Below are 57,671 nucleotides of genomic sequence, written 5' to 3'. Positions count from 1 at the left end.
GTCGACGTGGTTGGAGTCCCTGGTCAAGGCCTACGTGGGCGACGGTATCGCCGCGGACTTCTACCGGCAGATCGCGCACAGCCTCGATCCCGACGTCGCAGAGATCGTGCGAGACGTGCTGGCCGAGACCGGACATTCGGAGTTCGTCGTCCACGAAGTATCCGAGCGGGTTCGGGCGAGCTCGCAGGACAAGGCGCGGCTGATGCTGTGGGGGCGCCGTCTGCTCGGCGAAGCCATCACCCAGGCGCAGTTCGTGCTCGCACAGCGCGAGTCGTTGACCGATCTCGTCATCACCGCCTCGGGCGACCTCAACGGAGTGGTCGCACTGTTCGATCGGATGCAGGAACAGCACTCGGAGCGGATGTCCTCACTCGGCCTGGACTGACCCGTCCGGCACCGGTGTTCGCTGACAGCACAGGGCGTCGGGCGGCTGGGCCGATCCCGCTGCACTAGCCTGGCGTGAGCAGAGTTGTCGAGAGTTCGGAGGTTGACCGTGGAGGTCAAGATCGGTGTTTCGGAGAGTTCCCGTGAGCTCGTCGTGAACAGCACGCAGTCCCCGGCCGAGGTCGAAGCGCTCGTATCGGCCGCCTTCGCCGGTAAGGACGGAGTGCTGTCGTTGGAAGACGAGAAGGGACGCAAGTACTTGATCCAGGCCGCCAAGGTGTCGTACGTCGAGATCGGTCCGTCCGATGCTCGGAAGGTCGGATTCGCGACCTCCTGAGACGGCCGGGAGACGCAACACACGCCCCTCACTCGACTTCGAGTGAGGGGCGTGTGTCGTGAACGGGACGAGCGCTTTACGGGGCTTGTAGCGGAACGTGAGACAGACCGCCCCATGCCAGCGACACCGTGGTGTCCACCGCGTCTTCCTTGGATATGGGCCGGTCGGCTTCCAGCCAGTATCGGGCGGTGAACTGGCTAGCTCCGACCAGACCGACGGCGAGCACACGCGCCCGATACGGATCGAGTCCCGAGTCGTGAGCGACCAGATCGAACACGGCGTCGACGCACGCTTCGGTCGCCTGCTCGACGCGTGAGTTGACCTGAGGATCGCCCATCAGATCGGACTCGAAGACCAGGCGGAAGCCTTGTGTATCGGTGTCGACGAAGTCGTAGAACGCCAGTACCGCGGCGCGTACGCGCTGTCGGTTGTCGGTGGTCGAGCGAAGCGCCTGGCGGACGCCCGCGATCAACGTGTCGACGTAGCTCTGCAGCACCGCCAGATACAGCTCGAGCTTTCCGGGGAAGTGCTGGTACAGGACCGGCTTGCTGACACCCGCGCATTCGGCGATCTCGTCCATTCCGGACGCGTGATAGCCGCGGGTCACGAATATTTCGCTCGCAGCGGCGAGCAGCTGCGCCCGACGGGCATCGCGTGGCAGCCGTGCGCTGCGTCGATTGCCGGTGGTGGCCGGCCGGTCCGAGGACCTCCGGTCGTCGAGATCTGTCATCAATTCCGTTCCCATCCGCGTCGACAACTGCGCTCGTCTTGGTTCGACAGCGAGCAATCCGTCATGAACATCCGGCGGGTGGCCGTCGGTTCGGATCACTCGTAGCGCAGATCACGGGCAACGATACTCGTGGCGTCCGGCACGGTCGGGATCCTGGGGGACCGGTTGCGAATTGCATCGAAGCCGGATCACGTCGAACGGTTTGTTTGTACGATGTTTCCGTACCGAGAACCCGATAGTTCCGGTCTCGTTGTCGGCGTGCCGAGCAGCGGGCGGTGAGGATTGTGAGATCGTGATCGAGTGACTGACCGAGGCGGGCCGCGTATCCGCGGTGGTGTGCAGTCGGGCGGCGTCGACGACGAGTACGACGATCGGTCGGACGATTTCCCACGCACGGTGGGTAGCCGCGGGTCTCATCAACCATTGCGCGCGCAGTGGGATCCGACGCAGCGCGAGGTCAAGCAACGCAATCGTCGACCCGACCGCGACGTCCGCAAGCAGAGCAAGATCGGAAAGTTCGCCTCGACGTACGGCTGGCGGGCATACGCGGTTCCCATTCTGATCGTGGTCACTGCGCTCGTGGTTTTCGACGCCGTGCGCACGGGCGACCCGGTCACCGGCAACGCGGCGCAGTCCACCAATGCCGATCCCGGGTTCGGCACGCTGAGCTCCGATACGACATCGGGCACCGGAATCATCGGTGTCCCGCCACAGGCGGACGGTAATTTCGCGTCGTCGATCTCCTCGGGTGAACTGCCGGACGGCGGCCCCTTCGCGGTCCAAGGTGCAGGCACGTGGCACACCGTGGCCGGTTCCACCGAGCAGGTGGGCCAAGGGACCGAGCGGGTGTTCACGTACACGGTCGAGGTGGAGGACGGTGTCGACACGGTCGGATTCGGCGGCGACGAGTCGTTCGGCCGTCTCGTGGACCAGACACTCGCCAATCCCAAGAGCTGGACGAACGACCCACGATTCGCGTTTCGGCGAATCGATCAGGGTGACCCCGACTTCAGAATCTCTCTGACGTCGCAGATGTCGATCCGGCAGGCGTGCGGTTACGACATTCAACTCGAGGTGTCTTGTTACAACCCCGGCATCGAACGAGTGGTGCTGAACGAGCCCAGATGGGTTCGCGGGGCGATCTCGTTTCAAGGGGACATCGGCTCGTACCGTCAGTATCAGATCAACCACGAGGTGGGCCACGCAATCGGCTACCAGCAGCACCAGCCGTGCGAGGCCGACGGTGGCCTGGCACCAGTGATGATGCAGCAGACCTTCGGCACGGCCAACGACGACATCGCGCGACTGGATCCGGAGGGCGTGGTCCCCATGGACGGCAAAACATGTCGATTCAATCCCTGGCCGTACCCGCGAGCGTGATCGGCTGGGTTTCAGGACAGGCCGGGGATTAGATTCGAACGTGGCGATCGGGGTCACCGGCCGCCGTGTCGAGTCGAGGAGCGTCGCTGCATCGTGGTCCAACTACCTCCGCTGGTCGAACCCGCTGGCGAACTGACGCCCGAGGAGGTCGCGCGATACAGCCGTCATCTGATCATTCCCAGCGTTGGGATGGATGGTCAGAAGCGCCTGCGTAACGCTCGCGTACTCGTCGTCGGTGCCGGGGGATTGGGTTCACCTGCCCTTCTGTATCTGGCAGCCGCAGGTGTCGGGACTCTGGGAATCGTGGAATTCGACGATGTCGAACTGTCCAATCTGCAGCGGCAAGTCATCCACGGCCGGTCCGACGTCGGGCGTCCGAAGGCCGACAGTGCCCGGGACTCGATTCTCGAACTCAACGACGGCGTCGAGGTGACGTTGCACAGGGTTCGACTGGATTCATCGAACGCGCTCGAGCTCTTCGGGCACTACGACCTCGTTCTCGACGGCACCGACAATTTTGCAACCCGTTATCTCGTCAACGATGCGGCCGCCCTCGTCGGCATTCCGTACGTATGGGGTTCGATCTATCGATTCGAGGGCCAGGTCTCGGTGTTCTGGGATGGAGCACCCGGGGGAGTCGGCATCAACTATCGCGACCTCTACCCCGAGGCGCCGCCGCCCGGCATGGTGCCTTCGTGTGCAGAAGGTGGCGTGCTGGGAGTGCTGTGCGCCTCGATCGGTTCGATCATGGTGACCGAGGCGATCAAGCTGATCACCGGAATCGGCGAGACTCTACTGGGCCGATTGATGATCTACGACGCATTGGCGATGAGCTATCGAACGGTACGGTTGACCCCCGATCCGCATCGGACCCCGATCACCGAGCTGATCGACTACGAGGTGTTCTGTGGAGTTGTCCCGGACGTCGAATCCGCAGGCCTGGAAGTCACCCCCGTACAGCTACGCGCAATGATGGAGTCCGGACGCGAGGTAGCTCTGATCGACGTGCGCGAACCGGTCGAGTGGGACATCGTTCGGATCGACGGCGCGCGCCTGATTCCGAAGGATCGAATTCTTTCCGGTGCGGCCATGGCCGAGCTACCGCAGCACGTGCCGATCGTGCTCTACTGCAAAACCGGTATCAGGTCCGCGGAAGTGCTCGATGCGGTGGTCGGTGCCGGTTTTGCCGATGCGTCCCATCTGCAGGGCGGAATAGTGGAGTGGGCCAAGCAAATAGACCCCGGTTTGCCCATCTACTGAAGCGGGGCGTGTGTGCGCGTCGTCCGCAGAGGCGCACCGATCGGCGGTAGCGTGGCGTGCGTGAGCTCTGTCGAACCCCCTCAGCACGTGATCTCTACGTTCGGGCTGCGCGATGTCGAGCCGGCACCCCTCGGCGCGGACTGGGACGGAGGGTGGCGTCTGGGTGACGTCGTGCTGTCTCCGGTCGCAGACCATGCCCGCGCAGCCTGGTCGGCCAAGGTGCGCGAGACGTTGACGGTGGACGGAGTTCGACTCGCTCGCCCGGTGCGCTCCACCGACGGTCGGTACGTCGTGTCGGGCTGGCGCGCAGACACGTTCGTTGCCGGCGAACCCGAGCCCCGACACGACGAGGTGGTCTCGTTGTCGTTGCGACTGCACTCGGCGACGGCGCAACTCGAGCGTCCCCGCTTCTTGGTTCAGCCGCCCGTTGCGCCGTGGGCAGATGTGGATGTGTTCGTCGCGGCCGACAGGGCGGCGTGGGAAGCCGTTCCCCTCCGATCGGCGCGCGGTGCAGGCGCGCCAGAGCCGTCCTCCAGCGACGGAAAAAGCAGTCTCGCGTTGGTCAAACAGCTTGCGACACTGCGCAAACCTGTCGAGTCGCCGGATCAACTGGTACACGGCGACCTGTTCGGAACGGTGTTGTTCTCGGGCAGCGATGCACCCGGAATCAGCGACATCACGCCGTACTGGCGTCCAGCGCCATGGGCCGCCGGAGTGGCCGTGGTGGATGCGCTGTCCTGGGGTGACGCCGACGACGGTCTGGTGGGCCGCTGGGACGATCTACCGGAGTGGCCACAGATGTTGCTGCGCGCGTTGATGTTTCGACTTGCGGTTCACGCGCTTCATCCGCGTTCGACGTCGGAGGCCTTTCCCGGTCTGGCACGAACAGCAGACCTGGTGCGCCTCATTCTGTGAATTCCGCTGTGTCAGCTGGGAATTCCGCTGCGCGAGCTGGGGGCTCGGACAGTTCGTGGAACAGTGATCGGGCGGCATCCGTCGCGCGAGCGGCGTCACCGTCGATTACCGCGTCGACCAGAGCGGTGTGCTCGGCGACGTAGTCGTCGTCGTGATCGAGGAAGTGGTCCCTCATCGCCTCGTGGATGACCGGAAGCAACGAGTCGTAGAACTCCAGATAGATCGCGTTGTGGCTGGCTGCGACGATGGTGCGGTGCAGGCGCGCGTCGATCCGGACGGCGTCCGTCAGTGGGGTCTCGTTCGACCACGCCGTGTTGCGATCCTCCAGCGCACCCAGCATGACCCGAATGTCCTCGTCGTCGCGCCGGTCCGCGGCGAGCGCAGCCGCGGTGACCTCGAGAGTCTCACGGAGTTCGGTGACGTCGCGGTGCCGGGCGTCCGAGAAGTACTTACCCAGGGTGCCGCCGAGGTCGGAGCAGGTCATCACGAAGGTGCCCGAACCCTGCCTGCGCTCGACCATGCCGGCATGCACGAGAGCTTGAACCGCTTCGCGAACAGTATTGCGGCCGGTACCGGTGATTTCGCACAGTTCCGGCTCGGTGGGGATGCGGGTGCCCACCGGCCATCTCTGCGACGTGATCTCGTCACGCAACTGTGCGGTGACCTGGGTTATCAGGCTCGATCGCTGGACCTGCCGCACGTGGGCTCCTCGGGCTGTGAACGTTTCGCCGTCGATAGTAATGCTTTGCACCCGATGATCCGGTCATCCTATGATTACGCGGTGAGTGCGCCTACCGTCCCCGAGACCACCCCGACCGGTACTTCGCTCGTCCGCGGCCGCATATTGGTGTTCGCCGCCATCGTTCTTTCTGCCCTGACGCTGCGCGCCGCTGTGACGTCCATCAGCCCGTTGTTCGGCAGGATCGCTACGGATTTGCAGTTCGGTGATTCCGTGATCGGTATCGTCGGGATGCTGCCGCCGGCGATGTTCGCGGTCTTCGGCTTGGCCACTCCTCTTCTGGCCAAGCGCACCGGACTCGAGCGAGCAGCGTTGTTGGCCATGGCGCTCACCACGGTGGGCATGGCGAGTCGGGCATTCGCGCCGAATACCGCATCGTTGCTTGCGCTGTCCGCGATCGCGCTGGCCGGTATGGGCATCGGGAACGTCGTCATCCCGCCGCTGGTGAAGCGATACTTCTCGGATCGACTCGCGTTGGTCAGCACCATCTACATCTGCACGATGCAGATCAGCACGATGATTCCGCCGCTGTTGGCGGTTCCGGTCGCGGACGCCCACGGGTGGCGGGTCTCGATCGGAGTGTGGGCGATCGTCGGCGTTGCCGCAGCATTGCCGTGGCTCGGGGTCGTGATCGCCCGACGCGGTCGCGACACGAAGGACACCTCGGCCGAGGCGAGTTCGGCGGCTGTGCACACCCGGCACGCCGGTCGGATTCATCGCTCCTCGATGGCGTGGGGGATGGTCATGATGTTCGCGATGACGTCGCTGATCACGTACTCGATGCTCACCTGGTTGCCGACGCTGTTGATCGACTCGGGCATCGGAGAAGGCTTGGCCGGTGCTTCTGTTGCTGCCTTCGGTGCGATGGGCTTGATCACGTCGTTGGCCACTCCGACTCTCTGCGCGAAGATGCGCAATCCGTTCGGCCTCGTTGTCGTCGCCGCGGTCTGCTATTTCGGCGGCTTTTCCGGTCTGCACTGGTCTCCTGCGGTCGGGACGGTGCTGTGGGTGTGCCTGATAGGACTCGGCACGATGACCTTTCCGATGTCGCTCACGCTGATCAACCTCAGGACCCGTACCGCGGCGGGATCGTCCTCGCTGTCGGGGTTCACCCAGGGGCTGGGTTATGTGGTGTCCTCGACCGGGCCGATTCTGTTCGGCTTGTTGCACACAGAGTCCGGGGGCTGGGGACTACCGCTCGTGCTGCTGACCGGGTGCGTAGCGGTGCTGCTGGTCGGAGGATTCCTGTGCTGTCGACCGAGGATGCTCGAAGACACCTGGTGAGGTTCGGTGAACGTTGAGGCTTCAGCTCACGTCGGTGCTCGACGGCGCGTGAGACCAAGTTAATCAACGAGTCACCGCACGCAGCGCCGCGGCAACATGGCTTTCCTATGTTCGGTTCACACACCGATCAGGAGGCCACAACGTGACCAGCCTTTCTCGCAGCGCTTCGGCAGACGCCGGCTCAGCCACCACCACGACGGTTCCGCCCGGAACAGTGCCCGTGTCCGTGAACCATCACATCGCGCACTGGAATTCCGAGGACGTCGAGGCCTGGGAGGCCGGTGGCAAGCAGATCGCCAAGCGCAATCTGATCTGGTCGGTCGTCGCCGAGCACGTAGGTTTCTCGATCTGGTCGATCTGGTCGGTGATGGTGCTGTTCATGCCGCTGTCCGTCTACGGCATCGACGCGGCCGGCAAGTTCTTCCTCGTGGCCGTGCCCACACTCGTCGGCGCAATCCTTCGGATCCCGTACACCTTCGCCACCGCCAAGTTCGGTGGGCGAAACTGGACCATCTTCAGCGCACTGGTGCTGCTGATTCCGACGGTGCTGACGATGTATTTCATGCTGAACCCGGCGTCGTACACCACCTACATCATCGTGGCGGCGTTCGCCGGCCTCGGCGGCGGCAACTTCGCATCCTCCATGACGAACATCAATGCGTTCTATCCCCAGCGCGAAAAGGGTTGGGCACTCGGTCTGAATGCAGGCGGCGGCAACATAGGCGTGCCCGTGATCCAGCTCATCGGGTTGCTCGTCATCGCCACCATTGGCAACACCGCGCCCGAGATCGTCTGCGCCGTATATCTGGTGTTCATCGCGATCGCCGCCGTCGGTGCCGCGTTGTACATGGACAATCTCGACAACCAGAAGACCAACGGCCGTTCCATGATCGACGTGCTGAAGTTCTCCGATGCGTGGTGGATCGCCTTCCTCTACATCGGTACGTTCGGCTCGTTCATCGGCTTCAGTTTCGCGTTCGGCCAGGTGCTGCAGATCAACTTCCTCGCCGGACTCACCGACGGGGCCCCGGCAACTCCCGCGCTTCAGGCGCAGGCTTCGCTGCAGGCTGCTCAGATCGCCTTCCTCGGTCCATTGCTGGGATCGCTGTCGCGGCCGTTCGGCGGCAAGCTCGCAGACAAGATCGGCGGCGGCAAGATCACCCTGTACACGTTCGTGGCCATGACCTTCTCCACCGGAATTCTGGTCGCGGCCAGCACCTGGGACGACTCGACGCCCGGGGCCGCGAGCGGCACGGTGATGGTGCTCTTCGTCATCGGATTCATCGCACTCTTCTTGCTCTCGGGCCTGGGCAATGGATCGGTGTACAAGATGATCCCGGCAATATTTGCCGCGAAATCGGTTGCGCTGCAGGGTATGACGGTCGAAGAGCAGCAGCACTGGTCACGCAAGATGTCCGGTGCTCTCATCGGTATCGCCGGTGCGATCGGCGCGCTCGGCGGCGTCGGAATCAATCTGGTGCTGAGAGCGTCGTACTCGGGCACTGCGAAGTCCGCGACCACCGCGTTCTGGGTGTTCCTCGGCTTCTACATCGTGTGCGCGATCGTCACCTGGGCGATCTACCTGCGCAAGACCAGCTCTGCCGATGCCGACGCACCGGTAGCCGTCTGACGCACTCTCGTTGGACGGACGAAAAACTCTGCACGGCAACGCAAATTCGGAAGGACCCGCAATGAAGAACGCGGTAGTGGTAGGTCATGGAATGGTCGGGCACCGGTTCGTCGAAGCGTTGCGTGCGCGCGACGAGGCGGCCGAGTGGAAGGTCACGGTCCTCTGCGAGGAAGCGTTGCCGGCGTACGACCGTGTGGGCCTGTCGTCCTACGTCGGTGCCTGGGACCACAAGGAGCTGGCGCTGGCGGGCAACGACTACCCCGGCGACCCACTCGTCGAGATGCGCACCGGAGTGCGTGCCGATCGTATCGACCGTGACCACCGGACCGTCGAAACCTCCGCGGGGGACACGGTCGAGTACGACGCGCTCGTGCTCGCCACCGGGTCCTATCCGTTCGTGCCGCCGATCCCCGGGCACGATCTACCTGCCTGCTTCGTCTACCGGACCCTCGACGACCTGGACAAGATCCGAGCCCGGGCGGACGCAGCGGGCCCCGGTGCCGTGGGGGTCGTCGTCGGCGGAGGTCTGCTCGGTCTCGAAGCGGCAAACGCGCTGCAGAAGATGGGCATGACCCCGCACGTCATCGAGTTCGCCCCACGATTGATGCCGCTGCAGGTCGACGAGGGCGGAGGCGCGCTGCTGGCTCGTCTCGTCACCGAACTCGGGCTGAACGTCCATGTGGGAGTGGGCACATCGTCGATTTCAAACAACGACAGCGCCGGCTTGACGGTCGAACTGAGCGACGGCAGCACCATCGACGCCGCGCTGTTGGTGTTCTCTGCCGGTGTGCGTCCTCAGGATCGCCTGGCCCGCGAGAGTGGCCTCGAGGTCGGCGAGCGCGGCGGCATCATGGTCGACATCGGGTGCACTACATCCGATCCGGCCGTATTCGCGATCGGCGAGTGTGCCGCTGTCGAGGGTCGATGCTACGGCCTGGTTGCCCCTGGATACTCGACGGCAGAGGTGGTGGCCGACCGATTGCTCGGCGGTGCAGCGCAATTCCCCGGCGCCGACATGTCCACCAAACTCAAACTCATGGGCGTCGATGTCGCGAGCTTCGGCGACGCGATGGCGGCCACTCCGGGGGCTCTCGAGGTGGTATTCAGCGATGCGCCCAAGGGAACGTACGCCAAGCTCGTCGTGACCGACGACGCGAAGACCCTGCTCGGCGGCATCCTCGTCGGCGATGCCTCTGCGTACTCGCTGCTGCGTCCTCTCGTCGGACGAGAACTACCCGGCGACCCCGGAGCCCTGATCTCACCGGCAGCCGAACAGGTCGGTATCGGTGCGCTGCCCGACGACGCCGAGATCTGCTCCTGCAACGGCGTGAGCAAGGGTGCCATCTGCTCGGCCATCGCCGACGGAGCGTGCGATCTGGCGGCCGTGAAGAGTTGCACCACCGCGGGCACCACCTGCGGCGGCTGTCTGCCGTCCATCAAGTCGTTGCTGGCCGCATCCGGGGTGGTGCTCTCGAAGTCGTTGTGCGAGCACTTCTCTCAATCCAGGGCCGAGCTGTTCGAGATCGTTCGGGCAACGAACACCCGCACCTTCTCGTCGCTGATCGCCAAGTACGGCAGCGGAACCGGTTGCGACATCTGCAAGCCCGTCGTCGCGTCGATCCTCGCATCGACGTCCTCCGATCACATTCTGGACGGCGAACAGGCCTCGCTGCAGGACACCAACGATCACTTCCTGGCCAATATCCAGAAGAACGGCACGTACTCGGTGGTGCCGCGGATGCCCGGCGGCGAGTGCACCCCCGAGCAGCTGATCGTCATCGGCGAGGTCGCTCGCGATTTCGGGCTCTACACCAAGGTGACGGGCGGGCAGCGCATCGATATGTTCGGTGCCCGCGTCGAGCAACTGCCTGCTATCTGGAAGCGCCTCGTCGACGCAGGCATGGAATCGGGCCAGGCGTACGGGAAATCGCTGCGCACGGTCAAGAGCTGCGTCGGATCCAGCTGGTGCCGCTACGGCGTCCAGGATTCGGTGGGAATGGCCGTCGACCTCGAGAATCGCTATCGAGGGCTGAGGTCACCGCACAAGATCAAGTTCGGGGTCTCGGGCTGTGCGCGTGAGTGCGCCGAGGCCCGCGGCAAGGATGTGGGAATCATCGCTACCGAGGGTGGTTGGAACCTCTACGTCGGCGGAAACGGCGGGCAGTCACCCAAGCACGCTCAGCTGCTCGCCTCCAACCTCGACGATGCCACCTTGGTCAGTTTCATCGACCGCTACTTGATGTTCTACGTCCGCACCGCAGATCGACTGCAGCGGACCGCGCCGTGGCTCGAGTCGCTGGACGGAGGACTGGAGCATCTCAAGGCCGTCGTCTGCGACGACAGCCTCGGCATCGGTGCGGAACTCGAAGCGGACATGGAGCGTCACGTCGCCGGCTACAAGGACGAGTGGGCAGGCGTGCTCGAGGACGACGAGAAGCTCGGTCGATTCGTCTCGTTCGTCAATGCCCCGAGCGAGGCCGATCCCACCATCGCGTTCGACGAGTCCGGAGCCCGCAAGGTCCCCGTGTTGATGGGAATGCCGCGAGTCGGGGCGTAGGCCGACGAGGCCCCTGACAACCGGCAGGTCACGAAACTGAGCGCATGTGCACAGGTGAGTAATCGCGACTTAACGGGCCAGAAACACAGACAACGTGGAATAGCTGACCAGGAGGTACGCCATGACTGTCATCGACTCACGTACAGCGGTATCGAACGACATTGCTCGTAGTTGGACCCCGGCCTGCACGCTGGACACGCTGATTCCGGGGCGCGGGGTAGCGGTGCTCCTGCGCGGCGGCACCCAGGCGGCGTTGTTTCTGCTCGACGACGGACGACTGTTCGCAGTGGGCAACATCGATCCGTACGGGCGCGCAGCAGTGATGTCACGCGGACTGGTGGGAGACCGAGGGGGCGAGCCCACCGTCGCGTCGCCGTTGCTCAAGCAGGTCTTCTCCCTGGTCGACGGACGCTGCCTCGACGACGCGAAGGCTGGCCTCGGATCTTTCGAGGTCTCCTGCGTCGACGGTGTCGTGCTCGTCCGTGGCGGCTCTACGTGAGCGAAATCGCCGGGGCAGGAACGCCTCTGGCCGGGTTCACCGTCGGGATCACGGCGTCGCGTCGGGCCGAGGAATTCGCAACTCTGCTCGAGCGGCGGGGAGCAACCGTGATGCATGCCCCTGCGATCCGCATCATCCCGCTCGCCGACGATGCCGAGCTGGAACGCGTGACCGCCGCGATCATCGCGCATCCGCCCGAAATTACCGTCGCCACCACGGGAATCGGATTTCGGGGCTGGGTCGAGGCCGCAGACGGGTGGGGCCAGGCAGAGGAACTCGGTTCCGCGCTCGGCTCGTCCCGGTTGCTGGCCCGCGGCCCCAAGGCGACCGGTGCGATCAGGGCTGCCGATCTCCGCGAGGAATGGTCGCCCGCCTCCGAATCCTCCGCGGAGGTACTCGAGCATCTGCTCGCCGAAGGGGTCGAAGGTAAGCGCATCGCAGTGCAACTGCACGGCGCGACGACCGAATGGGAGCCGATCCCGGACTTCTGCGAGGTACTGCGCTGCGCCGGAGCCGAAGTGGTTCCGGTACCTGTGTATCGCTGGACGGCCCCCGACGACCAGGGACCCATGGACCGCATGATCGAAGCCGTCGTCGTCGGCGATCTCGACGCTCTCAGCTTCACCTCTGCGCCCGCGGTGGCGTCGATGCTGATGCGCGCCGACGAGAACGGGGTGCTCGAAGCCCTGCTGCAATCGATGCGCACGCGGGTACTTCCGGTCTGCGTCGGGCCGGTGACGGCGGCACCCCTCGAACAACTGAACGTGGCCACCACACAGCCGGCGAGGGCGCGTTTGGGCGCACTGGCGCGGCACATCGCCGAGGAATTGCCGAGGCGGACCGGTCGTCTTCACGCAGGCGGGCACGTGGTGAGTGTGCGTGGCCGGTGCGTCGTGGTCGACGGTGAAGTGCGACCGGTATCGCCGGCCGGAATGGCGTTGATGAAGACGCTGGCTCGCAATCCTGGACGCGTCGTCTCCCGGGAGGCCTTGCTTGCGTCCTTGCCCGGTGGCGGAGGTGACACCCACGCGGTGGAGACCGCGATGACCAGACTTCGGTCCTCTCTCGGCGCGCCGAAGGCGATCCAGACCGTGGTCAAGCGCGGGTATCGGATCGCACTCGATCACGTCGAAACCGAATCGGATTGCGATTCCGAGGAGCCCGCCGGGCACGCACGTGTGGCCGTCGTCGAAGGAGGGAAGTACTGATGACTCCGACTCCGGTGTTGGTGGCCCACGGCACCCGAAACCCCCGTGGTGTCGAGATGATCGCCGCACTTGCCGATGCCGTGTCGACGCAGATCGGTTCCACTCGCGTGGCATTCGTCGACGTACTCGGACCGTCCCCGGCCGAGGTGCTGCGCGATACCCCCGGGTCGGCGGTCGTGGTTCCGGCATTCCTCGCGTCGGGCTATCACGTCCACACCGACGTACCACGAGAAATTACCGAGAGCGCTCATACCTCGGTCACGGTCACCGGTGCTCTGGGACCGGACCCCGTACTCGCGGAGGTCATGCTCGATCGGTTACGCGACACCGGCTGGCGCACAGGCGATTCGATCGTGCTCGCCGCTGCAGGGTCGTCCGACCCGCGCGCGCTGGCAGAACACGTTCGAGCAGCGGCGATGCTGGCCGACGTCGCGAAGGTCCCGGTGCGCATCGGGTACGTAGCCACCGCTGTCCCCACCGTGTCCGAGGCGGTGTCGGCTCTACGGGGGGAGGGACACGCTCGAATCTTCGTTGCGTCGTATCTGTTGGCGCGCGGGCTCTTTCACAATAGATTGGCCGACGCAGGTGCAGACGGCGTCGGTGAGCCGCTGGGGGTCCATCCAGCGATCGTCGATCTGGTGGTGGCCCGCTACTTCGAGGGCGTTCGATCGCTGGAGAGCGGATCGTTCAGTACGGCAACGGAAGAATGGTCACCGGCTCGTCGTCACTGATCTCGGCCGGAACCAGTGCGAGCGCATCCCGGCCGACCAGATGAGCGAGATGCGCTGTGCGTACCTGAATATCTGCCCGCCAGCGCGTCCCGTCGACGGTGACAGGGACGAGGCGTGGGACTGCAGATCCGACGTCCGCGGCGTTGGACAACAGACCCATTCGTGGTGGACGCACCGTTCTGCCGGTCAGCGCGTCGACGATCGCCGGAGCCGTCAGTAGGGCCGTAGCAACGGCTGCCAGCGGGTTGCCGGGTAAGCCGAGCACCACTGTGCCGTCGGGCAGCGCCGCGGTGATCTGGGAACCGCCGGGTCTGACACGCATCCGGCCGACGATGGGCTTCGCGTCGAGCAGTGCGAGTGTCGAGCGCAGTTGATCGGCGGCACCGCCACCGGTCGCTCCGACCACGACGACGACGTCCACGTCCTGTGTACGAGTCAGGACGTCTCGAAACTGCGTCGCCGAGTCGTCGAGCAGTGTCACATCGACGACCGCGATGCCGCAGTGCGCCAGGTACTCCGGCAACACCGATCCGAGAACGTCTCGGGTCTCGCCGGGGGCCAGTGGCCCAGTCGATCGAATCTCGTTGCCGCTGACCACTACTCGACCACGAACCGGGCCGCGCACCGTCACGTCGAACACTTCCGCGCTGGCGGCGACAGACCGTACCGCCGCATCGATCGGAGTTCCGGCGGAGACGAGCTCGGTGCCCGGCAGCCAGTCCTCGCCACGCCGCCGCGTGTCGTCCGACTGGGCTGTGGCCGACAGTCGACGTACCGACCCGTCCGGATCGTGGGTCACGTGCTCGTCGCGCACCACCGACGTGGCACCGGCCGGAACCGCAGCACCGGTCGCGATGCGCACTGCCGTTCCGTCGACGAGTCCGGTGATATCGACACTTCCGGCGTAGGCGATCTGGGGCCGCAGCGTCCACGGCTCGGAGCCGCAGACGGCGTAACCGTCCATCGCGGAGATGTCGACTGCCGGCAACGCGGTCTGGGACACGAGGGGTTCTGCAAGAACGGTTCCGGCACTGTCCTGCAGGGTAATTCGACGGGTCGGCAGGGGAGGCAGACTGCTTCGAATGCGCTCCAACGCGTCGGCGACCTCCAGCGTCTGCGACGGCTGCGCGGCGAGGCGCGCCGCCAGAAGGTCGGCAGGGGTGTCGCAGTCCTCGATATCGGGAAGCGCGATGACCTGATGATCGACCGGAACGATCCGGCGCATCGATACGCCTTCTACCGAATCCAGCTGTGCCACAGCAGATCGCAGCGTGGTGTGCTGCCACACGCCCAACAGGAACTGTGTGCGGCCCGCGTTGTCGCGAGCGAATACCGCACCTGCTGCGGAGTGAGCGATGGAATCGATGAGGGACTCCAGTGCGGCGGAATCGAGAAGCGGAATGTCCGCCGCGACGACGGCCACCAGATCTGCAGCGTGTACTGAATGTGCAGTGTCATCGAGGGATCGGAGTCCCGCGGCGAGGGCCGCAACGGGCCCACCGCCGGCAGGTGACTCGCGGGTCTGGACAACGTGTTCTGCCACTCCGTCGCGTGGTGGACCCACCAGAACCGTTCTACGGCAGTTCGATACGGCGTCCACTGCGATATCGACCATTCGACGGCCGCCGACGGTCAAGGCCGGCTTGTCCACCTCCTTCGGCGACGTCGAGTGCTCGGGATCGGCCATCCTCGATCCGCGACCGCCTGCGAGGACGATCGCATCGCACACCGGCGTCATGGTTCGAGCGCTGTCATGTCGGCAGTGGCACGTTCTGCAGCCGAACCTGACCGCGTGCGATGGTCTTGCCGCTGTCGGAGGCGGTGATGGTGACCAGCCACAATTGTTGAACACGACCCTGCTGCAACGGTTCTGCGAGAACGTCGACGCGACCGCCCTTGCTCGCGCGGAGAAAGTCGGTGCCGTTGTGCACTCCCACCGCGAACTCACCGCGGTCCTTCACCGCCTCACTTGCACCGATGCTCGCGGCGCTCTCCACAGCGGTTGTGTAGACCCCGCCGTGTACGACGCCCCACGGGGTGAAGTGCTCGTCCGTCAAATCGATATGACCCGCCACCCGGGTGCCCGAGACCTCGTCGACGACCAGACCGGCAGAGGCGACGAAGGTGCTCGCCTTCGACAGGGCGAACTTCGCCGTGGGGCGTGGATCGAATTGCCCGAGCCCGTCTCTGATGTTCATCCTCCGAGGTTAGTGGTCGACTCGAGCGGCGATGGGAGCGCCCCGAAGTCGAATCGAATCGACTTCAGCGGCACTCTGCCGTCGCGGACTGCCACTCCTTCGCCGCGCAGCGTCTCGAGCTGCCGGGTGGCGAGGTGCGGGGCGGGCCTGCCACTGGCTCCGAGGACGCGATGCCACGGGAGGTCGGCGGAGTCGGTGCGCATGATCCATCCCACGATGCGTGGACTCGACAGGTCGGCCGCGGCCGCGATGTCTCCGTACGTGGCGACGAATCCCGAGGGGATGGACGCGACCAATGCGCGCACTCGCTCGACTTGGCTTTCGGTGATCGGGGCCATCTAGAGCACGGATCGCACCAGCTCGGCCACCTCGACCGGCTTGGCCTGGCCGACCATGTGATCACAGTCCAGCTCGACGGTGCGCAGGTTCTCACCGAGTTTCTCTCGCAGCGCGGCAAGGAATTCGTCGGTGACATAAGGGGGTTCGACGCGCATGGCCCGAACCACGATGGTCGGGACGCTCTCGGCGGGTACCACGATCGGACGAGCGAGCTCGCCCCACGTCGCAACGATCGCCGGAATCGACATACGCCACGCCACCTTTCCGCCTTCGGCGGGAACCAGGTGGTCGGCGACCTCGCGGTCGAGCAACTCGGTGGGCACGTCCGCCCACGCCCCGTGGATCTTCTCCGATCGCGCCTCGTCGGCGTCGGTGTAATCGGGGGACTTCGCGGTGGCCTCGGCCACCTCGAGCAGCTCGTCCGGAGGCAGAGCGATCGCGGGATCGAGCAGAACCAGCGCCCGCACCGCGTCCGGGAATCTCTGCGCGAGATGGACGGCCAACGCGCCGCCGTACGAATGTCCGAGCACCACGACCGGACCGCGCGCGTGGGCGTCCAGCACGGCCTTCAGAGCCGTGACCTGCGCGTCGATGTCCCAAGGCGGCGTGGCCGGGGAATAGCCGTGGCCGATCAGATCAGGAGCCAGAATTCGGGCTTCGGGCAGGTGATTCTCGGCGAGATCCCACCAGCGGGCACCGTGGCCTGTCACACCGTGAACGGCGAGGATTTCAGGACCGTCTGCGGGTCCGAACGTATGCAGATTCAACTCGGGCACGTCGACCACTATGCCGCATGGCTTGCCCGCCGCGGATTCTGCCGGTCCGGTGCGGGTGCCTCGGCACTGAGACGAGCATTGTCGGTGGTCCGTGATTGCATCTGTACTCATGAGCACGGACGGCAGACACGGCGCGACGGTCACCCTCGTCCGGGCACCCAAGGTGGCTCGGCCGGCCCGCACGTGGGTCGGCGCGGCTGCTCAGCTGTTGTCGTCACGACCGGATTCGGCGGCGGAGGCGGCGCACGGCGCACCCCGGTGGAATCCGTGGCAGATACTCGGTGGCCCCGGGACGGGAAAGACATCGCTCGTCGCCGACTACGCGGTCTCGCGCATAGTCTCCGGGGACCCGGAATCGGTTCTGGTGCTGACACAGTCCAAACGGGCGGCAACCGCGGTGCGGGAGGTGATCACCTCCGGCCTCTTCAGTGGAGATCACGCGCTGAGAGCAACACGTGAACCGTTGGTACGGACGGTGCACTCCTATGCCTTCGCGGTGCTCAGACTCCAGGCGTCTCTCTACGGCAACCCGCCGCCGCGGTTGCTGACCGGTGCCGAGCAGGACGCCGTGGTGCGCGAGATGCTGCGGGGTGACCTAGAGGACGGTGCCGCCGAGTGGCCGGATCGTTTGCGCCCTGCGCTCGGCACCGCGGGGTTCGTGACCGCGGTGCGAGACATGATGCTCAGGTCCGCCGAACGCGGAATCGGACCGGAAGACCTGATCAAACTCGGTCGCAAGCACAGCAAGTCCGAGTGGGTTGCTGTCGGACGGTTCGCCGCTCGGTACGAGCAGGCCATGTTGCTGCGCGGGGCAGTGGGCGTCGAAGCTGCGGGAGCCACGGCACCAGGTCTGGATGCCGCCGAGCTCATCGGTGCCGCGCTGATGGCGTTCGCCACCGACCCGGAACTGCTTCGCAGTGAACGTGCCCGCATCCGCCACCTCGTCGTCGACGATGCTCAGCACCTCGATCCGCAAGCAGCACAATTGGTTCGGCTGATCGGTACCGACACCGAATTGACCGTCGTCGCGGGGGATCCCGATCAATCCGTGTTCACTTTTCGTGGTGCCGATCCCACATTCGTGGCCGACCTCGTCGAGGTCGATTCGCCACGGCGAGTAATGCTGACGCGCAATCACCGGTCCGTGCCGGAGGTTGCCGAGTTGACCGATATCGTGGCGAGGCGCTTGCCCGGGCTCGGTCGGCACCGGTGTCCCGAGCCAGTAGCCGTTGCTCGATTCGGCAACCCTCATGCTCGGGTGCACGTCACGTCCTCGCCGGCCAAGGAAGCCGCGATCATCGCCGACGCCATGCGGCGGGCCCACCTGATCGACGGTATGCCGTGGTCCGAGATGGCCATCGTGGTGCGGTCGGTGCCGAGGACCGTTGCACCGTTGCGCCGGGCACTGCACGCAGCAGGTGTTCCGATGATCACGCCCACCTCCGAGCTTCCGCTGCATCGCCAGCACGGGGCGGTGGGTCTACTGCTGGTACTGCGTGCGATCTCCGATCCGACCTTCGACGGTGAAGATGCACTGGCTTTGCTGTCCGGGCCGATCGGCGGAGCCGATCCGGTGGGTCTGCGTCGACTGCGTCGGGGAATGAGAAGACTCGAGCTCGCATCGGGCGGTGAACGCGACTCGGCCGAACTTCTCAGGGGCGTCCTCACCGACGATTCTCGTGGAAAGACCGGATGGATCGGCGGACTGTCGGATGTGGAGTCCGCGCCACTGCGCAAAGCCCTCGGCGTGATCCGAAAGGCGAGAGCGGTTGCCCGGACGGGTCGCGGTGTCGAGGACGTGTTGTGGGCAGCCTGGCAGGCATCGGGTCTCGAACGTCGGTGGGCCGGCGCGTCCGCGTGGGGTGGCTCGGCCGGTGCCCAGGCGGACCGTGACCTCGATGCAGTGGTTGCGTTGTTCGATGCGGCGGCAGCCTATGTCGACAGACTGCCGCGGGCACAGATCGGCGGATTTCTCGATTACATTGCGCAGCAGGAGATCCCCACTCTGAACTCGCATCGCGCCACGGTTCGGGCCGACGCCGTCACCCTGCTCAGTGCGCACTCTGCTGCGGGTCGGGAATGGGAGCTCGTTGCGGTGGCCGGGGTTCAGGAAGGTTTGTGGCCGGGCCTTCGAGCGCGCGGAAGCCTCCTCGGAACCGACACCCTGGTCGACCTCGTGTCCGGAACGTTCGACGCCGGAGCAGCACTCGACGGGCGTCTGTCGAAATCGGCACCCCTGCTCGCCGAGGAGCGCACGCTGTTTCTGGTCGCGTGCAGCCGCGCTCGATCGACTCTGCTCGTCACTGCCGTCGATTCCAGTACCGGCGATGCCGACCTCGTTCGTTCCCGCTTCGTCGACGAACTGCGCGGGGTGGACGTCGACGGCGAGTCCCTCCTTCCGCTCGAAGCACCCGAGTCCGCACATCGGGTGTTGGCGCTGCCGATGCTGGTTGCCGAGCTGCGCAGTGTCGTGTGCGATCCAGTCGTTGCCGAGCAGGATCCGGACAAGCGAGCCCGAGCTGCTCGCCATCTGGCAACTCTCGCCGACGCCGGTGTCCGAGGCGCGCATCCGGACGAGTGGTTCGGGGTGGCGGGGCTCAGCACCGACGCGCCGTTGTGGCAGCTCGGAGACGGCCCGGTGCCGCTGTCTCCGTCGACGGTGGAACAACTCACCACCTGTCCGCTGCGGTGGATGCTTGAACGTCACGGCGGCAACGACGGCACCAACACCCATGCGGTCACCGGTACTCTCGTGCACACTCTCGTTCAGGCAGTGGCCGGTCGGATGCCACCGGAGCAACTTCGTCGTGCACTCGAAACAGCATGGGACGCAGTCGATCTCGGTTCGCAGTGGTACTCGCGGCATGAGCTGGATCGAACCGGGGCCATGCTGGAGACATTCGAGAGTTGGCTGCACGGCAGTCGAGGCGAGCTCACCGAGGCCGGAGTGGAAGTACAGGTCGACGGCGTCCTGGAAGCGCGGTCCGAGAACGAGCCGGCGGTCGCGTTGCGTGGACGTATCGATCGACTCGAACACGACCCGGACGGTCGGCCGGTGATCATCGACGTCAAGACGGCGAAGACCGTCATGTCGAAGGAGGACGCACGTAACCACCACCAGCTGGCCACCTATCAGGTTGCTGCTGCAGCCGGTGCGATCGAGGGCGAGCCCGCGGGCGAACCCGGCGGAGCCCGGCTGGTGTTCGTTGCCAAACCGCACAACAAGGACGGGGCGACTCAGCGCGTACAGGAGGTTCCGACGCCGGAGAAACTCGAGGAGTGGCGGGACACCGTGCACCAGGCCGCATCGGCAACACAGGGGCCGACATTCGAAGCGCGCGTGAACGACGGCTGTAGGCACTGCCCGGTCAAGTCCAGTTGCCCGGCACACGAGACAGGGAGGCAGGTGACCGAGCAGTGACGACACCGACGAAGAAACGGACCGGTTCGGTGCGGGTGTCGCCGGTCGAGCTCGCCCGGGCACTCGGACAGAAGCATCCGCCGACCGACGAGCAGGCCGCGGTGATCGCGGCCCCGCCCGGCCCGATGCTCGTGGTGGCAGGAGCGGGGGCGGGCAAGACCGAGACGATGGCCGCCCGGGTGGTGTGGATGGTGGCCAACGGTTTCGTCGACCCCGACCAGGTGCTCGGCCTGACTTTCACTCGAAAGGCCGCGCAGCAGTTGACGTCTCGGATCAGGGCGCGGCTGGCGCGGCTGGCCGGATCCGATCTGGTGCGCGCACTCGATCCCAGTCTGGCACTGCGTGAACGGATTCTCGGTGCCGAGCCCGAAGTGAGCACGTATCACTCCTATGCAGGCCGACTGCTCACCGAGCACGGCTTGCTGCTGCCGATCGAACCGTCCGCCACACTGCTCTCGGAAACCGAATTGTGGCAGCTGGCGCACCGCGTCGTCAGCACCTGGGACGGCGACCTGGACACCGACCGAAACCCCACGTCGGTAACCGAGTCGGTGCTGGCGCTCTCGGGCCAGTTGGCCGAGCATCTCGTCGATCCCGATGAGCTGCGCCAGGCTCACGTGGAGTTGGAGAAACTGGTTCACACGCTCGGGCCCGGCCCGCGACAACGCGGCGGCCCCACCAAAGAGTTGCTGAACATCCTCGACGCACAGCATCAACGAATCGGTTTGTTGCCGTTGGTGGAACGGCTGGGCCAGACTCTGCGCCGAGAGGGCGCTCTGGATTTCGGCTCGCAGATGTCGATGGCGGCGCGGGTCGCGGCCGACCATGCGGAGGTGGGAACAGCTGAACGGCAACGTTTTCGGCTGGTACTGCTCGACGAATACCAGGACACCGGGCATGCCCAACGCGTCCTGCTGTCGTCACTGTTCGGATCCGGCGGCGACCCCACGTTGGCGCTGACGGCGGTCGGCGATCCGATGCAATCGATCTACGGCTGGCGCGGTGCCTCGGCAGCGAACCTGCCACGGTTCGCCACCGACTTTCCGCAGGCCGACGGTGACCCGGCCCCTCGACTGGAACTACTCACCAGCTGGCGAAATCCGCCCGAGGCGCTGACTCTGGCGAACCTGATCACCGATCCACTGCGCCGCGTCGGTGTTCCGGTGCCGACTCTGCGGGCACGTCCGGGAGCTGTTCCCGGAGACGTCCGAATTGCCGTTACCGATACGGTTCTGGGCGAACGCGAGTGGATTGCCGACCGGATTGCGGGGGAGTACCGCTCGGCCCTCGAGCAGGATCGGCCACCGCCCACCGCTGCAGTTCTGGTGCGGCGCAACGCCGATGCCGAACCGATTGCCGACGTACTGCGCAGCCGTGGGTTGCCGGTGGAGGTCGTCGGGCTCGGCGGATTGCTGCACGTCCCCGAGGTGGCAGACATCATCGCGATGCTGCGACTGGTCGCCGACCCGACTGCCGGCAGTTCCGCGATGCGCATCCTCACCGGTTCTCGGTGGCAGATCGGGCCGACGGATCTGCGGGCACTCTCCCAGCGTGCCCGAGAACTCGAGATCCGCGGCGGGTACGGCACCGCGGGTCGGGTCGACGACCCCGAGGCGTTGGATGCCGCACTCGGCAGTGCATTGCCCGGCGAGCAGTCCGAGCAGGCGGGCCTGGCAGACGCCATAGCCGATCCAGGTCCGGACGACCGTTACTCGGAGGTCGGCTACCGGCGGATCGTCGCGCTCGCGGGTGAACTGCACCTGCTGCGCGACCGAATCGGGCAACCGCTGACGGAATTGGTCGGCGACATCGAGCGGATCATGAACATCGGGGTCGAAGCGCAAGCCCGGACACCGATCGGTACCGACGGGGCAGTCGGCCGTGAACATCTGGATGCATTCGCTCACGTGGTGGCCGATTACGCAGACAATCCCACCGCCACGGTGACCGGGTTTCTGTCGTTCCTCGCTGCGGCGGAGACGGTCGAGGACGGCCTCGCACCAGGGGAGGTCGAGGTCGCGCCACATCGAGTGCAGGTGCTCACTGTCCACTCCGCGAAGGGCCTCGAATGGGAGGTCGTGGCCGTTCCGCACGTAGCGAAGGGTGTGTTCCCGTCGTCGAACGCGTCTTCGACCTGGCTCGGAGCCATGGCCGAACTACCGCCGTCGCTGCGCGGTGATCGCGCGCTGGACGGTGAGGGCTCCGAGGGCGTTCCGGTTCTCGAGCTCGACCAGCTCTACAACCGTAAGGACCTGGAGGATGCAGTAAAGAACCACAAGGATGCGCTCGCCCGGCGCCGGCTCGCCGAGGACCGGCGGCTGTTCTACGTGGCTCTGACCCGAACCGAACGGGTGCTGTTGGTGTCCGCGCACCACTGGGACCAAACGTCGACGAAGTCGCGTGGGCCGTCGGAGTTTCTCGACGAATTGCACAGGCAAGTAAGCGGATCTGACGACGCCGCAGCTGTGATCGAGCAGTGGGCCCCGGCTCCGGAGGACGGAGTGCAGAACCCACTCGGAGCTGTGCCGCACACGGCGTCCTGGCCGCGAGACCCGCTCGGACCCAGACGTGGTGCGGTCGAGAGCGGCGCGCGGGAGGTGCTACGCGCACTGGCAGATGGTGATGCGGCGCAGCGTAATTCGAGTGAGAGCGCTGACGACGCAACCCTGACCGATCCGGAGAACTGGGCTGCCGATGTCGAGACCCTGCTGGCGGAGCGGGCAGCGAGGTCGGTCGCGGGAGTCGACGTGGCCTTGCCGGGCAACCTGTCGGTGACACAGTTGGTGGACTTGGCCGCAGATCCCGATGGCCTGGCATCGCGACTGCGCAGGCCGTTGCCGTTTCCTCCGAACCCATTGGCGCGCAGAGGAACTGCATTTCACGCCTGGGTCGAGCGGCGGTTCGGTGCAACCCGGTTGCTCGACCTCGACGAGTTGCCGGGCTCGGCCGATACCGGTGCGTCGGCCGACGTCGACCTGGAAACGTTGCAGCAAGCGTTTCTGGACTCGGAATGGTCGCTGCGCAGCCCCGTGGAGGTGGAGGTCCCGTTCGAGACGTCCGTTGCGGGCACGGTGTTGCGCGGTCGAATCGACGCCGTGTTCGCGGACCCCGACGGCGGCTGGACCGTCGTCGACTGGAAAACCGGTGCAGAGCCGACGGCATCGGAACAGCAGGCAGTGGCGATGCAACTCGCAGCCTACCGACTGGCGTGGGCCGAGCTGATGTCGATCGGGCGGGCCGAACCGGTTTCGCTGGACCGCGTACGCGCGGCGTTCCACTATGTCCGCAGCGGCCACACCATCTCGCCCGAGAACCTGCCGGACGCAACAGCTTTGGCCGAACTTCTGGAGGGTCCGGCCGTCTCGACGCCGCTCGACGCTATTGCGCGTTCCGGCGAGCCTTCAGAGCCTCGGTGACCAGCGGGATCTGTAGCGGCAGACGGGCGATCATGGCTGCTTTGAGCGCCGGTGACGTCTTGGAGCTCTGCACGTACTTCCATGCGAGGTTGATGTTGGCGGGGAAGACGGCAACGAACAGACCGGCCGCGAGTGCGCCGCCCAGGCGGCGGGTGCGAGGCGTGGCAAGTGTTGCGGCCACCGCCAGCTCGGCGACCCCCGATACCTGGGTGTACGTGCGAGCCGAACCCGGCAGTGCCGTCGGAACCTGCGCGTCGAAGAACGACGGGGTGACGAAGTGGAGAATGCCGGCCCCGGTGAGCAGTCCGGCGAGGCGCAGTGCGGCTGCCTGACTTGGTCGCTGTGTCATGCACTTACCGTGCCACATCCCGAGTCGTCGGCACAGATTCGTTGCATGGGGTTACGCTGCGTGCCGTGAATGTTCTCGACTTCTGCGCACACTTCGGCGGGCCACGTGGCAGGTAGGTTGCGTGCGCGCCTGAGCGACAGTGGCGCGTTGACCGACAAGCCCGACTTCGCGCTCGTCGGAGTGCTCCGAGTACCGGAGCTGGAATCGAGTCCGTGGAGCGCGATCTACAAACGGGTACTGATGGCGCTCGGCATCCTGTTTCTCGCAGCGTTCGTCGTGTACCTCGACCGCGACGGTTACAGCGACAACCAGAACGGCGAACTGTCCTTCCTGGACGCGTTCTACTATGCGACGGTGTCGCTGTCGACGACGGGATACGGTGACATCGCGCCGATGAGCCCGTCGGCGCGACTGGTCAATATTCTTGTCATCACACCACTTCGGGTCCTGTTCCTCATTCTGCTGGTCGGAACGACGCTGTCGGTTCTCACCGAGCGGTCCAGACAAGCATTCAAAATTCAGCGATGGAGACGCAGCGTGCGCAATCACACCGTGGTCATCGGTTTCGGCACCAAGGGCCGAACCGCAGTCGACGCGATGCTCGGAGACGGCGTACCGGCGTCCGACATCGTCGTGGTCGACACAGATCAGACGGTGCTCGATGCCGCTTCGGCCCTGGGCCTGGTCACCGTCCACGGCTCGGCGACCAAGTCCGACGTGCTCAGACTCACCGGTGCCCAGCATGCGTCGGCCATCATCGTGGCGACCAACCGAGACGACACCGCAGTGCTGGTGACTCTGACCGCCCGCGAGATCGCTCCCAAGGCCAAGATCGTCGCGGCCATCAGAGAAGCGGAGAACACCCACCTGCTGCGTCAGTCCGGTGCCGATTCGGTGGTCGTTTCCTCGGAGACCGCGGGCCGGCTGCTCGGCATCGCCACGTCCACACCGTCCGTGGTGGAGATGATCGAGGACTTGTTGACGCCGGAGGCAGGCTTCGCCATTGCTGAGCGCGAAGTCGAGCGGGACGAGGTGGGCGGCTCTCCGCGGCACCTCACCGACATCGTGCTCGGGGTTGTGCGAGGCGGCAAACTGTTCCGGGTCGGCACTCCGGAAGTCGATGCGGTCGAGGCGTCCGATCGCCTGCTGTACATCCGTCGTGTTGGTGAGTAACGAAGTCCGAGTAGGGTTCCGAGCGTGCCGAAATTCCACCTCGCTCACCCACCTCGCCTCTCCCGGTCACCACTGAACAGGGCCGAGGAGTTACGCCGAGACACCGCCGCACTCGCAGCAGGCTGGTCGACCGGCCGACTGCTGAACGTCGACGGCAGAGGCAGATTCGTCGTGGACGAGGACGGTCTGATCCTCACCCCCGCCATCGATGTTGCACCGGAGCCCACGGCTGATGCGGTCTTTCTCGGAATCCACGGGGACCGGCACGTGTGGACCAGGCGAGTGGAGATCGTGGAGGGCACGCTCGGCGACCTACGTACCGACGGTGATCGCCTGGACGGCACTGCACTGTCGATGGTGACCGGTGCGTTGGCGATCCTCAATTGGCATGCGAGCGCACAATTCAGCTCACTCGACGGCGCGCCGTCGGTTCCGTCGAACGCGGGGTGGTCTCGCACCAGTGAGTCCACCGGCCACGAGGAATTTCCCCGTACCGATCCCGCAGTCATCTGCCTGGTCCACGACGGCGGCGACAGAGTGCTGCTGGCACGCGCACCGGCCTGGCCCGAGCGGCGATTCTCTGTTCTGGCGGGTTTCGTCGAGGCCGGCGAATCCCTGGAAACGTGTGTGGCACGGGAGATCAAGGAAGAAGTCGGCCTCGACGTCTCCGACATCGACTACCTGGGCAGCCAGCCGTGGCCGTTCCCGCGTTCGGTGATGATCGGGTTCTCGGCTGTCGCCGACCCGGAGCAGCCGTTGCTTTTCCAGGACGGCGAGATTGCCGAAGCCCACTGGTTCGATCGAGCCGAGGTTGTCGCGGCGCTGGAACTGGGCGACTGGGGATCCGATTCGACCTCCCGATTGTTGCTTCCCGGTTCCATCTCGATCGCGCGCGGAATGCTCGAAGCGTGGGCGGCCACGGACTGACGCTCGATCAGAGCGACAGCGCGCGCTTGACCTCGGCGAGACCGGGATTGGTTGCAGTCGAGCCGTCGGCGAAGAGGACGGTCGGTACCACGTGATTGCCGTTGTTGACGCTTCCGACGAAGTCGGCGGCTTCCGGGTTCTGCTCGATGTCGATCTCGGCGTAGGTGATTCCGGCCTCGTCGAGCTGGGTCTTGAGTCGGCGGCAGTATCCGCACCACGTCGTGGAGTAGACGGTGAGGGCGGCTGGGGTCTGCGGTGTGTTCTCGGTAGTGGTCACGACAAGAGTCAACAGGAGCGCCGACGCCATTGTTCCGGCAGGTTCAGGCCGGGGCGGAACTGTCGGTGCGCACTGACACAATGGTCCATATGGCTGACGACGCGATGACCACCGGACTGGATCCGGAGCAATCCGCGGCGGTGCTGGCTCCTCGTGGCCCGGTGTGCGTTCTCGCCGGCGCCGGCACGGGCAAGACCCGCACGATCACTCGACGCATCGCGCACCTCGTCTCGGCGGGGCATGTGTCCTCGGGGCAGGTACTGGCGGTGACGTTCACCGCTCGCGCTGCCGGTGAGATGCGCGGCCGCCTGCGCGAGCTCGGGGTGGGGGGAGACGGCCCTCCCGTACAGGCCCGTACGTTCCACGCCGCGGCGATGCGGCAACTCAAATACTTCTGGCCGCAGGTCGTCGGAGACACCGGCTGGCAGCTACTCGATCGCAAGTTCACCGTTGTTTCGCAGGCGGCGAATCGCGCCGGAGTATCGACCTCGACCGACGCGATCCGCGATCTCGCAGGTGAGATCGAGTGGGCCAAAGGATCGTTGATCGCGCCCGAGGACTATCCGCGTATCGCGGCGAGCAATCGCCGCGACGTGCCGATGGATGCCGCCAAGGTCGCTGCCGTGTACGCCGGATACGAAGACCTCAAGTCTCGAGGTGGAGACGGCATGTTGCTCGATTTCGACGACCTCCTCCTGCACACGGCCGCAGCTCTGGAAGAGCACTCGTCGGTGGCGGACGAGTTCCGCGAGCGCTACCGCTGCTTCGTCGTCGACGAATACCAGGACGTGACACCGCTGCAGCAACGGGTGCTCGACGCCTGGGTGGGCGACCGCGACGATCTCACCGTCGTCGGCGACGCGAATCAGACGATCTATTCGTTCACCGGCGCGTCCCCTCGATATCTGCTCGACTTCTCTCGCAAGTACCCCGAGGCCACCGTGGTTCGGCTCGAACGTGACTACCGGTCGACACCGGAGGTGGTGTCGCTGGCCAATCGTGTCATCGGAGCCGCTCGCGGGCGTATTGCCGGCACCCGGCTGCAATTGATCGGTCAGCGGGAGCCGGGGCCCGAGCCGGAGTTCTTCGAGTACGACGACGAGCCGGCGGAGGCCGACGGCGTGGCGCGGGCGGTCAAGAGGCTCATCGCGAAGGGGGTCGAGCCGGCCGAGATCGCGATTCTGTACCGCATCAACGCTCAGTCCGAGGCGCACGAGCAGGCGCTGACCGAACTGAAGATTCCGTACCAGGTGCGCGGCGGGGAGGGCTTCTTCACCAGACCCGAGGTGCGGCAGGGAGTCAACGCGCTGCGGCAGGCGGCCGGTCGTGACGATCTACCCGACGGCGCGCAGTCCGGCGACGGCCTGACGGCTCTGGTGCGGGCCGTACTCGCGCCGCTGGGCCTGACCGCGACCGAACCGACCGGCGCGCAGGCCCGCGAGAAATGGGCGTCGTTGGGCGGTCTGGTGCAACTCACCGAAGAACTTCTCGTTCACGAGCCGGACCTGACCCTCGAGAAGTTGCTGGGGGAGCTCGCCGCGCGAGCCGAGGCGCGGCATCCTCCGACGGTGCAGGGCGTGACGCTGGCCTCCTTGCACGCGGCGAAGGGCCTGGAGTGGGACGCGGTGTTCATCGTCGGTCTCGCCGACGGAACTCTGCCGATCTCACACGCGATCGGCAACGATCCGAGCGCCAACAACGAGGCCGCGATCGAGGAGGAGCGCAGACTGCTCTATGTCGGTGTCACGCGCGCCCGAGTCCACCTGCATCTGTCCTGGGCGCTCGCCCGCAACGAGGGTGGGCGCAAGTCGCGCCGGCGGTCGAGGTTTCTCATCGGTCTGGTGCCCGAGGATTCGCCCGCCTCGCGTATAGCGGCACCCGCGGCCAAGAAATCCGGCCCCAAGTGCCGGTTGTGTGGCAAGCCGTTGATCGGGACGTCGGCAACCATGCTCGGTCGGTGCGATAGCTGCCCGTCGAACGTCGACATCGCCTTGCTGGACGCCCTGAAGTCATGGCGACTGGACAAATCCCGTGAATTGAAAGTGCCGGCATATGTGGTGTTCAGCGACAACACGCTCACTGCCATCGCCGAGCAGCAGCCGCAGGACGAGCGGGGACTCGTCGCCATCCCCGGAATCGGAGCCAAGAAGTTGGAGCGGTTCGGCGAGGACGTACTCGCAGTCGTGCGCGCAACGGACAGTTGACCGGGCGAGTGGAGATCGCCGAGAAACTGCTGGTCAAAAATAACTTGTGCAGATATCGGCGGGGGGCTTAGTCTGTTTCACGTGCCGCGGGAGATCGCGCACTGTCCAATCCGCCAACGAGACCAGAACAGGAGCTGAAAGAAATGATCAACACATTCCACGCCGCCGTTGCCGATGCAACCGTCGCGTTCAGCCCTGTCCTCGGCACGGCACCTTTCGGAGTTGCCCCTCTCGGCACTCATGCCGCCGCCGCAGGCTCTGTTGCGCAGACGTGGATTCGTTCCTCCGCTTTCGGTCCCATCCACGAGTCCGCATACGTGGCCTCGGGGTCGAATTCCGCCCAGGTTGCCCTGGCACCAGGAGCGAAAGCCGTTGCTCAGGCAGCCCGACGTCACCGCGCACCAGGCGCGTCCGTGCTCGACAGCAGACACCGACTTCACTGTAGGTAGACGCTTCGAAAGCCCACCAGGCCACGGACCCGCACAACGCGGACCGTGGCCTTTGTCGTTCAGGTAGTCCCTCTACCCGAACGTGAGGCCGACATGGTTCGCATTACCCCTCGAACCGACAACGACGCCGCACGAAAAGTAGAGGAGACCGACGTGTCAACCGCCACGATCCGGACGACATGCCGACCAGAGTCCGAAAGTGCCTACGCTGCACAGTGTTCCACTGAATTGGGCTCGACCGAATTGGCCGAGCTGCAGCTGTCCGTACCCTGCCGAGCGGCGAACCCCGACATGTGGTTCGCCGACACCCCTGCCGAACTCGAGCAGGCGAAGGCGCTGTGCGCTCAGTGCCCCATCAGGCGTACCTGCCTGGATGCGGCATTGGACCGTGCCGAGCCCTGGGGCGTATGGGGCGGGGAGATCCTCGATCAAGGAGTGGTCATCGCCCGGAAGCGTCCTCGGGGACGACCACGTAAGAACGCAGCATGATCTCCGTAGCTGATGCCCGGCTTCACCGAATAGTTCAGTCGGTGAAGCCGGGCATCCACGCGGTGAGGATTGCCATGTACGGCGCGTAGGCGTCGAGCTGGGCGCAGATTCCCACCAGTCCACCGAGAACGCGGAAGATCATCACGTATTCGGCGGGCATGTTCAATGCTCGAACAGTACGAAACTGAGCACTGTTGAAATCTGCGGCAGTACCCGCAGCCTTCTGCAGCCACGCGCGGGTGAAGTGGAACGACTCGGTGTGGATCGGGTCGGTGAAGGGACGCAGGTAGTCCGCAATTTCTTTCTCTGTCACCGTGCGGCCCGGCACCACGAAGCCGCTCTCGGTGAACAACACCACGAGTTCGTCGAATTTCTCGTCGCGGGCGAGCGAAACCATCCGGCCGAGAACGGGTGGAAGACCGTCAGGCATCGGAGCGCATGCACCGAAATCGATGACACCCATACGCCCGTCGTCGAGCATCATGAAGTTTCCTGGGTGCGGGTCTGCGTGCAACAACTTGGCCCGAGCGGGTGACACGAACGCGAACAGGGCCAGTAGCTCGCCCGCCCGGTTACGTTCCTCGGCGGTACCGCTGGCAATGACGTCCGCCAACGGCCGACCCGTCATCCATTCGCTGACAACGACTCTGGGCGCGCTGGCAACAATTTTGGGAATTGCGAACTGCGGATCTCCCGCGAACTCCTTACTGAACACCCGCTGATTCGCGGCCTCGATACGGTAGTCGAGTTCATCCTCTGTGCGGGCAGTGAGCTCCTCGAGCACCGGCTTGACGTCGGTGCCCGCGAGCACGGTGCTGAACAGGTTCGCGAAACGCGACAGAGTCTTGAGGTCGGAGCGCAGTGCATCGTCCGCACCCGGGTACTGAATTTTCACTGCAACGTCCCGACCGTCCGACCACGTGGCCCGGTGCACCTGGCCGATGCTCGCCGAGGCAATCGCAGTGTCGTCGAAATCGAGAAAGCGCGATCGCCACGCCGTTCCGAGTTGTTGGTCCAACACTCTGTGGACCGTCTTTGCCGGCATGGGCGGACCCTGCGCTTGGAGTTTGGTCAGCGCTTCTCGGTACGGCTCGGAATACTCCTCCGGAACGGCGGCTTCCATCACCGAGAGCATCTGCCCCAGCTTCATGGCACCGCCCTTGAGCTCGCCGAGAACGGAGAAGAGCTGTTCCGCAGCTTTCGCGGCCATGTCCGCATCGATCTCGTCGCGATTTCCGCCGGCGAGCTTCTTGCCGAAGCCCACAGCGGCCCGGCCCGCCATTCCCAATGGAATGCTGGCCAGTTTTGCAGTACGAGTCGATCCACGGCGCGGTATGTCAGACACAGCTCCATCATGGCTGAACCTTCCGACAATTGCTCGGACCGTCCTGTTCCGACCCGTATCGGCCGAGGTGACCGTGTCCGGTCAATGCCAGCAATCACAGTGCGGGTGCTTGGACCACAGTCTTTTGTGCACCGTGGTTGCGCGTGCTGCGAGATCCAACTCCATCGTGCAGTCGGCGGTTTCGGGCATCGACCCGTCGGAACGGCCGATGAGGGGTTCGAGCTGGGCGAAGGCAAACGCGGCCGTGGCCAACACCGTCGCGCTGCTGGCCTGGCCGACAGTGCCGAGCAGCTGAGCCGAGAGATGCGGCCATTCGGGATCGAGGTCGCAGCGAGTCAGATCTGCGCAGCGTAGGCAACTCGTTCGGCCGGGCAGTACGAAGGGCCCGACCACACCCTTTCCGTCCCGCAGCCGCACCTGAAGATGGGGGATGCGCATACGCACCAGATCGGTCACCAATCGGGGCTCGGCGACCAGATCGTCGGCGAGCACGACGATGTCGTAGGTCCACGAATTCACCGCCGACTGTGGGTAGCGCGTGGGCGTCAGGCTCGATCGGCTCACCGCGGCGCTGGTCCGATTCAGGCCCGAGGCCAATGCGTCCGACAGCGGACCCCGCCCGACGAGGTGGACGGTCCGTACCGTCCCCGGCCCGTCCGTCGTAGCGTGCTGCGACGCGACGGGCCCGCTCGTGCCGTGCACCAGCAACCCGGACTCCTCCAACTCGCCGAGCATCGCCGATGTCCGATTGGCGGAGAGTCCCAATGTCATTGCATGACAGACGATATGAGGTCTCGAACGGCCTGCGGCGAGCAGCCGGAGCAGCTCGAGCATCGAACCCGGCTCGGCACCGGGAGGCGGAGTGACGACGACGCTGGTCTCGGGGCTCCAGCCCAGTTGAACGGTGCCGTCCCGTCGAGGCAGTATTGCCACCGCAGGATCGAGTCGAACGGTCGGTGTGATCATGGAACACACTCTGACAGCGAACACTCCCGTCAACGCCCGCCCGAGGCACGTTATCCACAGGGTGGCTGTGCCTCCGAGCAGGCGTTCGACGAAGAAGTGGAACTCGTGTGAATTTTACTGGGTCAGCTTGTGGATGAACCCTTTTCGGGATCACCGTCGGTGCTCTCGTCGCCCTTGCTTTCGTCGTCCTTGCCCGCGGCCTGTTCGGCTTCCGCGCGTTCTTTGGCCTCCATCGCTTCGAGCTGTGCGATCGGGTCGTCGAAGTTCGAGGTTCCACCACCTACCACGCGGTCGATGAACGCCGCAGGGTTGTCCAGATCCGACGAGTCGGGCAGAAGATCGGGGTGGGCCCACACTCCGTCGCGTCCCTCGATGTCGGCTGCGGCGAGGAGTTGGCGCCACAGATCGGCTGCTTCGCGAACCTTGCGTGGGCGCAATTCGAGGCCGACCAACGTGGCGAAGGTCTGCTCGGCCGGGCCACCGGACGCCCGACGTCGGCGGATGGTCTCGCCGAGTGCCACCGCCCCCGGCAGCCGGTCGCCCAGCGCAGCCGCGACCACGGTCTCGACCCATCCTTCGACCAGGGCCAGCAACGTCTCCAGACGCTCGAGTGCGTGCTTCTGCTCCGGCGTCGTCTGCGGCTCGAAGGCACCCTGCTGCAGAATTGCTTCGATCTTCGACGGATCGGTCAGCGCGGAGGGGTCGAGGCCGGCTGCTGCCTCCTCGATAGCCGAGAAGTCCATCCGTATTCCGCGCGCGTACTCCTCGACCGTGGCCAGAACCCGTTGCCGCAGCCATGGAATATGGCTGTAGAGCCGCTGGTGTGCGGCTTCCCTCGCCGCAAGGAACACCAAGACCTCACGCTCGGGTTGCTCGAGACCCTCACTGAACGACGCTATGGCCGACGGCAACAACGCCGCCGTGCCCGACGGTCCGAGTGGTAGCCCGATGTCGGTCGAGGTGAGTACCTCCTTGGAAAGCTGGCCGAGGGCCTGGCCGAGCTGCGAACCGAAGGCCATTCCGCCCATCTGAGTCAGCATGCCCATCATGGGTCCGGCCATCTGGTGGGCCTCGGCGGGGAGGCCGGATGTCCACATGCCCGAAATCTGCTCGGCGACCGGGTCGCACAGTCGCTTCCAGGTGTCGATCGTGTTGTCGAGCCAGTCGACCGGCGTCCACGCAACGGTCTTCGTGGCACCGGCAGGCAGGGTCGTTGCCCCGTCCAGCCAGAGCTCGGCCAGGTGTGCGGCGTCGGTGATCGCCTCGCGCTCGCCCGCCGACACCGGGCTGAAATCACCCATCTGCTGACGAGCCAGCTGCTTGGCCAAGTCGTAGTTCACCGGTCCGGAACCGGTCCCGCCAGCAGCGCCCATGCCGCTGAGCATCTGACCGAACTGGGTGAGCATCTGGCCCAGCTGGGCAGGGTCGAAACCCTCCGCGCCGAAGCCGAAACCGGCGGGGTTGCCCGAACCGTCCGGATCCTTCTTCTTGTCCGGGTCGTCGTCGGAAGCACCGAAACCAAAATTGCTCATGTCTCAACGGTACAAGCCATGTGCACGGGGAGCGCGGAAGATCGTCACGCTGACGGCGAACAGTAGAAGCTCGCGCTCTGCGCAACGGGCTCCGGCAGGGGCGGTATCCATGGCACCGCACGTTCGGATCTAGTGTCTACCGAGTGAACCGAAGGATCGCCACTCTTGTCGCTGCGCTGGTACCGGTGGTGGTGCTGGGCGTCACCGGATCGGTCGTCACCGTTCCGTTCGCCGCCCTCGGCCCCGGCCCCACGTACAACACCCTCGGCGATGTCGACGGAGTGCCCGTGGTGCAGATCGACGGAACCGACGTCGATCCGACCGCAGGGCATCTGAACATGACGACGGTGGCCGTCCGCGATCAACTCAATCTGTTCGAGGCCATCGGTTTCTGGGCGAGCGGCCGTCAGGGCCTCGTTCCGCGTGAAGAGGTCTATCCGCCCGACAAGTCGAAGGAAGAAGTGCAGGAGGGTAACCAAGCGGATTTCGAGGAGTCCGAGTCCAGCGCTGAACTTGCCGCACTGCACCACCTGGATCTACCCGTCTCGTTGGCCGTGGCGAGCGTGGCCGAGGATGGGCCCGCCGCCGGGGTGCTGAACGTGGGGGACACGCTCGTCTCGGTCGGCGGCAGCCCGGTCGCCACCGCGTCTGCAGTGCGTGAGGCCGTCAGCGCCCGAGCGCCGGGCGATTCGCTGGACATCGAGTACGTGCGAGACGGTACGACGCAGACGAGTGCGGTGGTATTGGGCGCGCGGCCCGACGACGCATCGAAGGGGTACCTCGGCGTCACTCCCGAAGAGCAGCCCGGCGTGCCGTTCGAGGTGAAGTTCAACCTCGCCGACGTCGGTGGACCCTCGGCCGGACTGATGTTCAGCCTCGCCGTGGTGGACAAGCTCAGTCCCGGCGAGTTGAGCAACGGAGAGTTCGTTGCAGGCACCGGAACCATAGATGCCGACGGAACGGTCGGCCCGATCGGCGGCATTCCGTACAAGCTGATCGCCGCCCGTGAAGCGGGAGCCACCACGTTCCTGGTTCCGGACGCGAACTGCGGTGAGGCGCAACAGAACGTCCCCGACGGACTCCGCCTGGTGCGCGTCGAATCACTGGACAGCGCTGTCGGGGCGCTGCAGGCGATCGGCTCCGGTGCCGACGCGCCGTCCTGCAGCTGAACTGTCTCGAATTCTGCCGTCGATGTCCCGGCTAGTCGTCTTCGACGGTGTCGAAGGTGGCGTAGAGCCCGTGTACGACATTGGGTGCCAAATCCTCTGCGACGCGTAGGTCGATCGGCGCGAAGGGGTCGGCGTCCTCGTCCGGATGCAACTGCAGCAGCGTCAGGGACGGTCCGTCCTTGAGGACCGCGACGATCAGCCGGGCATCCCGCTTCTCGGGATGGTTCTCGGCGGCCGAGCGAGCCGCTCGGTCTGCCGCGTCGGGATCGGCGAGCAACGGCATCAAGGCATCGTCGAGGGTCGATTCGGCGGCCGGGGGAAGTACGACGATCTCTTGCGCCAGAGCGCATCCGACGACACCCTCGGGCCACGTCGAGGTGGCGAGGAATTCGTCCAGGGCGGGGGAGCCGCCGGTGATGTCCTCGGGGAGTGAGTGCTGCTGAATCGGAGTCAGAGCTGCGCCGTCGGCCAAGTCGTCGAGCAGACCGGGTTCCGCTGCTGCGAGAGTCGCTGTGGGTACCAAGGCGAACATCTGAGGCGCCTGGTGCCATCCGCCTGCGTCGACGAAATCCGCTACTTCACGCGCGCACCGGGCCAAAGCCTGCGCCACATCCTGTCCACCCGATTCGGGGTCGAACTCGTCACCGAAATCGTCTCGGCCGGGCAGTCCGTCGCTGTCGTTGCTCACGGCACTATCCTCGCATCCGGACGGTTCTATGGACGCCGACCCTCCTGACCTGCGTTCGACAGTGGCCGCAGTACGGGCGTCGCAGCCGTAGGATCAACGTACGTACAGTAGGGCGAAACGGACATGCGGTGCACGGAATGTGCACCGCCTAAGTCATCTGCGGCGCCGTCGGCGTCGCCCGAAGTTGGAGTGTGGCTCGTGGGCATGAGGCCCCCCACCGGTATGCCGTCGTTGTCGCGGCGAAGCCGGATCTTGCTCGTACTGGCCTTGGTAGCAGCAGGTCTGCTACTCATCGGTCCCCGTCTGATCGACATGTACACCAATTGGCTGTGGTTCGGCGAAGTCGACTTCCGTGGCGTGTACACCACCACGCTGCTGACGCGATTGGTGATCTTCCTCGTCGTCGCTCTGGTCGTCGGACTCATCGTGTTCGCCGCATTGTTGTTGGCGTACCGCAACCGTCCGGTGTTCGTTCCGGTGGCCGGTCCCAACGATCCGATCGCGCGGTACCGCACCACGGTGATGAGCCGGTTGCGCCTGTTCGGCATCGGAATTCCGGTCGTGTTCGGATTCCTGTCCGGCATGATCGCCCAGACCAACTGGGTGACCGTGCAGCTGTTCCTGCACGGCGGAGACTTCGGCCAGACCGACCCGCAGTTCGGCCTCGACGTCGGGTTCTACTCGTTCGACCTGCCGTTCTACCGATTCATCCTCAACTGGCTGTTCGTTGCCATCTTGGTTGCCTTCTTCGCGAACCTGGTGACGCAGTACGTATTCGGCGGGATCCGGCTAGCCGGGCGTGAAGGTGCACTCACCCGCTCGGCGCGAATTCAACTCGCTGTCATCGCCGGCAGCTTCGTTCTGCTCAAGGCCGTTGCCTACTGGTTCGACCGGTACACGTTGTTGTCGAGCGGTCGCAAGGAGCCGACATTCACCGGAGCCGGATTCACCGACATCAATGCCGTGTTGCCGGCAAAACTCATTCTGTTGGCCATCGCAGTGATCTGTGCGATCGCGTTCTTCTCGGCAATTTTCCTGCGCGACCTCAGAATTCCGGCGTTGGCCACGGCATTGCTGGTCCTTTCGTCGATCCTGATCGGTGCAGTCTGGCCGTTGGTCATGGAGCAGTTCTCGGTGCGTCCGAACGCGGCCGACAAGGAGAGCACGTACATCGAGCGCAACATCGCGGCCACCCGAGCCGCATACGGGTTGACCGATGACGTGGTCACTTACCGGAACTACTCCGGCGAAGCAGCGTTGAGCCCCGGTGAGGTGGCGTCGGAGTCGGCGACGATGTCCAACATCCGTCTGCTCGACCCGAACATCCTGGCACCTACCTTCACCCAGCAGCGTCAGATCCGAAACTTCTACGGGTTCCCCGACACGCTGGCCGTGGACCGGTATCCGGATGCAGACGGCAACCTACGCGATTACGTCGTTGCCGCGCGCGAGATCTCACCGCAGACGCTCGATGCGAACCAGCGCGACTGGATCAACCGCCATACGGTGTTCACCCACGGAAACGGCTTCGTGGCAGCACCCGCCAACTCCGTCGACGAAGCCGTCGCCGACGAATCCAGCGGCGGACGGGGCGGTTACCCGAACTACCAGGTGAACTGGATCGAGAACGATGCCGAGGGCTCGATTCGAAAGGACGGCCCCGGCGACCTCGATCAGCCGCGCATCTATTTCGGACCGGTCATCGCCAACTCCGATGCCGACTACTCGATCGTCGGTTCCACCGGCGAGCCTCGCGAGTACGACACCGACAGCAAGAGCTACACCTACGACGGTGCGGCCGGGGTGAACATCGGCAATTTCTTCAACCGTCTGGTGTTCGCCAGCAAGTACGCCGAGCGCAACATCCTCTTCTCGAGTGTGATCGGTGACGAGTCGAAGATCCTGTTCAATCGCGATCCCCGTGACAGGGTCCAGAAGGTTGCACCCTGGTTGACCACCGATGGATCGACTTACCCGGCGATCGTCGAGGGCAAGCTCGTCTGGATCATCGACGGCTACACCACGTTGGACAACTTCCCGTATGCCCAGCGGATGTCGCTCGAAGACGCCACTGCCGACAGCATCGAGTCCACCACGACCCGTGCGCTGCCGAGCCGGGAAGTGTCGTACATCCGGAACTCGGTGAAGGCCACGGTCGACGCCTACGACGGCACCGTCAAGCTCTACGAACAGGATGAGAACGATCCTGTGCTCAAGGCATGGGAAGGCGTGTTCCCCGGAACCGTCATCCCGAAGGATCAGGTGTCCGACGAACTTCGCGATCACTTCCGTTACCCGGAGGACCTGTTCAAGGTCCAGCGTGAGCTGCTCACCAAGTACCACGTCAACGATCCGCGAGAGTTCTTCACCAACAACGCCTTCTGGGAAGTTCCGACGGACCCGACGGCGGAGAACACCTCGGCCAAGCAGCCGCCGTACTACGTCGTCGCGTCCGATGTCTCCAACGAGGAGAACCAGGCGTCGTTCCAGCTGACCAGTGCGTTGGTGGGCTACCGGCGTGAAGTTCTCGGCGCGTACGTCAGTGCAGATTCCGATCCGGAAAACTACGGCAAGATCACCGTGCTGAGATTGCCGACGGATACATCCACCCAGGGTCCGAATCAGGTGCAGAACCAGATGACGACGACGACGGACGTGTCCGAGAGCTTGGGCATCGTGCGCCGTGAGAACACCGTCGAGTTCGGCAACCTGCTGACCCTTCCGGTCGGCAACGGTGGGTTGATCTATGTGGAGCCCGTGTACGCCTCGCGTACCAACGAGGCATCGGCGTACCCGCAGTTGATTCGAGTGCTGGTCTCGTACGAGGGACGAGTCGGCTATGCCGCGACCCTGCCCGAAGCCATCGAGCAGGTGTTCGGAGCGGGTGCCGGACGGACCGTCACCGCACCCGGTGAGACCGACGGCACCACCCAGCCGGGTGCCGTGCCCGAGACGACGCCGTCCGACGGCGGCACGCCTTCGGCAACTCCGACACCGGCCACCGGTTCTTCGACGACCCGGGATGCGGCCGTCTCCGGCTTGAATTCTGCTCTGTCCGCTGTGCGTACCGCGCAGCAGAGCGGAAACCTTGCGGATCTCGGCACTGCACTCGAGAATCTGCAGACCGCCGTCGACGCCTACAACCGCGCAGGTAGCTGATCTGTTCGGTCATGTCCCGCTGACATGAGAGAAAGAGCCGCCTCACCGTATCGGTGAGGCGGCTCTTTCGTTGTGAAGCTGCAGCTCGTGTGAACTGCTCGGGATCAGCGTCCGATGGGCGCGAGCACGGGGGAGTTCGCAGCAACGAGGTGCTGGAACTGAGTGCTCAGGCCGTACTGGTCAGCCAGTTTGGATGCTGCGTCGAATGCGCCCTGTGCAGCCTGTGTTGCGGCTGCAGCCTCCGGTGCGACGGCCGGTGCCGGTGCGGGTGCCGGTGCTGCCTTCGGCGCGGGTGCAGCCTCGGGCTCGGGTGTCGAGGCACCGGTAGTCAGCTGCTGCCCGCATACGGGCCATGCGCCCGGTCCCTGGCTCTGCAGGGTGTTCTCCGCTACGCGGATCTGTTCTGCCTTGGATGCGTTGGCCGGCGATCCGGATCCACCGTTGGCCGTCCAGGTGCTCTGCGAGAACTGCAGGCCACCGTAGTAGCCGTTTCCGGTGTTGATGCTCCAGTTGCCACCACTTTCGCACTGTGCGACGCCGTCCCAGTTGTGGGTGGCTGCGCTGGCGGTTCCGGCAGAGAGGCCGAGGGGGATTGCAACGGCGGCACCTGCGATGGCGGCCAATCCGAGTGCACGCTTGCCGAAATTGTTCTGTGTGGTCATTCGGGGTGAATCCTCTCCGCGCTCGACTGGCGCGACTGGCCTGCAATCGTTCCGCCGGTGTAGTGGCGAGAATGACCAGGCACTTCGTATCGTCGCGGCTCTGCCCCCGTACGTCTTGGGGACCACACCCGCGGGGCAGAGCGAAGGGAGCGGCGGGGTGGTGCAGGCCCAGCGGTTTAGGGCCGTCCGTGAAGGTAGTCGAGGATTCACTCACCGTCACGGAGCGGAAATGGGACGGTTACTGTCCACATTGTGGGACTGATGGGGGTCTTTCACCAGCTCAGCCGGGCTTGTGGCGCTAATGTTTCCCCTTCGTAACCCGACCGTTATGTGACGCGAAACACGCAGCAAAAGAGACGGGGAGCACTATTTTCGATGCCCTTCGGCGTGATAAACACGCACTGGAGCTGCCTCGAGTGCACGCTTTCGGTGGGCCTGCACGCGCGCGATCGTCACGTGATTTGCATTGGCCGTACGCGCGGGAGTAACTTCGTAGATGCATCGCGGGGTGGAGCAGCTCGGTAGCTCGCTGGGCTCATAACCCAGAGGTCGCAGGTTCAAATCCTGTCCCCGCTACCACTACGACTATGGACCAAGACAATGTCTTGGTCCATAGTCGTTTTTCGTTCATCGAGGCGGCCTACTCTCCGACGGCGACCATCGAAACCTCGCGCTCTGGTCGGCCGAGTATGCGGAACACGTGCTCGGCTTGTTCGGGGGGTCGAACAGTCGGACGGCCGGCCCCGTGACGCCCTCGAGGCCACCCGTGCGTAGGCGCGCGGCGAACTCCCGATGATCGCGACCCGTGCCTGCGCTGTCGGTGCCGGAAGACCAGAACAAGAGAAGCAGTATCTGCTGGTCGGTATTCGACGACTGACCGGTCGACTACTTCACCGACACCGTCAGGAACTTGTTCGGTGCGATCGTCGCGCGTACATCTTCTGGCGTCGGCGGCGACGTAGGAATCAGTGACGTGTCGGGTCGAAACCGGATGGTTGTGCCGGTGTGCTCGGTCGTTGCGGTGGACAGCAGTTCGGTGACGGGAACTCCGTGCTCATACCGTCCGGTCCACGAACCATCGATCCGTCGGTTGGTGTGTTCGAGCATCTCGGACAGTGCCGCGACGGTCGACATCCCGCGGCGGGCATGTCCATCGGCCAGCAGGACCGGATGAGGACGGTCGAAGAAGCGGACGTCCTTCGTGCTCACAACGGGCTTGCGCACCACGATGTCGTGGTCGTGTCGCGTGTCGGTGCCTCGACCGAAATCCGTCACGTCGATCGTCCCGTCCGAGCCGAACGTGACGGTCGCGTGGCCGCCTCCCTGATCCTCGGCTTCGTCTACCGCGTACGCGAGGACCTCGAGAATCAGATGCAGCACTCCACCCGGCGCGTACTCCACGGGCCGAGCTCTGATGTTCGCGAGATGGTCTCGATCGACGTCCACCGACCAGTCGTGGGTTGTCGTGGACCAGGTGTGTCGACTGGACATCGACAATTCAGTCCGAAACCTGCTCGCGTCCATCGTCGCTGGTGACCGTCTCGGCGTCGTCGGTGTCATCGGCGGTGAGGTCGACCGTGTCCACACCCTCGAGTGCCGTCAGTTCTTGCTCTGCCTCTGCGATGAGGCCCTTCGCGTTGTCTTCGATCTTCTTGACCCACTCGGCCATGACGGTCACACCCTTCGCTCGATCGTGTACCACCGGTCTACCAGACTTCTTCCCCTTAGGATCCACGGTGTGCGAACACGAACCTCGCGTCTCGATCTCGACGAGCCGGTCGTCACGGATCTCGATGCGCTGTACGCGATCTGCAGCGATCCGCAGTCGTGGACCCACTTTCCCAGCCTGCGGCACACCGATCCCGGCGCGACCGAACGAATGTTGCTGGGCTGGGTGGAACAGTGGCGGCAGGATGGATTTGCCACGTGGATCATTCGTGAGCGCGGCAGCTGCACGATAAGTGGCTACGGCGGGTGCTCGAAGCGGCAGAACGCGTTCTGGAATCTCGGCTATCGCCTCCATCCCGACGCGCAGGGAAACGGGTACGCCGCGGAGATGTGTGAGATTGCAGTCGAGCGCGCGCACCGAACCGAGCCCGAATTGCCAATCGTGGCGTACCTCCTCGAACACAACGTCGCGTCGGCCCGAGTGGCCCAGCGCGCGGGCCTGGAGTTGATCACCCGTGGACCCGACGTCGGCAATCCCGACGCCGACGCAGTTCGCCTGGTGTACGCCGACCGGCCGTTGAGCTCGATTCAGGTCGACTCTGTTCTGTCTGCCTGAGCGATGCCGTTCACGTCGGCCAAGCGACGTTGTAGCAGTCGCTTCTCCGGTGCGGTTCGTGCACGGTCCAGTGCCTGTCGGTACTGCTCTGCTGCCTCGTCGAGGCGGCCGAGCCGGTGCAGCAGATCGGCTTTCGCCATCGGGTACGGGTGGTAGCGGCGCAGCGACGGCTCGTCGGCAAGCAGGTCCAGCTCGTGCAGGCCGGCCTCCGGACCGTCGCGCATGGCAAGAGCAACAGCTCGGTTCAATGCGACGATCGCATTCGGGCCCCGAGTCGCCAATAGGTCGTACAGAGCAACGATTTGGTGCCAGTCGGTGCCGTCGGTATTCGGCGACTCGTCGTGCAGCGCGGCGATCGCTGCCTGCACCGCATAGGGTCCGCTCGGTCCGCTGCGGAGAGCGTCCTCCACGAGTTGCGTACCTTCGGTGACGAACTCGGCGTTCCACAATCGCCGGTCCTGATCGGCCAGCAGAACAATATCGCCGTGCACGTCGATCCGTGCGCGGCGTCTGGCGTCGGTCAGCAACATCAATGCCAGCAGGCCGGTCACCTCGGACTCCGTCGGCAGTGCCGCGTGTAGCAGTCGTCCCATGCCGATGGCCTCGGTGGTGAGATCGACGCGCCCGATGCTCTCACCCGACGTCGCCGAGTAGCCCTCGGTGAAGATCGAATAGACGACCTCGAGCACCATCGGCACCCTGCCGGCCAATTCGTCCGGGCCCGGAACGCGGAACGGAATTCGCGCGACTCGAATCTTGTTCTTGGCCCGCACTATTCGTTGTGCTGCCGTGGCAGGAGGGATGAGCAGCGCACGGGCAACCTCGGCGGTGGTGAGACCGGCCACACACCGAAGTGTCAACGCGAGACGGTCGCCCGCCGCAAGCGCAGGGTGCGCGCAGGTGAAGAACAGCTGCAGTCGGTCGTCGGGCAGATTTTCGTCGAGGGCGTTCGGCGGGTGCGGTTCGCTGCGATCCGAATCGGCTTGCAGCACTCCGACCTTCGCGGCCAATGTCTGATCGCGTCGCAGACGATCGACCGCCTTTCGGCGTGCAGCGGTGAGCAACCAGGCTCCGGGATTGGACGGTATGCCATCGATCGGCCAATGCTCGAGAGCGGTCTCGATGGCATCCGACGTCACCTCCTCGGCTAGATCGAGATCTCGGTAGCGCTGCACCAATGACGCGAGCAGGATCGAGCGCTCGGCTCGGAATACCGAGTCGAGCGCTCGACGAACCTCGGACTCGCTCACCGAGCGGTTCCGCAGGTCAGAACTCTGCGAGCGGTCTCACGACTACCGTGCCGCCGTCTTTCGAGCCGGGGCAGCGGGCCGCCCATTCCAACGCGGCATCGAGGTCGGGGACGTCGATCACGTCGTAGCCGCCGAGCACCTCGTGCGATTCGGCGTACGGCCCGTCGGTGACGGTGCGCTCTCCGGTGGTGGCATCGACGCGCACCGCCGTAGCAGTGGTGAGGTCCGCCATTGCATAACCGGAGACGTAGACGCCCGCCTCCTTCATTTCCTTTTCGTAGGTCATCCAGTCCTCCACGCTGCTGCAACCCGGTGCTGCTCCCGGTGCGGTGTTCGCGTTGATCAAGAGGATGTACTTCATGGTGCGCTCCTGGGTTCGTTACCTCGGTGGCACGACGCGAGTCGTCGTACACGAAGACGACGTTCGAGAAGCCACGATATCGACAGTGCCATCCACGTTTTTTCGGTGCACGAGAAAAGCGGCATCGGACCCGTGGTCCGATGCCGCCTTCGTTCACTGTGTGGCTCGACGACGAGCCAGATGTGTCACTTCAGTTCTGCCGACGACTTTCCGAGTACACGGCGGGCAACGATGAGTTGCTGAATCTGCTGCGTGCCCTCGAAGATGTCGAGAATCTTGGAGTCGCGGCTCCACTTCTCGAGCAGCGGGCGTTCGGAGTAGCCGTAGGTACCGGCCAACTCGACCGCCTTGAGAGTGATGTCGACTGCCGAGCGGCCGGCCTTGGCCTTGGACATCGAGGCCTGCAGCGAGTTGGGCTCCTTGTTGTCGGCCATCCACGCTGCACGCAGTGCGAGCAGATGTGCTGCCTCCCAGTCCGCTTCGAGGCGCAGGAACTCTGCGGCCGCCGCGTGCTGGTTGTAGGCGGGGGTCTCGTAGGAGATCTCGACTCCGGCGTCGACCAGGATGGACCGCAACTCTTCGAGTGCTGCGCGTGCGACGCCGATTGCCATACCGGCGACAAGCGGACGAGTGTTGTCGAACGTCTGCATGACGCCGGCAAAGCCCTTTTCGACGTTCACCTCGGCCGTACCGAGCAGGTTGTCCTTGGGGATGCGGCAGTCTTCGAGCAGCAGTGCTGCCGTATCGGACGCCTTGATTCCCAGCTTGTGCTCGAGGCGGGCGACCGACAGGCCCGGAGCGTCACGCGGGACGACGAACGACTTGATGGCCGCGCGGCCGAGGGACTTGTCGACCGTTGCCCAGACGACGATGTGCGAGGAACGTTCGCCGGCGGTCACATAGATCTTCTCGCCGTTGAGTACCCACTCGTCGCCATCGAGGACAGCAGTGGTGGTAACGGCTGCGGAGTCCGAGCCGAAGCCGGGCTCGGTGATGGCCATCGAAGCCCATACCTTGCCGAAGCGCTCGAGTTGCTCGTCGGTGGACACCGCGGCGATCGCCGAGTTGCCGAGTCCCTGGTAGGGGATCGACAGGGTGAGGCCGACATCTCCCCAGCACGTTTCGATCACGTTCACCAGAGCGGACATGTTGCCGCCGTTGGAGTTAGCGGTCTTGCTGGGTTTGGGAGCGGACTCACTGTCCTTCTCTCGGCCACCTGCAGCACCGCCGATTTCGCCACCGGCGTCGGACATGCCTTCGACCATCGACGCCATCGTGTCGAGTTCCACCGGGTACTCGTGCTCGGCGAGGTCGTACTTGCGGGAAATCGGGCGGAAGATCTCGGCAGCGACCTGGTGAGCCTGATTCGCCTGCGCCCGAAGCTTCTTGGGAAGTTCAAGATTGATCATCGTGTATGTCCTTGGGTGAGTGCCATGGAATTCGGGGCGGCGAGCTAGATGAGAACGATGCCCTCGGCGACGCCGACGGACCGCAGATCGCGGTACCAGCGCTCCACCGGGTGCTCCTTGGTGAAGCCGTGACCGCCGAGAAGCTGCACGCCATCGGAACCGATCTGCATGCCCTTCTCGGATGCGAGTCGACGAGCCAGCGCGGACTCGCGAGTGAACGACAGTCCCTGCTCGGCGCGAGACGCACCACGCAGCGTGACCAACCGCATGCCGTCGAGCTCGATGGCGATGTTGGCGACCATGAAGGCCACGGCCTGACGGTTGCTGATCGGCTCACCGAAGGCAACACGGTCGTTGACGTACGGAACGACGTAGTCGAGTACCGCTTGGCTGGTACCGACGGCCAGCGATGCCCAGCCGAGTCGCGCGAGGCCGATGGCGGCGCTGTACTCGGCGGCCCGCTGATCCGCGTCACCGTCGCCGAGAAGAGCCGATTCGGGAACTGCGACGTCGGTCAGGATCAGGCGGCCCAGGCCTGCTGCGCGCAGGCCCATGCTCGGGTCGGCTTCGACGACCAGGCCCTTGGAGTCGGACTCGACGATGAAGAATGCCGGGCGGCCCTCGAGTTCCGCTGCGATGACGAACAGCTCGGAGCTTCCGGCGGCGGGTACGAGACTCTTGACGCCGTTGAGCTTGTAGCCGCTGGGGGAGCGCACAGCCTTGGTCTGCAGTGCATACGGGTCGAACAATGCGCGTGGCTCGTTGACGACCACCGCGGCGTTGGGCACCTTCTCGCCCACGAATGCCGGCAGGTACGTCTTCTGCTGTGCATCCGTTCCCCACTGGGTGAGGGCGACGGCCACGCCGCTGGGCGCGAGGATCGGCAGGGCGAGGCCCATGTCGCCGTGCGCAAGAGCCTCGGCGACGAGCGAGTTCGTGACGGCTCCGCGCTCGGTGGCCGCGCCGTCGAGTTCCTCGGGCACATTGATCAGCGTGATGCCGAGCTCGGCGGATCGACGAACCAGATCCTCGGGTGAGGAGGCATTGTGATCTGCGTCGAAGGCGGCAGGCCGGAGGATTTCCTCGGCGAACTCCTTGACCGTCTCGACGATCATGCGCTGTTCGTCGTCGGGCGTCAGATCGAAGTAGCTCAGGTTCTTGGTGGCACCGTCGTCGAGTCGCTTGGGCTTGCCGCCACCGGTGACCTTGGCGAACGTGCGATTGGCCGCGCCGAGTGTCTTGAACCCGGTCTTGGTGCTCTCGTACGTCACCCGGTCGATCGTTTGGCGGAGGTTGTACTTCTCCGCCAATTCCGATCCGGTGATGGCGGTCAGAACGCGCATGGCGGTTCCGATCGCATCTCTCTTGAACGGGTTGAGGCCAACCGCAGAAGTATCGCGGGGCACCTTCGGGCGCTTCGCGTCGACCACACTGTCTTGCTTGCTCATGATCACCAGTTCCTCGGCGTCGGTCACGGACTTCTCAGATCTTACTCCCGAGTAAGTTAGCTGTCTACTGTCGAGTAAGTACCGGTGGCGCACGACACCTCAGCAGTAGTTCGTATCCTGCGTCGTACCGGTGTGACAGGCTGTTTCCGTGCATCCGACAGCTCAGATCTTCGCCGCCCTCGCCGCGGCCCTTCACGTCGTCATCTTCGTCATGGAGAGTGTGGTGTGGAGCAAGCCCGCCGTGTGGTCGCGATTCGGAGTCGCGAGCCAGAACGACGCCGACATCGTGAAACCGATGGCCTTCAACCAGGGCTTCTACAACCTGTTCCTCGCCGTCGGAATCGTGGTCGGCCTCGTCGTAGGTGGATCCGCGGGCGACGCGATCGTCTACTTCGCGTGCGCGAGCATCGTCGGAGCGGCTCTCGTTCTGGCCACCGGCGGTGCCAAGTACTTCCGGCCCGCGTTCGTCCAGGGCGTCACGCCCCTGATTGCGCTGGTTCTCGCCGCGGTTCTGTAGTCGACATTCAGGCGTCGGGGGACAGCCGCGCGAGTACCTCACTCTGCAGTAGGCCGTTGGTGGCCACCGCGCTGCCGCCGTGCGGGCCTTCGGTGCCGTCCAGTGCGGTGAAGTCGCCGCCGGCCTCGCGCACGAGGACATCGAGCGCAGCCAGGTCCCACAGCGACACTTCGGGTTCGGCTGCGATGTCGACAGCGCCCTCGGCGACCAGGCAGTACGAGAAGAAGTCGCCGTAGCCGCGGACGCGCCATACGGCGTCGGTCAGGTCGAGGAACCGGTCCCTGGTACCCAGATCCGCCCAGCCCGACAGGCTGGAGAAGCTCAGACTCGACGACTCGAGCGAATCGACCTTCGATACAGCGATCCGGCGCGGGGAGTCCCCGTCCGAAGCAGTCCAGGCCCCCAGTTCCAGAGCGGCCCACCATCGTCGATTCAATGCGGGTGCGCTGACAACTCCGACTCGGGGTACGCCGTCGTCGAGCAGAGCGATCAACGTGGCCCACACGGGCACGCCGCGCACGAAGTTCTTGGTGCCGTCGATGGGATCCACCACCCACTGGCGACCGCTGAAGGTCGCGGTGCCGCCGAACTCCTCACCCAGCAAGGCATCGCCGGAACGCTCCGAACCGAGCTCGCTGCGAATCATCGTCTCGACGGCCAGGTCTGCGTCGCTCACCGGTGTGAGATCCGGCTTCGAGTCCACCGAGAGATCCATGGCAAGAAAACGTCGACGAGTGATGGCGTCGGCCTCGTCTGCGAGGCGGAGGGCAAGGGCAAGATCGGCGGAGTAGTCGGTCACCGGAGAAGACTATCGCCGCGCACGGGCGTGCTCGTACGCGGCGATATGTGTGCCTGGGCCTACCCGGTGACTTCGTTCAGGCTTCCGGTGGCAACATCGAAGATGAAGCCTCGAATGGATTCGTGCTTCGTGACGAACGGGCTCTGCTCGATGCGGGCGAGCGATTGGCGAACATCGCGGTCCAGGTCGGGGAATGCTTCTGCTGCCCAATTCGGCTTGATTCCGGTCTCGTCCTGAAGGTCGTTCTTGAACTCGTCATCGGTGAAGGTGAGCATTCCGCAGTCGGTGTGATGGATCAGGATGATCTCCCTGGTGCCGAGCAGACGCTGACTGATGGCCAGCGAGCGAATCTCGTCATCGGTGATGACACCGCCCGCATTGCGAATCACGTGGGCTTCGCCGTCGGCGAGACCGAGAATGCGGTAGACGTCGAGTCGGGCGTCCATGCACGCCACCACCGCAACGTGCTTCGACGGCGGCAGAGGCAGGGGACCGTCGAACTGGGCGGCGTAGGCCTTGTTGTTTTCGAGGTACTGATCGGTGACGGTCATACGACGCTCCTGTGTACTGCAGGTGTGGCCGACACCGGGCGGTGACAGGCATGTCGACATGCGAATATGTCGATGAGCCGAAAACTAGCAGTCGCCCGGTGACCAGACGAGAGTTGAAATCAGCGCGGTTCGAACCCTCGACGACGGTGCCCATTCGACTGGGGCGGTGCCGTCGGGGTTCGGGGGCGGTCGGGCCAAGGTTCGCGTGCCGGTAACCTTGACTCTCGTGCATCCCGACGTTTCTGCAGACCTGGCCGAGCTCGACACCACTCTGTCCACTGTCGAGTCGGTTCTCGACGTCGAGGAACTGCGGCGACGTATCGACGAGCTGGAACACCAGGCCGCCTCACCGGACCTGTGGAACGACCAGGAACACGCGCAGCAGGTGACCAGTCAGCTGTCCCACGCGCAGGCCGAACTGCGACGCGTCGAGGAACTTCGTCAACGCCTCGAGGACATGCCTGTTCTGTACGAGCTCGCCGAGGGCGAAGAAGGTGAGGCAGCCGCGTCGGCCACTGCCGATGCCGATGCCGAGCGCGCATCACTCCGGGAGGACATCGCCGCCATGGAAGTTCGAACCCTGTTGTCCGGCGAGTACGACGCCCGTGACGCGTTGGTCAACATCCGTTCCGGTGCCGGCGGAATCGATGCCGCCGACTGGGCGGAGATGCTGATGCGCATGTACATCCGCTGGGCCGAGAAGCACGGCTACGGCGTCGAGGTCTACGACACCTCCTACGCCGAAGAGGCCGGTATCAAGAGTGCGACCTTCGCGGTGAAGGCTCCGTACACATACGGCACGTTGTCGGTCGAGCAAGGCACGCATCGGCTCGTCCGAATCAGCCCGTTCGACAACCAGGGCCGCCGACAGACCTCCTTTGCGGAGGTAGAGGTTCTCCCGGTCGTCGAGACCACCGATCACATCGAGATCCCCGAGAACGACATTCGCGTGGACGTCTACCGCTCGTCCGGACCTGGCGGCCAGTCCGTCAACACCACCGACTCCGCCGTTCGATTGACGCACATCCCCACCGGCATCGTGGTGACCTGTCAGAACGAGAAGTCGCAGCTTCAGAACAAGGTTTCGGCCATGCGAGTGCTGCAGGCCAAGCTCCTCGAGGTCAAGCGCAAGGAAGAGCGCGCCGAGATGGACGCGCTCAAGGGTGACGGGGGTAGCTCCTGGGGCAACCAGATGCGGTCGTACGTCCTGCACCCATACCAGATGGTGAAAGATCTGCGTACCGAGTACGAGGTGAACAACCCGTCTACTGTTCTCGACGGAGACATCGATGGATTCCTGGAATCGGGCATCCGTTGGCGAATGCGAGGGGAGCAGTAGATGACCGGTCATTGCGCAGGCTCCACTCCATCGATCCGATGAGGCCCTGGTACCAACCGACGCTCGACGTCCAGCTCAGTGCACTCGGGATCGTCCTGTACATCCTGGGTGGTCTGCTGGCCGCGCGATTCGTCACCTGGACCGGATCTCGGATCACGGCCCGCATCGATCAGAATTACCAGCACAGTGACGCCCTGGTGCGGTCGGAGGCAGCGAAGCATCGCCATGCCCTGGCTCAGGTCATCACCTGGGTTGCCGTCACTCTCATCTACATCCTGGTCACCATCGAGGTGCTTCGCCGCTTCGGGTTCGGGGTCGGCGGACTCGTGGCACCCGCCACGGTCATCGGTGCGGCGCTCGGCTTCGGCGCGCAGCGAGTGGTGCAGGACATCTTGGCAGGCTTCTTCATCATCACCGAGCGTCAGTACGGCTTCGGTGACGTCGTGCAGATAGCTGTGAACGGGTCGGCAGAGGACGCCGAGGGCACCGTCGAGGACGTCACGCTGCGGGTAACCCGGGTGCGGAGCGTCGACGGCGAGGTCATCACCGTCCCCAACGGCCAGATCGTCAAGGCGATCAACCTGTCGAAGGATTGGGCGCGCGCCGTCGTCGATGTTCCGGTCCCGAGTACCGCAGATCTCACCCAGGTCAACGCGTTGCTGCGTGCGGTCGGCCGCGACGCGTTCGCCGACACGCGGTTGCGGCCGCTCCTGCTCGACGAGCCGACCGTGATGGGCGTGGAGAGCATCGAGGTGGGGCAGGTCAACGTGCGCCTGGTTGCGCGGACGCTGCCGGGCAAGCAATTCCAGGTGGGCCGAGAGCTTCGAGTGAGAGTGGCCGCTGCGCTGCAGCCCGAGGGCATCAACGTTGCGCCCGACGTCAGTACGGCCGGGGTCGCACCCGAATCGTCAGGGCGAGATCGGACGGAAGACCAGTGAGTACACCCGACACCGGAACCGAACGCTCGCAACGAAATTGGCGGCAGTGGCGCATCCCGGCGAAGATCTACGGCCGCGTCCGGACGTCCACGGTGGCGTTCGGTGTCTGCTTCGTGCTCACCGGATTGCTCTACGGTCAGGTCAGTGCCGACATCGCAGCACGAGACGCCGAACCCGTGCAAGGCCCGGTCGCCGTAGACCAGGATGCATCTACCCCGTACACCCAGCCGCAGACCTCCGAGCCGCGATACTCGACAACTACGGCCTCGCCGACACCGACGGCCACCACCGATGCGGAGCCGTCGGGCAGCGTCGAACAGTCCGGTGAGCAGGCGTCGACGACTACCGCACCGCCGACCACCACGACGGCACCGTTCGGCGTGCCGATTCCACCGGCAATTCAGTCGCTCATACCCACCCAACCTGCGCCGACATCCGCGCGCTGAGTCCGTCTTTACCGTCTCTCGGGACTCGCCGCCGGACTCGGTCGGTTCCGGCGGTTACCGGCGAGTAAGGACTACACTGGCGACCCGTGATCAGCACCTCGAATGTCTCCAAGTCCTACAAGACCTCCACCAGGCCTGCCCTGGACAAGGTGACGGTCTCCATCGACAAGGGTGAGTTCGTGTTCCTGATCGGCCCGTCCGGTTCGGGCAAATCGACATTCATGCGGCTGCTCCTCAAGGAGGAGACGCCCACCTCCGGCGACATCCATGTCGCCGACTTCCACGTCAACCGGCTGGCGGCCAGACGCGTCCCACGACTGCGGCAGAGCATGGGCTGCGTCTTCCAGGACTTCCGCCTACTGCAACAGAAGACCGTGGTGGAAAACGTGGCGTTTGCGCTCGAGGTGATCGGCAAGCCACGTTCGATGATCAAGCGCACCGTCCCCGAGGTTCTCGACCTGGTGGGACTCGGCGGCAAGTCCGATCGGCTGCCGAACGAGCTGTCCGGTGGCGAACAGCAGCGCGTGGCCATCGCTCGGGCTTTCGTCAATCGGCCGCTGGTCCTGCTCGCGGACGAGCCGACCGGAAACCTGGATCCGGACACCAGCCAGGACATCATGCTGTTGCTCGAGCGCATCAACCGCACCGGAACCACGGTCCTGATGGCGACCCACGACAACCACATCGTCGATTCGATGCGCCGACGCGTCGTCGAACTCGACAACGGACGAGTCGTTCGTGACGAGGCCCGCGGGGTCTACGGCGTCGGACGCTGACGACACCCGACCAGGACCTATCGGACTTCTCGACCGAACGAATCGAAGGGCTCGGATTCCGCGATGCGCGCAAGTTTCATCTTCAGTGAGGTCCTCACCGGACTTCGCCGCAACATCACCATGACGATCGCCATGATCTTGACGACCGCCATCTCCCTCGGCCTGTTCGGCGGTGGATTGCTCGTGGTGCAGATGGCGGGAAAGACCCAGCAGATCTTCCTCGACCGAGTGGAAGTGCAGATCTTTCTCACGGACGACATCTCCGCAACAGATGCCGACTGCGCACAGGAGACCTGCGCCACCCTGCGATCGGATCTGGAGAACACCCCGTCGGTGGTGTCGGTGCAGTACCTCAACCGTGAGGACGCGGTGAAGGACGCCACCGAGCGCGTGTTCAAGGACCAGCCTGAATTGGCCGAACTGGTCAGCGCCGACAGCTTTCCCGCGTCGTTCAAGGTGCGTCTGAGTGATCCCGAACGGTTCGGGGTGATCAACGACAACTTCGAGAATCGACCGGGCGTGCAGAGCGTGCTGAATCAGCGCGACCTGGTCGAGCGCCTTTTCAGTGTGCTCAACGGCGTGCGCAACGCTGCTTTCGCCATCGCCACTGTGCAGGCGATCGCCGCAATCCTGTTGATTGCCAACATGGTTCAGATCGCCGCGTTCACCAGACGAACCGAGGTCGGCATCATGCGGTTGGTCGGTGCCACTCGCTGGTACACCCAGCTCCCGTTCCTGCTCGAGGCGGTGGTGGCGGCATTGATCGGATCTGCTCTCGCCATTGCGGGCCTGTTCACAGCAAAGAACATGTTCATCGACGATGTTCTCTCGGATGTGTATCAGGCCAACATTCTGGCCCGGATTTCGAACAGCGACGTCCTCCTCGTCTCGCCGTTCCTGGCGCTGGTGGGAGTCGGCATGGCCGCGGTGACGGCGTACATCACGCTGCGCCTGTACGTGCGCGAATAAATTCGCTTGCCGTTCGGTTCTATGCTGGAGCGGTTGCCCGTGGAACCGCTCCACCCGGCGAACGCTCGAGAAAGGGCCCTGCAGTGAGAGAGAAGGGCCGCAAGGCCATCGCAACCAATCGCAAGGCGCGGCACAACTACTCCATACTCGACGTCCTCGAGGCCGGAGTTGCCCTCGTCGGAACCGAGGTCAAGAGTCTGCGTGACGGCAAGGCCTCGCTGGTCGACGCCTTCGCGACTGTCGACGATGGTGAGATCTGGCTACGCGGACTGCACATCGCGGAATACACGCTCGGTAGCTGGACAAACCATGCGCCGCGGCGTAACCGCAAACTGCTCCTTCACCGTCGCGAGATCGACCGCCTGGCAAGCAAGGTCAAAGAGGGAAACCTGACGCTGGTGCCGTTGTCGATGTATTTCTCCGACGGCAAGGTCAAGGTCGAACTGGCGCTGGCCAAGGGCAAGCAGGATTACGACAAGCGACAGTCGTTGGCCAAGCGCACCGCCGAACGCGAGGTCACTCGTGAGCTGGGGCGTCGTGTGAAGGGCATGCGCTGACCGCTGTTCTGCTCGCTCTGGTAGCTGCCGTCGGCTATGGGGTGAGCGATTTCGTCGGCGGTGTCGCATCCCGCCGGGTCGCCGCCCTCCGGGTGGTCATCGTGTCCTACCCGCTGTCGCTGGTGATCGTTCTGCTCGTAGCTCAGTTCGTCGGCGGCACGATCGAACTGTCGGCGATGCTGTGGGGGCTGGCCTCCGGTGTCGCAGGCGGAGTTGCGGTGTGGTGGTTCTACCTTGCCCTCGCCGCCGGACCGATGGCCGTGGTCTCACCCGTCACCGCCGTCCTGGTGGCCGGTATCCCGGTACTGGTCGGGCTGTCGATGGGCGAGCGTCCTGGCATCATCGCGTTCGTCGGTATCGCCGTCGCCCTGGTGGCCGTGGTGCTGGTCAGCAAGGAATCCCCGGACGAGGTGACCGGTGAAGTGGCAGGCGGTCGGGAGATGAAGTTCACCCGAGCCGTGGCCTGGTTGACGGTCGGTTCGGGCGTGACGTTCGCTTTCGCGTTCATTTTTCTACATCAGATCGGCGATGGCAGTGGACTGTGGCCGCTTGCGGCGTCGCGTGCGTCGGCCACCGCGGTGGTCTGGGTCGTAGCCCTGGCTTCCGGGCACTTCTCGCCTCCGCACGGTAGCGTGCTCAAACTTGCGGCGTTCGTCAGCGTGCTCGACGTGGTCGCCAACGCAGCCTTGATCTATGCCTATCAGGACGGTCTTCTCTCGTTGGTGAGCGTCATCGCCTCGCTGTATCCGGCAGCAACGGTATTGCTGGCCATGGTGATGCTCGGCGAAAGAGTCGGTACTCTGCAGAAGATCGGAATGGCGTTGGCGCTCGGCGCGATCGCGATGATTGCCCTCGCAGGTTGAACTGGCCCGCTCGGGGGTAATGACCTCGTTTATGACAGCTTCCGATTCGCCGTCCGACATCCCTGTGGCTCAGGACGACGGACGCCCTCCCCGCGTTCTGGTGACCGGTGCCACGGGATACCTGGGCGGGCGTCTGGCACCGCGTCTGCTCGACGAGGGGTACCGGGTCCGAGTGCTGGCTCGCACCCCCAGCAAGCTCGACAACGTGCCGTGGGCGGCGGACGTCGAAGTCGTCAAGGGCGATCTGAGCGATCGGGAGTCGTTGAAGGAGGCGCTCAGCGGAGTCGATGTCATGTACTACTTGGTGCACTCGATGGGCACCGCCGGGCATTCCGATTTTGCCGACACCGAACGCGACAGCGCCGAGAACGTGGCCACCGTCGCGGCGGAGTGCGGCGTCGGCCGCATCGTCTACCTGGGCGGCTTGCATCCGCCGACCGGAGAATTGTCCCCACACCTGAAGTCCCGCGCCGAGGTGGGTCGCATTCTGATCGAGTCGGGCGTCCCTACGGTCGTGCTGCAGGCCGGCGTCGTGATCGGATCGGGTTCGGCGTCGTTCGAGATGATCCGCCACCTGACCAACCGACTGCCGGTGATGACCACACCGCGGTGGGTGCACAACCGGATCCAGCCGATCGCGGTACGCGATGTGTTGCATTACCTCATCGAGGCTGCGCGCGCACCGATCGCCGAATCCCGGACCTTCGACATCGGCGGTCCGGACGTCATGCAGTACGGCGAGATGATGAACATCTACGCCGACGTCGCGGGACTGCGGCAGCGCCGGATCATTGTGCTTCCGGTGTTGACTCCGCGTTTGGCCGGCCACTGGATCGGGTTGGTGACACCCATTCCGCGCGGGTTGGCGATGCCGCTCATCGAATCGCTGCAGTACGACGCCGTCGGGCACGAGATGGACATCGACGCCGTCGTACCTCGACCGGACGGCGGCCTGACCGGCTACCGCGACTCCGTGAGGTTGGCCCTGCGGAAGATCGACGACGGTGAAGTGGAGACGCGATGGACCGACGCCACCGGTACCGCGGCACCCTCGGATCCGCTGCCCTCGGATCCGGCGTGGGCGGGCGAGGTCGTCTACACCGACACCAGGGTCGCTCGAAGCACAGCGAAGTCGACTGCGATCCGTCCTGCACTCGAACGATTGGCCGACGCAGACGTGCTCGCCGGCTGGCATCGTGACGCCACCGGACCCGACGCATCGGCGTCGGGCACCGAACACACCACCCGGCTCAAGTCCTCGACTCGACTTCCCGGCGAGGCGTGGCTGGACCTCACGGTGGGGGGAACCGCGAAGCAGCCGACGATCGAGCAGCGGTTGGTGTTCTTCCCGCGTGGGCTGGCCGGTCGCGCAGTCTGGTACGCCTCTCTGCCGGCACGGTTGGTCGTGGCGCGCCGAATGCTGCGTACGGTGGTGCAGCGTGTGGACGCCGATGCCGCATCGCACGCGACGGATCGCCGTGCGAGAAGTTAATGGGATGAATGTGGCCACGCGAGGCGTTACACTGAACAGCCCGGACACAGTGTTCGGGAACATACGGGGCTGAACGGTTTCGACTTTGTATGTTGAGTCAGGGGAAGCGTGTCGGTGCAGGCGAGAGACCACCGTAAGCGTCATCGCAACCTTATAAGCGCCGATTCCAATCAGCGCGACTACGCACTCGCTGCCTAAGTAGCGACTGCGTGTCTGTCAGTCCGGGCTTGCCCTCGGTCCGGGTACTGGCATCAGCTAGAGGGCTCACCGATTCATCCGGCCGCGGGATGATGAGGAACATCAAACAGTGGCTGGGATCGTCATCCTGACTTGTTCGCGAGATCGGGAGATCCAAGTAGAGACATAGCGGACTGCACACGGAGAAGCCCTGGCAATGCAGCAGAGGACCCGGGTTCGATTCCCGGCAGCTCCACCGCAGAAGACCGGGCCGAGAGACACACTCTCGGCCCGGTCTTCTTTTCTGTGTCGGACAGGTCACAACGGCCCGTCCGAACCGATCCCACCCGAAGCGGCCTCGGTGCCGAATAACCGGCATGAGCAACGAGCCGACTCCAGTACTGCGCACCGGTAGGCGGGTGTCCGACCCTGCACTGGTCGTGTTGGTCCTCGGCGGAGGTAAGGATGTGAGCCGGGCACGCAGTCGTCCGTGGCACCTGGCCGGCCTGCGCATGTGGCCGTTCACCTGGATGCTTCGACGCACAGGCCGAGCACGCGGTATATCGGTCCAACAGCTGCAGTACAGGTTCCGTGGCTGGAACGCACCCGAACGGACTGCGGTCGAGGATGCCAGGTGGGCTCTGAATCGAATCCGCGCGGAGCATCCCGACGTTCACGTCGTGGTCGTCGGCCATTCGATGGGTGGCCGCACGGCAGCTGCCCTGATCGACGATCCTTCCATCGTGGGCGTCGTCGCGTTGGCCCCGTGGTGGCCGGACGGTGTGGAGGCCGACGGATTCGGCGCGCATCATGCGTTGCTCGTCGTCCACGGGACTGCAGACAAGTGGACCGATCCGAGAACCTCGCGCCGTGCGACCGAACGTGCGGCGGCGCGCGGGGCGTCCGCTCGCTACCTTTCCGTTCCGGGTGGGCATTTCATGCTCCGCAATCCGCGGCTGTGGTCGAGGGCGACGCGTGACTTCGTTCTCGGTATCGCCGCCGATGCGCAGGTCGACTGCATGGGCACTCAGTCGTGACGCGCCGTCGTGTCGTGGTGGTAGGTAGCGGAATTGCCGGCCTGACGGCCGCGTACGCACTGTCGAAGAACTCGTCGGTGACGTTGTACGAGGCGGATTCTCGGCTCGGCGGTCACGCGGACACGCACTATGTCGACGGCCCCGGCGGTCCGGTGGGCGTCGACACCGGGTTCATCGTGCACAACGACCGCACGTATCCGACGCTGCTCCGTCTGTTCGACGAACTCGATGTGCCTACTCAGGATTCGGACATGAGCATGTCCGTGCGCTGTGACGGGTGCGGCCTCGAGTACTCGGGCGGCCAGGGCATGCGCGGAATCCTGGCGCAACGTACGGCGGTGTTGAAACCGCGATTCGTGTCGATGTTGCTCGATGTCAAGCGTTTTCATCGGCTGGCAACCGAACTGCTCGACCGGGACGACTCCGCGGATTCCGACATCACCCTCGGACGTTTTCTCGCCGAACACTCGTTCTCGGCATACTTCGAATCCCACTTCATGACGCCGTTGGTGTCGGCGGTGTGGTCGTGTGATCCGGACACTGCGCTCGCCTACCCGGCTCGCTACCTGTTCTCCTTTCTTCAGCACCACGGAATGCTCACCGTCACAGGATCTCCCACCTGGCGTACCGTCACGGGCGGGTCCATCGAATACGTTCGTCGGGTTGCCTCGCACATCGACGAGGTGTTGCTCGGCAGCCCGGTGCGTGCGGTCTACAGGTCGCAGGACTCCGTGCAGATCCGGGACGGCCACGACGACCTGCGCACGTTCGACGCCGCCGTGATTGCAGTCCATCCCGGTGCCGCGCTGAAGATGCTCGCGGAACCGACAGCGCTCGAGCACAGCGTTCTCGGTGCGATGCCCTACTCGGTCAATCACACCGCACTGCACACCGACTCGTCGGTGTTGCCGAAGAACTCCAGGGCACGGGCCTCGTGGAACTACCACCTCCCGTCCTGTACCGCCAGACCCGATCGGGTGCTGGTGAGCTACGACCTGACGAGGTTGCAGCGGTTGGACGAGACCGATCGAAGGATGCTGGTAACGCTCGGTGGAGCGGATCGTATCGACCCGAGCATGGTGCTCGACGAGATGACCTACGAGCACCCGCAGTACACCCCCGAATCCGTGGCAGCGCAGCGTCGCCTGCCCGAATTGGACACCGACACGGTGGCATTCGCCGGGGCGTACCACGGCTGGGGATTCCACGAGGACGGTGCGCTGTCCGGCGCGCGCGCTGCGCAACGGGTGGGGGCCACGTGGCTC

General features: G+C 64.8%; 54 protein-coding genes, 1 tRNA gene and 1 other RNA gene (3 of these 56 cut by a window edge). 35 read left to right on the top strand and 21 right to left on the bottom strand.

Annotated elements, in window-relative coordinates:
- On the top strand, positions 1–385 hold the 3' portion of the coding sequence (locus O4220_RS09645; RefSeq protein ID WP_269603429.1) for a ferritin-like fold-containing protein. The gene continues 335 nt to the left of window position 1, outside the view; only the last 385 of its 720 coding nucleotides appear in the window; its start codon lies off the left edge, out of view; its stop codon occupies positions 383–385.
- 108 nt (positions 386–493) lie between these two features.
- Positions 494–721 (top strand): DUF3107 domain-containing protein, encoded by a 228-nt coding sequence (locus tag O4220_RS09640; RefSeq protein WP_269603426.1) that lies wholly within the window; start codon positions 494–496, stop codon positions 719–721.
- A 76-nt stretch (positions 722–797) separates the two neighbouring features.
- On the opposite strand, the gene O4220_RS09635 is transcribed toward O4220_RS09640, so the two are convergent.
- Positions 798–1,451: a TetR/AcrR family transcriptional regulator gene (locus tag O4220_RS09635; RefSeq protein WP_032378141.1), complete on the bottom strand. Its 654-nt coding sequence runs from the start codon at positions 1,449–1,451 to the stop codon at positions 798–800.
- A gap of 300 nt (positions 1,452–1,751) precedes the next feature.
- On the opposite strand from O4220_RS09635, the gene O4220_RS09630 reads away from it, so the two are divergent.
- The 3 genes from O4220_RS09630 (at position 1,752) to O4220_RS09620 (ending at position 5,006) form a co-directional block, all read left to right on the top strand.
- The gene (locus tag O4220_RS09630; RefSeq protein ID WP_420030356.1) at positions 1,752–2,831 is read left to right on the top strand and encodes a DUF3152 domain-containing protein; all 1,080 of its coding nucleotides are present in this window, start codon (positions 1,752–1,754) and stop codon (positions 2,829–2,831) included.
- Positions 2,832–2,924: 93 nt separating this feature from the next.
- Complete coding sequence (gene moeZ / locus O4220_RS09625; RefSeq protein ID WP_269603424.1) at positions 2,925–4,091, top strand: adenylyltransferase/sulfurtransferase MoeZ; 1,167 nt, start codon at positions 2,925–2,927, stop codon at positions 4,089–4,091.
- A gap of 60 nt (positions 4,092–4,151) precedes the next feature.
- Complete coding sequence (locus O4220_RS09620) at positions 4,152–5,006, top strand: TIGR02569 family protein (protein ID WP_269603422.1); 855 nt, start codon at positions 4,152–4,154, stop codon at positions 5,004–5,006.
- Here O4220_RS09620 and O4220_RS09615 read toward each other — a convergent pair.
- Positions 4,996–5,706, bottom strand: coding sequence for a FadR/GntR family transcriptional regulator (locus O4220_RS09615; RefSeq protein ID WP_269603421.1), 711 nt, complete (start codon positions 5,704–5,706; stop codon positions 4,996–4,998). The two genes, O4220_RS09620 and O4220_RS09615, sit on opposite strands and share 11 nt — an antisense overlap.
- A gap of 81 nt (positions 5,707–5,787) precedes the next feature.
- On the opposite strand from O4220_RS09615, the gene O4220_RS09610 reads away from it, so the two are divergent.
- The 6 genes from O4220_RS09610 (at position 5,788) to O4220_RS09585 (ending at position 13,654) form a co-directional block, all read left to right on the top strand.
- Positions 5,788–7,029 (top strand): MFS transporter, encoded by a 1,242-nt coding sequence (locus O4220_RS09610; protein ID WP_269603419.1) that lies wholly within the window; start codon positions 5,788–5,790, stop codon positions 7,027–7,029.
- 214 nt (positions 7,030–7,243) lie between these two features.
- A complete protein-coding gene (locus tag O4220_RS09605; RefSeq protein ID WP_269603660.1) occupies positions 7,244–8,659 on the top strand; it encodes a nitrate/nitrite transporter in 1,416 nt (471 codons plus the stop codon).
- 61 nt (positions 8,660–8,720) lie between these two features.
- Positions 8,721–11,216, top strand: coding sequence for a nitrite reductase large subunit NirB (nirB, locus tag O4220_RS09600; protein ID WP_269603417.1), 2,496 nt, complete (start codon positions 8,721–8,723; stop codon positions 11,214–11,216).
- A gap of 121 nt (positions 11,217–11,337) precedes the next feature.
- Entirely contained in the window at positions 11,338–11,715 is a 378-nt protein-coding gene (gene nirD / locus O4220_RS09595; protein WP_269603415.1) for a nitrite reductase small subunit NirD, read from the top strand.
- Positions 11,712–12,923 (top strand): uroporphyrinogen-III synthase, encoded by a 1,212-nt coding sequence (locus O4220_RS09590; protein ID WP_269603412.1) that lies wholly within the window; start codon positions 11,712–11,714, stop codon positions 12,921–12,923. Before nirD ends, O4220_RS09590 begins: the two co-directional genes overlap by 4 nt.
- Complete coding sequence (locus O4220_RS09585) at positions 12,923–13,654, top strand: sirohydrochlorin chelatase (RefSeq protein ID WP_269603410.1); 732 nt, start codon at positions 12,923–12,925, stop codon at positions 13,652–13,654. The genes O4220_RS09590 and O4220_RS09585 overlap by 1 nt, the downstream gene beginning before the upstream one ends.
- On the opposite strand, the gene O4220_RS09580 is transcribed toward O4220_RS09585, so the two are convergent.
- From O4220_RS09580 to O4220_RS09565, 4 genes are read right to left on the bottom strand one after another with little or no spacing between them, the layout of a single operon-like run.
- Positions 13,611–15,392: an NTP transferase domain-containing protein gene (locus O4220_RS09580; RefSeq protein ID WP_269603408.1), complete on the bottom strand. Its 1,782-nt coding sequence runs from the start codon at positions 15,390–15,392 to the stop codon at positions 13,611–13,613. The two genes, O4220_RS09585 and O4220_RS09580, sit on opposite strands and share 44 nt — an antisense overlap.
- Positions 15,393–15,405: 13 nt before the next feature.
- Positions 15,406–15,852 carry a PaaI family thioesterase gene (locus O4220_RS09575; RefSeq protein WP_242458993.1) on the bottom strand — a complete coding sequence of 149 codons (447 nt, stop codon included), beginning with the start codon at positions 15,850–15,852 and terminating at the stop codon, positions 15,406–15,408.
- Entirely contained in the window at positions 15,849–16,190 is a 342-nt protein-coding gene (locus O4220_RS09570; RefSeq protein ID WP_269603403.1) for an MGMT family protein, read from the bottom strand. The genes O4220_RS09575 and O4220_RS09570 overlap by 4 nt, the downstream gene beginning before the upstream one ends.
- A complete protein-coding gene (locus O4220_RS09565; protein ID WP_045199959.1) occupies positions 16,191–16,967 on the bottom strand; it encodes an alpha/beta hydrolase in 777 nt (258 codons plus the stop codon).
- A 109-nt stretch (positions 16,968–17,076) separates the two neighbouring features.
- Here O4220_RS09565 and O4220_RS09560 point away from each other — a divergent pair, with 109 nt between their 5' ends.
- Both O4220_RS09560 and O4220_RS09555 read left to right on the top strand, forming a co-directional pair.
- Positions 17,077–20,388 (top strand): ATP-dependent helicase, encoded by a 3,312-nt coding sequence (locus O4220_RS09560; protein ID WP_269603398.1) that lies wholly within the window; start codon positions 17,077–17,079, stop codon positions 20,386–20,388.
- Positions 20,385–23,804, top strand: coding sequence for an ATP-dependent helicase (locus O4220_RS09555; RefSeq protein WP_269603396.1), 3,420 nt, complete (start codon positions 20,385–20,387; stop codon positions 23,802–23,804). Before O4220_RS09560 ends, O4220_RS09555 begins: the two co-directional genes overlap by 4 nt.
- Here the strand turns inward: O4220_RS09555 and O4220_RS09550 are convergent.
- The gene (locus O4220_RS09550; protein ID WP_269603394.1) at positions 23,767–24,153 is read right to left on the bottom strand and encodes a hypothetical protein; all 387 of its coding nucleotides are present in this window, start codon (positions 24,151–24,153) and stop codon (positions 23,767–23,769) included. The two genes, O4220_RS09555 and O4220_RS09550, sit on opposite strands and share 38 nt — an antisense overlap.
- Positions 24,154–24,258: 105 nt before the next feature.
- Between O4220_RS09550 and O4220_RS09545 the strand changes: the two genes are divergently transcribed.
- Positions 24,259–25,326: a potassium channel family protein gene (locus O4220_RS09545; protein ID WP_032378149.1), complete on the top strand. Its 1,068-nt coding sequence runs from the start codon at positions 24,259–24,261 to the stop codon at positions 25,324–25,326.
- 24 nt (positions 25,327–25,350) lie between these two features.
- Entirely contained in the window at positions 25,351–26,253 is a 903-nt protein-coding gene (gene nudC, locus O4220_RS09540) for an NAD(+) diphosphatase (protein WP_269603392.1), read from the top strand.
- 7 nt (positions 26,254–26,260) lie between these two features.
- On the opposite strand, the gene O4220_RS09535 is transcribed toward nudC, so the two are convergent.
- On the bottom strand, positions 26,261–26,560 hold the full coding sequence (locus tag O4220_RS09535; protein ID WP_420030355.1) for a mycoredoxin: 300 nt from the start codon (positions 26,558–26,560) through the stop codon (positions 26,261–26,263).
- 59 nt (positions 26,561–26,619) lie between these two features.
- Here O4220_RS09535 and O4220_RS09530 point away from each other — a divergent pair, with 59 nt between their 5' ends.
- The 3 genes from O4220_RS09530 to O4220_RS09520 all read left to right on the top strand — a co-directional run bounded on the left by O4220_RS09530 (position 26,620) and on the right by O4220_RS09520 (position 29,672).
- Positions 26,620–28,734: an ATP-dependent DNA helicase UvrD2 gene (locus O4220_RS09530; RefSeq protein WP_420030354.1), complete on the top strand. Its 2,115-nt coding sequence runs from the start codon at positions 26,620–26,622 to the stop codon at positions 28,732–28,734.
- A gap of 143 nt (positions 28,735–28,877) precedes the next feature.
- Positions 28,878–29,183: a hypothetical protein gene (locus O4220_RS09525; RefSeq protein ID WP_269603391.1), complete on the top strand. Its 306-nt coding sequence runs from the start codon at positions 28,878–28,880 to the stop codon at positions 29,181–29,183.
- 153 nt (positions 29,184–29,336) lie between these two features.
- The gene (locus tag O4220_RS09520; RefSeq protein WP_269603390.1) at positions 29,337–29,672 is read left to right on the top strand and encodes a WhiB family transcriptional regulator; all 336 of its coding nucleotides are present in this window, start codon (positions 29,337–29,339) and stop codon (positions 29,670–29,672) included.
- Positions 29,673–29,706: 34 nt separating this feature from the next.
- Here the strand turns inward: O4220_RS09520 and O4220_RS09515 are convergent, their stop codons facing one another.
- The 3 genes from O4220_RS09515 to O4220_RS09505 all read right to left on the bottom strand — a co-directional run bounded on the left by O4220_RS09515 (position 29,707) and on the right by O4220_RS09505 (position 33,515).
- The gene (locus O4220_RS09515) at positions 29,707–31,017 is read right to left on the bottom strand and encodes an ABC1 kinase family protein (protein ID WP_269603389.1); all 1,311 of its coding nucleotides are present in this window, start codon (positions 31,015–31,017) and stop codon (positions 29,707–29,709) included.
- Between the two features lie 81 nt (positions 31,018–31,098).
- On the bottom strand, positions 31,099–31,983 hold the full coding sequence (locus tag O4220_RS09510; RefSeq protein WP_269603388.1) for a hypothetical protein: 885 nt from the start codon (positions 31,981–31,983) through the stop codon (positions 31,099–31,101).
- Between the two features lie 122 nt (positions 31,984–32,105).
- Positions 32,106–33,515: a zinc-dependent metalloprotease gene (locus O4220_RS09505; RefSeq protein WP_269603387.1), complete on the bottom strand. Its 1,410-nt coding sequence runs from the start codon at positions 33,513–33,515 to the stop codon at positions 32,106–32,108.
- Positions 33,516–33,658: 143 nt separating this feature from the next.
- On the opposite strand from O4220_RS09505, the gene O4220_RS09500 reads away from it, so the two are divergent.
- A complete protein-coding gene (locus O4220_RS09500) occupies positions 33,659–34,684 on the top strand; it encodes a PDZ domain-containing protein (protein WP_269603386.1) in 1,026 nt (341 codons plus the stop codon).
- Positions 34,685–34,715: 31 nt separating this feature from the next.
- On the opposite strand, the gene O4220_RS09495 is transcribed toward O4220_RS09500, so the two are convergent.
- Positions 34,716–35,294 carry a PPA1309 family protein gene (locus tag O4220_RS09495; protein WP_269603655.1) on the bottom strand — a complete coding sequence of 193 codons (579 nt, stop codon included), beginning with the start codon at positions 35,292–35,294 and terminating at the stop codon, positions 34,716–34,718.
- Between the two features lie 276 nt (positions 35,295–35,570).
- On the opposite strand from O4220_RS09495, the gene O4220_RS09490 reads away from it, so the two are divergent.
- The gene (locus tag O4220_RS09490) at positions 35,571–38,531 is read left to right on the top strand and encodes a UPF0182 family protein (RefSeq protein ID WP_269603385.1); all 2,961 of its coding nucleotides are present in this window, start codon (positions 35,571–35,573) and stop codon (positions 38,529–38,531) included.
- A 104-nt stretch (positions 38,532–38,635) separates the two neighbouring features.
- On the opposite strand, the gene O4220_RS09485 is transcribed toward O4220_RS09490, so the two are convergent.
- Positions 38,636–39,193 (bottom strand): transglycosylase family protein, encoded by a 558-nt coding sequence (locus tag O4220_RS09485; protein WP_269603383.1) that lies wholly within the window; start codon positions 39,191–39,193, stop codon positions 38,636–38,638.
- Positions 39,194–39,695: 502 nt separating this feature from the next.
- Between O4220_RS09485 and O4220_RS09480 the strand changes: the two genes are divergently transcribed.
- A tRNA-Met gene (locus O4220_RS09480) sits at positions 39,696–39,772 on the top strand.
- 306 nt (positions 39,773–40,078) lie between these two features.
- On the opposite strand, the gene O4220_RS09475 is transcribed toward O4220_RS09480, so the two are convergent.
- Both O4220_RS09475 and O4220_RS09470 read right to left on the bottom strand, forming a co-directional pair.
- On the bottom strand, positions 40,079–40,684 hold the full coding sequence (locus O4220_RS09475) for a hypothetical protein (protein WP_269603382.1): 606 nt from the start codon (positions 40,682–40,684) through the stop codon (positions 40,079–40,081).
- Positions 40,685–40,691: 7 nt separating this feature from the next.
- Positions 40,692–40,862, bottom strand: coding sequence for a hypothetical protein (locus O4220_RS09470; protein ID WP_269603380.1), 171 nt, complete (start codon positions 40,860–40,862; stop codon positions 40,692–40,694).
- Between the two features lie 69 nt (positions 40,863–40,931).
- Between O4220_RS09470 and O4220_RS09465 the strand changes: the two genes are divergently transcribed.
- Positions 40,932–41,477 (top strand): GNAT family N-acetyltransferase, encoded by a 546-nt coding sequence (locus O4220_RS09465; protein ID WP_269603378.1) that lies wholly within the window; start codon positions 40,932–40,934, stop codon positions 41,475–41,477.
- Here O4220_RS09465 and O4220_RS09460 read toward each other — a convergent pair.
- The 4 genes from O4220_RS09460 to O4220_RS09445 all read right to left on the bottom strand — a co-directional run bounded on the left by O4220_RS09460 (position 41,450) and on the right by O4220_RS09445 (position 45,951).
- Positions 41,450–42,727, bottom strand: a complete 1,278-nt coding sequence (locus tag O4220_RS09460) for an RNA polymerase sigma factor (protein WP_269603376.1) — start codon at positions 42,725–42,727, stop codon at positions 41,450–41,452. The two genes, O4220_RS09465 and O4220_RS09460, sit on opposite strands and share 28 nt — an antisense overlap.
- A 16-nt stretch (positions 42,728–42,743) precedes the next feature.
- Entirely contained in the window at positions 42,744–43,088 is a 345-nt protein-coding gene (locus O4220_RS09455) for a YciI family protein (RefSeq protein ID WP_269603374.1), read from the bottom strand.
- 185 nt (positions 43,089–43,273) lie between these two features.
- A complete protein-coding gene (locus O4220_RS09450) occupies positions 43,274–44,497 on the bottom strand; it encodes an acyl-CoA dehydrogenase family protein (RefSeq protein ID WP_269603372.1) in 1,224 nt (407 codons plus the stop codon).
- Between the two features lie 44 nt (positions 44,498–44,541).
- Positions 44,542–45,951: an acyl-CoA dehydrogenase family protein gene (locus O4220_RS09445; RefSeq protein WP_032403565.1), complete on the bottom strand. Its 1,410-nt coding sequence runs from the start codon at positions 45,949–45,951 to the stop codon at positions 44,542–44,544.
- Between the two features lie 142 nt (positions 45,952–46,093).
- On the opposite strand from O4220_RS09445, the gene O4220_RS09440 reads away from it, so the two are divergent.
- Positions 46,094–46,462, top strand: coding sequence for a DUF1304 domain-containing protein (locus O4220_RS09440; protein ID WP_269603370.1), 369 nt, complete (start codon positions 46,094–46,096; stop codon positions 46,460–46,462).
- A 7-nt stretch (positions 46,463–46,469) separates the two neighbouring features.
- Here O4220_RS09440 and O4220_RS09435 read toward each other — a convergent pair whose 3' ends face one another.
- Together O4220_RS09435 and O4220_RS09430 are read right to left on the bottom strand one after the other, a co-directional pair.
- The gene (locus O4220_RS09435; RefSeq protein WP_269603368.1) at positions 46,470–47,261 is read right to left on the bottom strand and encodes an inositol monophosphatase family protein; all 792 of its coding nucleotides are present in this window, start codon (positions 47,259–47,261) and stop codon (positions 46,470–46,472) included.
- Between the two features lie 59 nt (positions 47,262–47,320).
- On the bottom strand, positions 47,321–47,812 hold the full coding sequence (locus O4220_RS09430) for a beta-class carbonic anhydrase (RefSeq protein WP_269603366.1): 492 nt from the start codon (positions 47,810–47,812) through the stop codon (positions 47,321–47,323).
- Positions 47,813–48,038: 226 nt separating this feature from the next.
- On the opposite strand from O4220_RS09430, the gene prfB reads away from it, so the two are divergent.
- Entirely contained in the window at positions 48,039–49,151 is a 1,113-nt protein-coding gene (prfB, locus tag O4220_RS09425; protein ID WP_027496571.1) for a peptide chain release factor 2, read from the top strand.
- A gap of 38 nt (positions 49,152–49,189) precedes the next feature.
- Positions 49,190–50,089: a mechanosensitive ion channel family protein gene (locus O4220_RS09420; protein WP_269603364.1), complete on the top strand. Its 900-nt coding sequence runs from the start codon at positions 49,190–49,192 to the stop codon at positions 50,087–50,089.
- The gene (locus O4220_RS09415; RefSeq protein WP_269603362.1) at positions 50,086–50,535 is read left to right on the top strand and encodes a hypothetical protein; all 450 of its coding nucleotides are present in this window, start codon (positions 50,086–50,088) and stop codon (positions 50,533–50,535) included. The genes O4220_RS09420 and O4220_RS09415 overlap by 4 nt, the downstream gene beginning before the upstream one ends.
- Positions 50,536–50,621: 86 nt before the next feature.
- Positions 50,622–51,311, top strand: a complete 690-nt coding sequence (gene ftsE, locus O4220_RS09410) for a cell division ATP-binding protein FtsE (protein WP_027496574.1) — start codon at positions 50,622–50,624, stop codon at positions 51,309–51,311.
- Positions 51,312–51,374: 63 nt separating this feature from the next.
- Entirely contained in the window at positions 51,375–52,280 is a 906-nt protein-coding gene (gene ftsX, locus O4220_RS09405) for a permease-like cell division protein FtsX (protein WP_032376947.1), read from the top strand.
- Between the two features lie 83 nt (positions 52,281–52,363).
- Positions 52,364–52,837, top strand: a complete 474-nt coding sequence (gene smpB, locus O4220_RS09400; protein ID WP_032397704.1) for an SsrA-binding protein SmpB — start codon at positions 52,364–52,366, stop codon at positions 52,835–52,837.
- Between the two features lie 8 nt (positions 52,838–52,845).
- Complete coding sequence (locus O4220_RS09395; RefSeq protein ID WP_269603650.1) at positions 52,846–53,700, top strand: DMT family transporter; 855 nt, start codon at positions 52,846–52,848, stop codon at positions 53,698–53,700.
- 31 nt (positions 53,701–53,731) lie between these two features.
- On the top strand, positions 53,732–55,192 hold the full coding sequence (locus tag O4220_RS09390) for an SDR family NAD(P)-dependent oxidoreductase (protein ID WP_269603359.1): 1,461 nt from the start codon (positions 53,732–53,734) through the stop codon (positions 55,190–55,192).
- A 65-nt stretch (positions 55,193–55,257) separates the two neighbouring features.
- Positions 55,258–55,628: a transfer-messenger RNA gene (gene ssrA, locus O4220_RS09385) on the top strand.
- A 118-nt stretch (positions 55,629–55,746) separates the two neighbouring features.
- On the top strand, positions 55,747–56,406 hold the full coding sequence (locus tag O4220_RS09380; RefSeq protein ID WP_269603357.1) for an alpha/beta fold hydrolase: 660 nt from the start codon (positions 55,747–55,749) through the stop codon (positions 56,404–56,406).
- Positions 56,403–57,671, top strand: the 5' portion of a protein-coding gene (locus O4220_RS09375) for an NAD(P)/FAD-dependent oxidoreductase (RefSeq protein ID WP_269603355.1). The gene runs 3 nt beyond the window's last position; the window shows 1,269 of its 1,272 coding nt (coding positions 1–1,269); the start codon lies at positions 56,403–56,405; the stop codon falls past the right edge of the window. The genes O4220_RS09380 and O4220_RS09375 overlap by 4 nt, the downstream gene beginning before the upstream one ends.
- Positions 57,665–57,671: the 5' portion of a DUF1365 domain-containing protein gene (locus tag O4220_RS09370; RefSeq protein WP_269603353.1), read on the top strand. Its footprint extends 773 nt past the window's final position; 7 of the gene's 780 nt are visible here — the first part of the coding sequence; the start codon lies at positions 57,665–57,667; its stop codon lies beyond the right edge, outside the window. Before O4220_RS09375 ends, O4220_RS09370 begins: the two co-directional genes overlap by 10 nt.

This window comes from Rhodococcus ruber (genome assembly GCF_027270735.1).
In the GTDB taxonomy this organism is placed as follows: domain Bacteria; phylum Actinomycetota; class Actinomycetes; order Mycobacteriales; family Mycobacteriaceae; genus Rhodococcoides; species Rhodococcoides rubrum_A.
The sequence above is the reverse complement of the archived record's forward strand: the minus strand, read 5'-3'. Positions and strand labels throughout refer to the sequence as shown.

Excerpts from the sequence above, each read along its gene's own strand:
- O4220_RS09635 (WP_032378141.1), bottom strand. The coding sequence starts at position 1,451 with ATGACAGATCTCGACGACCGGAGGTCCTCGGACCGGCCGGCCACCACC.
- nirB (WP_269603417.1), top strand. The coding sequence starts at position 8,721 with ATGAAGAACGCGGTAGTGGTAGGTCATGGAATGGTCGGGCACCGGTTC.
- nirD (WP_269603415.1), top strand. The coding sequence starts at position 11,338 with ATGACTGTCATCGACTCACGTACAGCGGTATCGAACGACATTGCTCGT.
- O4220_RS09585 (WP_269603410.1), top strand. The coding sequence starts at position 12,923 with ATGACTCCGACTCCGGTGTTGGTGGCCCACGGCACCCGAAACCCCCGT.
- O4220_RS09580 (WP_269603408.1), bottom strand. The coding sequence starts at position 15,392 with ATGACGCCGGTGTGCGATGCGATCGTCCTCGCAGGCGGTCGCGGATCG.
- O4220_RS09575 (WP_242458993.1), bottom strand. The coding sequence starts at position 15,852 with ATGAACATCAGAGACGGGCTCGGGCAATTCGATCCACGCCCCACGGCG.
- O4220_RS09570 (WP_269603403.1), bottom strand. The coding sequence starts at position 16,190 with ATGGCCCCGATCACCGAAAGCCAAGTCGAGCGAGTGCGCGCATTGGTC.
- O4220_RS09560 (WP_269603398.1), top strand. The coding sequence starts at position 17,077 with ATGAGCACGGACGGCAGACACGGCGCGACGGTCACCCTCGTCCGGGCA.
- O4220_RS09550 (WP_269603394.1), bottom strand. The coding sequence starts at position 24,153 with ATGACACAGCGACCAAGTCAGGCAGCCGCACTGCGCCTCGCCGGACTG.
- O4220_RS09535 (WP_420030355.1), bottom strand. The coding sequence starts at position 26,560 with ATGGCGTCGGCGCTCCTGTTGACTCTTGTCGTGACCACTACCGAGAAC.
- O4220_RS09530 (WP_420030354.1), top strand. The coding sequence starts at position 26,620 with ATGGCTGACGACGCGATGACCACCGGACTGGATCCGGAGCAATCCGCG.
- O4220_RS09525 (WP_269603391.1), top strand. The coding sequence starts at position 28,878 with ATGATCAACACATTCCACGCCGCCGTTGCCGATGCAACCGTCGCGTTC.
- O4220_RS09510 (WP_269603388.1), bottom strand. The coding sequence starts at position 31,983 with ATGATCACACCGACCGTTCGACTCGATCCTGCGGTGGCAATACTGCCT.
- O4220_RS09505 (WP_269603387.1), bottom strand. The coding sequence starts at position 33,515 with ATGAGCAATTTTGGTTTCGGTGCTTCCGACGACGACCCGGACAAGAAG.
- O4220_RS09485 (WP_269603383.1), bottom strand. The coding sequence starts at position 39,193 with ATGACCACACAGAACAATTTCGGCAAGCGTGCACTCGGATTGGCCGCC.
- O4220_RS09475 (WP_269603382.1), bottom strand. The coding sequence starts at position 40,684 with ATGTCCAGTCGACACACCTGGTCCACGACAACCCACGACTGGTCGGTG.
- O4220_RS09470 (WP_269603380.1), bottom strand. The coding sequence starts at position 40,862 with ATGGCCGAGTGGGTCAAGAAGATCGAAGACAACGCGAAGGGCCTCATC.
- O4220_RS09455 (WP_269603374.1), bottom strand. The coding sequence starts at position 43,088 with ATGAAGTACATCCTCTTGATCAACGCGAACACCGCACCGGGAGCAGCA.
- O4220_RS09450 (WP_269603372.1), bottom strand. The coding sequence starts at position 44,497 with ATGATCAATCTTGAACTTCCCAAGAAGCTTCGGGCGCAGGCGAATCAG.
- O4220_RS09430 (WP_269603366.1), bottom strand. The coding sequence starts at position 47,812 with ATGACCGTCACCGATCAGTACCTCGAAAACAACAAGGCCTACGCCGCC.
- O4220_RS09420 (WP_269603364.1), top strand. The coding sequence starts at position 49,190 with ATGAGGCCCTGGTACCAACCGACGCTCGACGTCCAGCTCAGTGCACTC.
- ftsX (WP_032376947.1), top strand. The coding sequence starts at position 51,375 with ATGCGCGCAAGTTTCATCTTCAGTGAGGTCCTCACCGGACTTCGCCGC.
- O4220_RS09390 (WP_269603359.1), top strand. The coding sequence starts at position 53,732 with ATGACAGCTTCCGATTCGCCGTCCGACATCCCTGTGGCTCAGGACGAC.
- O4220_RS09380 (WP_269603357.1), top strand. The coding sequence starts at position 55,747 with ATGAGCAACGAGCCGACTCCAGTACTGCGCACCGGTAGGCGGGTGTCC.